The sequence below is a fragment of the Rhizobacter sp. P2_D12 genome, assembly GCF_056404395.1.
Window position 1 is genome coordinate 1 of the sequence record NZ_JBFUEB010000020.1, and the last position, 55599, is coordinate 55599.

A 55599-nucleotide genomic window follows, 5' to 3' on the forward strand; every position below is an offset into this window, starting at 1 on the left:
CGCCCAGGCCGCTCGCGATCTGGTCGGCCAGCCAGCGCTGCAGCTCCTGCGCCGCGCCTTCGATGCGCGCCCAGCGCTGCGCCTCGCGCTTCGCGTCGCGTGCGGCCGCGGCGTCGGCGTCCACCGGTTCGGCAGCACGCGCCTGCTGTTTCTCTTCCTGTTTCTGGGCTTTCTCGGCGCGCGAGGCCAGCCATTCGCCGACCCACGCGGGGGCGTCGGCGTTCTTGAACAAGGACGCCTGCTCGGCGCGCAGCAGCATCAGCGCCAGGCCATGCTTGCACGGGAACTTGCGGCTCGGGCAGGTGCAGCGGAACGACGGGCCGGACAGGTCGACCTGCGTCTGGTAAGGCTTGGCGCCGCTGCCCTGGCATTCGCCCCACACCGCCTGCGGGTTGGCGCCGAGCGTCGGCCACTGGCCGGGCGACACCAGCCCGCGCGCGGCCTTGGCCGACGATGCGTCGGGCGCCAGCGACAGCACGGCCTCGGCGCCCAGCGTCATGCGGGCCGCCTCGCGGCCGATGCCGATGCGTACGCCTGGTGACGGTCCATCCCCCCTGCTCCCTGCCGATGCGAATGTGCCGCAGTCTAAAGGGAGCTCGGCTCCGATCGCGTGACACGCACGCGCCAGTGGCCATCGGCGCCGTCGGTCGCAAAGCGCACCGGCAGGAAGCGCTCGATCACGCCGAAGTTGGTTCGCGCGTGCTCGGTCAGCTCGGTGCAGCTGAACTGCGCCGCGCGGCCGCTGCGCCACACCGCCAGCGCGAGCGGCAGGGTCCACTGGTCGGCCAGGTGCGGGCCGAGCGCCCCGGTGCCCGCCTGGTAGACGCGCAGCTCGGCCAGCAGCGACTGCGCGACCTGCTCGGCACTGCGACCGCGCTCGCCGAAGCTGATCGCGAGTTCGGTGACGTGTTCATGCACCAGCGTCGCCATCAACGCGTTGCCGGGGCCTTCGTTCTGGCGCAACACCGGCACGTGCAGCGCGTCGTCGGCCCAGCCGAGCGCCTGCTGCACGATCGCGAGTTCACGCGCCGCCACGCTGCGCGGGATCGCGGCGGCCAGGCACTCGGCGTAGGAGGCCTGTGCCGCACCGCGCTCCAGCAGGTCGAACGGCTGCAGCCCGCCGGCCGCGGGCAGGATCTCGGCGACGAACTCGCCGCCGCCCGCCGGGAAGAAGCCGTGCCGGCGCAGCAGCAGGCGGCTGCCGGCGCCCAGCCGGTGCAGCAGCGGCGCATAGCAGCGCTCGATGAAGTGGAAGGGCGGCGCCATCGGGTTGTGCGTGCCGCCGCCGAGCGTCAGGCGGCTGGGCTCGGCCGCGAGCATCAGCGCCGGCCACACGGTCTGCAGCACCAGCGTCGCGCTGCCGGCCGTGCCGACGCTGAACGCATGCTCGCCGGGGCGCAGCGCACCCGGCTCGAAAACCAGCGTGGCGGAGCCCGGCTCGGCGCCCTGCACCTGCGCGCCGCTGACGGCCTGGGCCGCCAGCACACAGGCCAGGTGCTGGCGCATCAGGCCGGGCTTGGGGCGGCGCGCGCGGATGTTGCGCAGCGTGACGCCCTGGCCGGTGCACATGGCAAGCGCCAACGCGCTGCGCAGGATCTGGCCGCCACCCTCCCCGGTGGCGCCGTCGAGTTCGATCATCTTCATTCCTTGTCGTTGTTGTTCACGATGCCGAACGACTGCAGCTGGAACAGCACCTGTGCCCGCAGCGGTTCGGCCACGAGCGCACTCGCGCGCTGCCACGCTTCGCGCACGGCCTGCTTCTGCGCTTGCGCCGGCACGACGAAGCACCGGCCCATGTCCTCGCACCAGGCCAGCAAGCCTTCGTCGACCATGTGCCCGCTGGCCTGCGACAACCCGCTGTCGGCCAAGGTCGCCAGCACGAACCACAGGCGGTCCCAGGGTGAGGCACGGCTCATCAGTTGCAGCGCGACCCGCATCGATCGCGGCGAGGGCACGGCTTCGACCAGTTGCCGCACGCGTTGCGCCGAGGGTGCCGGCGCACCTCGTTGCACGGCCTTCACGGCCAGCCGCTGCACCGCCGGCGCAGCGTCCACCAAGGCCCGCTCGATCAAGGCCGGCAGGTCCGCGTCGGTCTCGGCGAACAGTCCTTCGCAGGCCACGGCCCGCAGCGCGCCGCTGCTGCATCCGATCAAGGCCTCGCAGCAGGCGCGATGCGCAGGATGCCGCAGCTCGCGCAACAGTTTCAGCGACACCACCCGTTCGCGCGCCGGCTTCGACGCATTGCCGACGACGGCCAGCGCACGCAACTGGACCGCCTCCACCATGGCCGACGTTGCCGCCGACAAGGCCAGCTGGCGAACCAGTGCGCGTTCATCGAAGCACAGCCGGTTCAGCCATTCGGCCGGCACGACTTGGCCGCCGGCCGACATCGAACGCAGCCCGGCCGCGCGCACCTCGCCGAAGACGCTGCGGCAGGCTTCGGCCGCCGCACGGCTGCGCGACGCCTGTGTCGCCAGTGCGCCCAGGCGCGAGGCGGCCATTCTCGCCACCCACACATCGCCGGAAGCCACGCCACGGACCAGCACGCGTTCCATCTCGGCTTCGGCATGTCCTGCCTTGAGGCTCAGCTGGAACAGGAAGCGACCGGCCTCGCGATCGGAGGCGGGCACACCCACTCCCAGGCGCTGCAAGCGCGAAGGCGCCGACAGGAACGCATCGACGGCTTCCAGCAGACCGCGGTGGTCGACCCGGCCCGCGCCGCGCAGGCGCCACAGCGCCGGCAAGGCCTGCCGCCAGCCGTCGAGCCTGTGCTCGTCCAGCCAGGCCAGCACCGCTTCGGCGGCCGCCTGCCTGACCTGCGGCACCCAGTCGTTCGCGCGTACCAGCAGCACGCGCAGCGCGCGCGGGTCATCGCTGCGCGCGAGCGCCTCCACCGCTTGCTGGCGCTCGTAGCCATTCGTCGAGGCGGCTGCTGCCATCCACGCTTCGACGCTGCCCGCACTCTCCCGCGGGTTGCCGAGCCATCGGTTCAACCACGTGTTCATCACTTCATCCTTTCACGCACACCACCTGCTTCAGCGTGTGCACCACCTCGACCAGGTCCTTCTGCGCGGTCATCACCGCGTCGATGTCCTTGTAGGCCATCGGGATCTCGTCGATCACGTCCTTGTCCTTGCGGCATTCGACGCCCGCGGTCGCCTTGACCTGGTCGTCGACCGTGAACAGCTTCTTCGCCTTCGTGCGGCTCATCACGCGACCGGCGCCGTGGCTGCAGCTCTCGAAGCTCTCCGGGTTGCCCAGGCCGCGCACGATGTAGCTGCGCGCGCCCATGCTGCCCGGGATGATCCCCAGCTCGCCGCGCTTGGCGCTGACCGCGCCCTTGCGGGTCACGAACACGTCCTCGCCGAAGTGACGCTCCTGCTGCACGTAGTTGTGGTGGCAGTTCACCGCCTCGACGTAGGTCTCGAACGGCTTCGCGATCACCTGGCGCACCGTCGCGATCAGGTTGGTCATCATCACTTCGCGGTTGCGCGCCGCGAACTTCTGCGCCCAGCCGACGCCGCGCACGTAGTCGCCGAAGTACTGTGCGCCTTCCTCGAAGTACGCCAGGTCCTGGTCGGGCAGGTTGCGCTGGTGCTGCTCGGCGTCCTTCTTGGCCAGCTCGATGAAGTGCGTGCCGATCGCGTTGCCGACGCCGCGCGACCCCGAATGCAGCATGAACCACACGGCGCCCTCCTCGTCGAGGCAGACCTCGATGAAGTGGTTGCCGGAGCCCAGCGTGCCCAGGTGCTTGCGGTTGTTGGTGTTCTTCAGCCGCGGGTGCAGCTCGCACAGCGCATCGAACTCGTCGACCAGCGTCGCCCAGACGTCGTCCACCGTCTCCGGCGGGTTCTCCCAGCTGCCCTGGTCGCGGCCACGGTGGCGCGGCGACGAGCCGTGCGGCACCGCGCGCTCGATCGCCGAGCGCAGCGGGCCCAGGTTGTCCGGCAGGTCCTCCGCGCGCAGCGTGGTCTTGCAGGCCATCATCCCGCAGCCGATGTCGACACCGACCGCGGCCGGGATGATCGCGCGCAGCGTCGGGATCACCGAGCCGACGGTCGCACCGATGCCCAGGTGCACGTCGGGCATGGCCGCGATGTGCTTGAAGACCACCGGCAGGCGGGCCGCGTTGGCGAGCTGCTTCTTCGCCTCGTCCTCGACCGGCACGCCGCGGGTCCACATCTTCACGGGCACGCCGCCTTCGATGTCTTCGACGCTGTAGTTCTTGACTGCTTCCATCTTGTCCTCGCTTCCTTTGTCTTGTCGCTTCAGGCCAGCTTCACCAGCCCGTTCAGCACGCCATCCAAGCCGCCGAACACCGAGATCTTGTCGATCCGTTCGGCCACGCGCTCCAGCGTCTCCAGCTCCTTCAGGCGCAACGCGGTGGGGTTGTCCTCCATCACCTTGGCCGTGTTGAGCAGCGAACGGCTGGCCGCCGTTTCCTCGCGGCGGCGGATCACGTTGGCCTCGGCCGCCTTCTGCGCCTCGACCACCTGCGCCAGGATGGTCTTCATCTCGCCCGGCAGCACGATGTCCTTGACGCCGACGCTCTCGAGCGCCATGCCGTAGTCCGCCAGCTTGCCCTGCGCGTAGCCCGTCACGACCTCGTCGATCACGCCCTTGTTCTCCAGCAGCTCGTCCAAGGTGCGTGTGCCCACGGCCGCGCGCAGCCCGAACTGCAGCTCCCGGTACAGGTGCTCGGCCGGCTTCTGCAGCCGGGTCCAGGCCTTCAGCACGTCGGTCACGCGCCAGGTCGCCACCATGTTCAGCCGCAGGCTCACCTTGTCACGCGTCAGGATGTCCTGGCCCGCAACATCCAGCGCCTGCAGACGCAGGTCCACCACGTCCACCGAGACGGTGCGATTGAACTTCCAGAAGGCGTACGAGCCCGGCGCCAGCACGCGCTCGACCTTGCCGTCCACCCACAGGAGGCCGGCCGCGAACTCGTTCACCTGCACCTGCAGCACGCCGCCCAGGCCCGCCACGCCGCGCTGGCGCAACTGCGTCTGCGCCAGGCGCGCCGTCAAGGCCGGGGCCAGTTCCACGCCGGCCTCGATGTCGATCACCTCGATCTGCACCTCGACCAGGCCCTTCCAGTACAGGCGCCGCGTGGTCGGCGGCAGCACCTCGACCAGCACGCCGTTGTCCAAGCGCAGGCCCACCTGCGTCTCCGACAGCTCGACCTTCACGAACTCCGCCGCAATGACCGCCGGCTCGCGCGCCATCAGGTAGTCGGCCAGCGCGTGCGCGAACACCGGTTGCTCCAGAGAGAAGGTCTCCAGGCTCAGGCGGTCCCGGCCGGCGAACACCCGGTGCGCGCCCGGTTGCAGCACGCGTTCGAAATCGCCATTGCGCAGCAGCAGGCCGCGCTCGTTCTTCTTCACCGTGAAACGCTTGAACATCAACATCTTGCCTTCTCTCTTTTCTTGATCAACGAATGGGGACCGTTACAGCGGTGCGGCGGACGGGGATCGCACCGGCCTGCGGCCCTGCAGCGGTCGACACGACAAGGCCGTGGCGCTGGCTGCGGGCAGGGGCCGACCGGGTTCACCGTGCGGGCCGCACCACTGACGGGATCGTCCCGGACGAGCCGGCTGTCTCCCGCGTTCGGCGGAGGTCTTTCGACCGATTTCTGAAAATGGTTTTTGAGGCCATTGGGTACGGGGTTCGAACCCGTGCGCGCTCAACGAGCACTCACCAAGCACGACCTTCCCGAAGGCGCGGCATGCATGCCACCGACGGAGCTCACGCCCCGGATTGCCTGCACCGGCGGGGCAGGCTTTCACCTCAACCCCTCACCTACAGCGTTCTTCGTTCGTGTCGGACGCCTGATGTATTGCAGTCGGCGTGCCAACTGAGGCCACCCTGCCGAGCCGACTTCACAAGCCATTGATTTCAAATGAAATTTACCGACAGATAGGCATTCCACCGCCGCTCAGTCACCGCCTCCATCCGCCAAATTGCTAGACTTTCAGCTAGTCTCCTATCCATTCATCCATGACCAAACAGACCGTTGTCATCGGCTTCCTCGGCACCCAGCTCGACGCCGGCCAGGGCGCCGGCCGCTGGGAGAAGTGGCGTCCCACCGTGTCGCTGGTGCAGCAGCCCGACACCGTCGTGCACCGCCTCGAGCTGATCCACACGCCGCGCCACGAGGGCCTGGCGCAGCAGGTGCAGCGCGACATGGCCTCGGTGTCGCCGGAGACGCGGGTCAACCTGGTCGCGATGGACCTGGCCGACCCGTGGGATTTCGGCGAGATGTACGGCGCGCTCTACGACTGGGTGCGCGCCTACGACTTCGACACCGAGCGCGAGCAGTACTGGGCGCACATCACCACCGGCACCCACGTCGCGCAGATCTGCATGTTCCTGATGGTCGAGTCGCGCTTCATCCCCGGCGTGCTGCTGCAGACCGCGCCGCCCAAGAAGCAGGCCCACGACAACCCCGGCCACCTGACGCTGATCGACCTCGACCTGTCGCGCTACGACGTGCTCGCGCAGCGCTTCGACCGCGAGCAGCAGGACGCCGTCGACTTCCTGAAGAGCGGCATCGCGACCCGCAACGCGGCCTTCAACACGCTGATCGACGAGATCGAGCGCGTGGCGGTGCGCTCGCGCGCGCCCATCCTGCTGACCGGGCCGACCGGCGCCGGCAAGTCGCACCTCGCGCGGCGCATGTACGAGCTGAAGAAGTCGCGTCACCAGGTGGGCGGCGAGTTCGTCGAGGTGAACTGCGCGACGCTGCATGGCGACGGCGCGGCGTCCACGCTGTTCGGCCACCGCAAGGGCGCGTTCACCGGCGCAGCGGCCGACCGCGCCGGCCTGCTGCGCAGCGCGCACGGCGGCGTGCTGTTCCTCGACGAGATCGGCGAGCTGGGCCAGGACGAGCAGGCGATGCTGCTGAAGGCGGTGGAGGAAAAGCGCTTCTACCCGATGGGCAGCGACCGCGAAGTGGCGAGCGACTTCCAGCTGGTCGCCGGCACCAACCGCGACCTGCGCATCGACGTCGCCGAGGGCCGCTTCCGCGAAGACCTGTACGCCCGCATCAACCTGTGGAGCTACACGCTGCCGGGCCTGGCGCAACGGCCGGAGGACATCGAACCCAATGTCGAGCACCTGCTGGCCCGCGCCGCCGCCGAGCTGGGCCGCGCGGTGCGCTTCAACGCGGAGGCCAAGGCGCAGTACCTGCGCTTCGCGCAATCGCCCGAGGCGCTGTGGCGCGGCAACTTCCGCGACCTGTCCGCCAGCGTCACGCGGCTCGCCACGCTGGCCGATGGCGGGCGCATCGCCTCGCCGCTGGTCGAGGCCGAGCTGCAGCGCCTGCGCTGGCTGTGGCAGCACCACGCGGGCGACGCCCCCGAGGCAGCCGGTGCCGACCTCGATGCGCTGCTCGGCGATGCCGCCGCTGCACTCGACCTGTTCGACCGGCTGCAGCTGCAGTCGGTGCTGCAGGTGTGCCGGCGCGCGCGCAGCCTGTCGGACGCGGGCCGGCAGCTGTTCCATGTCTCGCGCCAGCAGCGCAGCGTCGTCAACGACGCCGACCGGCTGCGCAAATACCTCGCGAAGCACGGCCTCAGCTGGGACCGGGTGACAGCCTGATGCCGTGGCGGGGGAGTCGAACCCCCTGGCCCTGGCCGCGCGGCATCGCACCGCGCGGTATGTCGTTCAGGGCCTTGTCCATCGGGCATCCACTGCACTTCGGCTGTGTCCAAGCGCGAGCATCCCGTCGGATGTGGTGTCTCGCTGCACGGGGCCCGGGTCCGGGCCGCGCACATCCCGCGCCGCCAACACCATTTCGTGCGGACGCGGAGGGCAAGGGCACACCCGAAGTGAAGCGGGTGAAGCACATCAAGCACGCCAAAAAGCAGAAAGGCCCGGATCCTTGTCGGAATCCGGGCCTCTGTGAACAGAGTCGAAGGGTGGGCCTCAAGCCCCGCCTTCTCCCGGATGCCCGCGATCGTTGCCGTCGCGCTTGCCTTCCGCCATGCAGCCGCACTCGCCCGATGCACGGACGGCTTGCTGCAGGTGGAAGGAAAGGTGGCGGCTTGTCACGATGGGTCCTCGGATTCAGTCGATTCGGTGCGCTTTTTCAAGCAAGGCGCGGATCGTAAAAACTCTTTACGGGTTCGTCAAGCATTACTTCACCGGCCGTGATCAAACCGTCTTGACCCCGTTGACCGGCAACAGCACCGCCAGCAGCGAACTGGTCGCGCACATGAAGAGGCGGTTGCGCTTGGGCCCGCCGAACACGACATTGGCCACCCGCTCGGCGGTCTTCACCTTGCCGAGCAGCGTGCCGTCGGGCGCGAGGCAGTGCACGCCGTCGTTCGCGCCGCACCACAGCCGGCCCTGCTCGTCGACGCGGAAGCCGTCGAACAGGCCGGCACTGCAGGTCGCGAACACCGCGCCGCCCGACAGCGTGCCGCGCGCCGACACGTCGAACACGCGGATGTGCCGCGGTCCGTCGGGCTGGTGCGTGACGCCGCTGTCGACGATGTAGAGCTTCGATTCGTCGGGCGAGAAGGCGAGCCCGTTCGGTCGCACGAAGTCGTCGGCCACGCGCGCGCAGTCGCCGCTGTTCGGGTCGAGCCGGTAGACGTGGCAGCCACCGGTCTCGCTCTCGCCCCGGTGGCCCTCGTAGTCGGAGTCGATGCCGTAGGCCGGGTCGGTGAACCAGATCGAACCGTCGGACTTCACCACCACGTCGTTCGGGCTGTTCAGGCGCTTGCCGTTGACGTGCGCGGCCAGCGTGGTGATGCTGCCGTCGTGCTCGGTGCGCGTCACGCTGCGCGAGCCGTGCTCGCAGCTGACGAGCCGGCCCAGGCGGTCCAGCGTGTTGCCGTTGGCGAAGTTCGACGGCTCGCGGAAGACGCTGACGCGGCCGTCGGTCTCGTCCCAGCGCATGGTGCGGTTGTTCGGGATGTCGTTCCACAGCAGGTAGCGCCCGGCCGGCACGTAGACCGGCCCCTCGGCCCAGCGCATGCCCTGGTGCAACGTGTCGACGCGGGCGCTGGTGCGCACGCAGCTGCGGAATCGCTCGTCGAGGATCTCGAAATCGGTCTCGGCCATGGTGCGGTGCCTCCTGCCGCCCACTGTAGCGCTCAGGCAGGCTGGCGCAGGCTGTCCTGCAGCGCGGCCAGCGCCGGCGGCACCTCGCCGGCGCGCCACACCAGCGGCGTGACCCGCTCGGCATGCACCTTGGGCAACGCATGCCACAGCACCGGCGGGCTGCGCAGCGTGGCCAGCACCGCCTGCGGCACCAGCGCGATGCCGGTGCCGGCCGCCACGCAGGCGACGATCGCGTGGTACGAGCTCAGTTCCAGCACGCGCATCGACGCGACGCGCCGGTCGCCCAGCCAGCGCATCAGCACGCGGCGGTAGGCACAGCCGTCGGGAAAGCTGATCACCGAGTCGTCCTGCACGTCCTGCGCCCGCACGATCGGTGCGTGCGTCGCCGCCGAGATGATGCCCAGCCGCTCGCGGAACAGCGGCATCGTCGCCAGCGACTTGTCGGCCGGCGCCTCGACGATGAAGGCCGCGTCGATGCGGCGCGCCACCAGCAACGCCAGCAGCGCATCGTTGGTGCCGGTGCTCAGCTCGACGCGCACCTCCGGGTAGCGCCGGTGGTAGGCCGCCAGCACGGCCGGCAGCCGGCTCGCGGTGGTGCTTTCGAGCGCGCCGATGCGCAGCACGCCGCTCGGTGCGCCGCCCACCACCGCCTGCCGCGCCTCGTCCGACAGGCTCAGCAGGCGCTCGGCATAGTCGAGCAGCACCTGCCCGCGCGGCGACAGGTGCAGGCGCTGCCGGTCGCGGTGGAACAGCTCGGCGCCGAGCGACGCCTCGAGCTGCTGCACGCGCGTCGTCACGCTCGACGGCACGCGGTGCAGCTTGCGCGCGGCCTTCAGGATGCCGCCTTCGTGCACCACGGTACGGAAGATGGAAAGGGCTTCGAGGTCCATGCCGCGATGCTGCCACGTTGCCGGCGATCCTGTTCGCCATTCCAGAACAAGTCGTTCTGAATAATTCAATATCGCGGAACAGCATCGGTGACTAGCATCCCGGCATGCCGAACCCGGACGCTCCCTCTCCCTCCGCCGCCGGCGCCGCCGTGCTGGGCGCGCTGTGCCTGGCCAGCGGCATGGGCATCGGCCGCTTCGCGTTCACGCCGCTGCTGCCGCTGATGCAGGACGCCGGGCTGTCGCTGCCGCACGGTGCGTGGCTCGCCAGCGTCAACTACGCCGGCTACCTGCTGGGTGCGCTGCTGTGCGCGGCCTGGCCGCTGCCGGCCGGCACGGTCGCGCGGGCCGGGCTGGCCGCCGTCTCGCTGGCCACGCTCGCGATGGGCTTCGGCGACGACTACCGCGCATGGTTGCTGTGGCGCGGGTTGGCCGGCGTCGCGAGTGCCTGGGTGCTGGTCGGCGCGTCGTCGTGGGCGCTGGCACAGCTGGCGCGACGGCAGCGCAGCACCTGGTCGGGCTGGGTCTTCGCGGGGGTCGGCAGCGGGATGATGCTGGCCGGTGGACTGGGTCTCGCGGCCGGCGTGCGCGGCTGGTCGGCCGCGGCCGGCTGGCAGCTGCTGGGCGGGCTTGCGGCCGCGGCGGCGCTCGTCGCGTGGCGTCCGCTGGGCGATTCGGCACCGGCCGCCACCGCGATCGCCACCGCACCCCGCCCGTTCACGCGCGAGGCCTGGATCCTGGTCGCCTGCTACGGCCTGTTCGGCTACGGCTACATCATCCCCGCCACCTTCCTGCCGGCGCTCGGCCGGCAGCTGTTCCCGGATCCGCAGGTGTTCGGCTGGGCCTGGCCGCTGTTCGGGCTGGCCGCCGCGCTGTCGACGCTGGTGGCCGCGCGCTGGTTCGCGCAGGCCGCGCCGCGCCGCGTGTTCGGCGGGGGCCTGGCCGTGATGGCGGTGGGCGTCGCGGCGCCGGCGGTGCTGCCGGGCCTGGGTGCGATCCTGCTCTGCGCCGCAGGCGTCGGCGGCACCTTCATGGTCGTCACGATGGCCAGCTTCCAGGAGGCACGCCGCGAGGCCGGCGCGGCGCCGGCCCGGCTGGTCGCGACGATGACGGCCGCCTTCGCGCTCGGCCAGCTGGTCGGGCCGCTGACGGTGCCGGCCGGCCCGTTGTCATCGGTCATCATCGGCCCCAGCCTCGCGGCCGCGGCCGCGTTGCTGGCCAGCGCGCTCGTGCTGCTGCGGCCGCGCGCGGCTCCCGTCACCGTCCACCCCTGAGAGCGAGACCCATGCGACTGCCTCCCCTGCCCGACACCGCCATGACCCCGGCCCAACGCGCCGCCGCCGACGAACTGATCGCCGGCCCGCGCAAGGCCGTCAAGGGGCCGTTCATCGCGCTGCTGCGCAGCCCCGAGCTGCTCGCGCACGTTCAGAAGCTCGGCGCCTTCCTGCGCTTCGGCACCTCGCTGACCCCGCGCAGCAGCGAGTTCGCGACGCTGCTGGTGGCGCGCCACTGCAGCCAGCAGTTCGAGTGGCACGTGCACGTGCCGCTGGCCTTGAAGGCCGGCACTTCGCAGGAAACCATCGATGCGGTACGCGACGGCCGCCGCCCCGACGCGATGGACGCCGACGAAGCGCTGCTGCACGACTTCTGCAGCGAGCTGCTGCAGCGGCACGGCGTCAGCGACGCCACCTACGCGCGCGCCGCCGCCCGCTTCGGCGAGGCCGGCGTGGTCGAGCTGACCAGCCTGGTGGGCTACTACACGATGGTGTCGATGGTGCTCAACGTCGGGCAGATCCCCGAGGAGCCGGGCAGCGGCGTGACGCCGATCCCGCCCTTCCCCCGCTGACGCGGGCCGGGCGTCAGCGCCGCGTCTCGCGCTGCAAGGTCGCGAGCCACGGCGACAGCAGGCTGGCGTCGCCGACGGCCGGCACGTCTGCGAACTCGGTGCGGAACAGCTCCGCCATCCAGTCGCTGAAGGCGCGCACCTTGGCCGCCAGGTGGCGGTTGCGCGCGTACAGCAGCGTCACCGGCAGGCTGCCTGCATCCCATGCTTCCATCACGCGCACCAGCCGGCCCTCCGCCAGGTGCCGCGCCACGACGCGGCTGCACGGCGTCTGCATCAGGCCCAGGCCGGCGACGCCGGTGGCGATGTAGGTGTCGGCATCGTTGCATGCCACCGCGTGCTCGCCGCGCACCTGGTGGCGTTCGCCGTCGCGGTAGAAGTCGAACGGGAACAGGTGGCCGTCGCGCGGCGAATAGAAGTTGACGAAGCGGTGCCGCGGCAGGTCGTCCAGCGTCTGCGGCGTGCCGTGCGCGGCCAGGTAGGACGGCGCGGCGCAGGTCAGCACCGGCAGCCGGCCGAGCAGGYGGCCGACCAGGCTTTCGTCGTGCACGTCGCCGCCGCGCACCACGCAGTCGTAGCCTTCGGCCAGCAGGTCGACCGGCCGGTCGGAGCTGCCCAGCTCCAGCACGATGCCCGGGTAGCGGCTGCAGAAGTCGGGCAACGCCGGTGCGATCACGTGGCGGCCGATCGCCGCCGCGACATCCACTCGCAACCGCCCCGACGGCACGCCGACCGACTGCCGCAGCGCCCCTTCGACCTCGTGCACCTGCTGCAGCATCGCCTGGGCATGCTGGTGGAACATCGCGCCGTCGTCGGTCAGGCTGACGCGGCGCGTCGTGCGGTTGAGCAGCCGCACACCCAGGTGGCCCTCGAGCTCCTGGATGACGGTGGTGACGCGGCCCTTGGGCATCTGCAGGGCGAGCGCGGCGCCCGAGAAGCTGCCCAGCTCCACCACGCGGGTGAAGACCTCCATGCTGCGAAAACGATCGATCGCCATGGGCTCGTTTATATCTGTACTTGAGAACAGTTCGTTCTGAACCCGTGGGTTTATTCGTACCCGCACACCCAATAGAGTGCCTGCACCGACGCTTCAACCCAAGGATCCCGCATGAACACCGTCTCCCTCGGCGCCGACGGCCCGCATGACGTCTCCGCCCTCGGCCTCGGCTGCATGGGCATGTCCGACCTGTATGGCGCGAGCGACCGCGCCGAGGCCATCGCCACGCTGCATGCGGCGCTGGATGCCGGCATCAAGCTGCTGGACACCGGCGACTTCTACGGCATGGGCCACAACGAGCTGCTGATCGGCGAGGCGCTGAAGGGGCGGCGCGAGCAGGCGCTGGTCTCGGTCAAGTTCGGCGGCCTGCGGTCGCCGGAAGGCGCCTTCCTCGGCATGGACGGCCGCCCGGTCGCGGTGAAGAACTTCGTCGCATACAGCCTGAAGCGCCTGGGCACCGACCACATCGACATCTACCGCATCGCGCGGCTCGACCCGGCGGTGCCGATCGAGGACACCGTCGGCGCCATCGCGGACCTGGTGAAGGCCGGCTGGGTCCGGCACGTCGGGCTGTCCGAAGTCGGCCCCGAGACGATCGCGCGGGCGCACCGCGTGCATCCGATCGCCGACCTGCAGATCGAGTACTCGCTGCTGAGCCGCTCGCCCGAAGACGCGATCTTCCCGTTGCTGAAGGAGCTCGGCATCGGCGTTACCGCGTACGGCGTGCTGTCGCGTGGCCTGCTGGCCGGCTCGCGACCGACCGGGCCGCAGGACTACCGTAGCCACCTGCCGCGCTTCCAGGGCGAGAACCTGCTGCGCAACCAGGCGCTGGCTGCGGTGCTGCAGGACCTGGCGCGTTCGCTCGGCGGCAGCGCGTCGCAGGTGGCCATCGCGTGGGTGCTGGCGCGCTCGCGCGCGATGGGCGTGCGGATGGTGCCGCTGGTGGGGTCGCGCACCCGCAGGCAGCTCGACGATGCGCTGGGCGCGCTGCGCCTGTCGCTGTCGGACGAGACGCTGGCGCGCATCGAGGCGGCGGTGCCGCGCGACGCCGCGGCCGGCGCGCGCTACGGGGCCGAGCAGATGGCGCACCTCGACAGCGAGGCTTGACCTGTCGCCTACGTCACCCGGCTGCGGCTGTAGCGCAGCACCACCCGCACCAACTCGTCGGCGTCGATGGGCTTGGTGACGCGCTCGACCATGCCGGCGGCCAGGCACTGCGCGCGCTCCTCCTGCAAGGCATGGGCGGTCTGGCCGATGATGGGCAGGTCCGGATGGAGCGCATGGATGCGGCGCGCCGTCTCGTAGCCGTCGATGCCGGGCATCATCACGTCGAGCAGCACCACGTCGTAGGAACAGCCGGGTGCGCCGACGCGCGCGATCGCCTGGTGGCCATCGGCGACGATGTCGATGCGCGCGCCCTCGCCTTCCAGCAGGCTCTGGATCACGATCTGGTTGACCTGGTTGTCCTCGGCCACCAGCACGTGCAGGCCGGCCAGGCGCGCGCGCGGCGAGTCGCTCGCCGGCACCGCGTGCGCACGGTCACCGGGTTGCGACACCGCATCGGCCAGCGGCAGCCGCACACAGAACACCGAGCCTTCGCCGCTGCGGCTGGACACGCGGATCGAGCCGCGCATCAGCTCGACCAGCCGCTTGCTGATGGCCAGCCCGAGGCCGGTGCCGCCGTAGCGCCGCGTCGTCGACGCGTCGGCCTGCTCGAAGGACACGAACAGGCGCCCGATCTGCTCGGCCGACATGCCGACGCCACTGTCGGCCACCTCGATCAGCAGTTCGTCGTGATCCACCTCCAGGCTCATCACGACCTGGCCCACGTCGGTGAACTTGACCGCGTTCGACAGCAGGTTGAGCAGCACCTGGCCCAGGCGCAGTCCGTCGACGCGCATCCGTTCGGGCACCTGCTCGTCGACGACCAGGCTCAGCGCCACGCCTTTCTCGGCCGCGGCGGTGCGCACGAGGTCGACGGCGCGCTGCGCGATCGGGCGCAGCGGCAGCACCGACTCGTCGAGCAGCAGCTTGCCGGCCTCGATCTTCGACATGTCGAGCACGTCGTCGAGGATGCCCTGCAGCAGCCGGCCCGACTCGAGGATGCGGCCGAAGCGCGAGCGCACCTCGGCCGGCATCGACAGGTCGCGCTGGCCGATCTGCGCGAAGCCGAGCACGCCGTTCAGCGGCGTGCGGATCTCGTGGCTCATGTTGGCGAGGAACAGCGACTTCGAGCGGCTGGCCGCCTCGGCGTGCTGCCGGGCCGCGTCGAGCTCGGCCAGCGTGGCCGCGCGCTGCCGCACGGCCCGCCGCTGGATCGCCAGCAGCACGGTGGTGCCGGCCACCAGCAGCAGCCAGAAGACGGCGGCGAGCGTGCACTCGCGGTACCAGGCGGCCATCACCTCGTGGCGCTCCAGGCCGATCAGCACGTAGGCCGGATAGCGGCCGAGCTGGCGGTACATCACCGTGCGCAGCTGCTGGTCGATGGTGCTGCGCGTCTCGAAGCTGCCGGCCGGCTGGCCGCTGGCCACCGCATCCTGCGTCTGCGGCGACTGCAGGCGCGCCGGCTGCTCGTCGGCCAGCAGCGGCGTCTCGGGCAGGCGCAGCAGCACGTCGCGCTGGCTGTTGAAGACGGTGATGACGCCGCGCTCGCCGACCTTCAGCGACCGCATGATGCCGGCCAGGTCGTCGAGGTCCATGTTGAGGTAGACAACGCCGGCCAGCCCGCCGTCCGCGTTGCGCAGCTGGCGCGCGATCGGCAGCACCCAGCGCGAGGTGATGCGCGATTTCAGCGGCAGGCCGAGGATCAGCCCGGGCGAGGCCGTCGCGGTCTTGAAGAAGTACCTCTGCGCAACGTTGATGGCCCGCGCCGGATCGGCACCGGCGCCGTACTGCACCAGCCCGGCCGCATCGGCGGCGCGCAGCGCGGGGGATTCGGGCAGCCGCTGCTGCAGGCTGATCAGCACCTCGGTGAACTGCTCCTGGCGCACCGGTGGCTGGGCGCTGAGGCGCCGGTATTCCTGCACGGCCGATTGCAGCACCAGGTCGGCGGCCTGCACGCGCGTGAACAGGTAGCGCTCCAGGTTCAGCGTCAGGTTCTGCAGGTTGTCGGCCGCGGCCGCCTGGTAGCGCTGGTGGCTGGCCCACAGCGAGTATGCGAGGAACCCGCCGACGACGGCCAGCATCAGCGCGGCGCCGACGGCGAGACGCCGGAACGAGAGGCGCCACTCCTGACCGGTCGGGTCGTCGTTCACGCGGGCTCCCTGCGTGGCTGGGCCACTGGTGGTGTGCGCCCGTTATAGCCCGGGCACGCAGGGACGCCAACGGCAGTTTCACCCGGCGCCGGGACTCATTCCTTGATGAAGGCGAGCAGGTCGGCGTTCAGCTTGTCCTTGTGCGTGTCGGTCAAGCCGTGCGGCGCCCCCGGGTAGACGACCAGCTTCGAGTTCTTCACCAACTTTGAGGAAGCAAGACCCGAGGCGCCGATCGGCACGATCTGGTCGTCATCGCCGTGCACGATCAGCGTCGGCACGTCGAACTTCTTCAGGTCCTCGGTGAAGTCGGTCTCGGAGAACGCCTTGATGCTGTCGAAGGTGTTCTTGTGCCCGCCTTGCATGCCCTGCGCCCACCACGAATCGACCAGGCCTTGCGAGAACTTCGCACCCGGGCGGTTGAAGCCGAAGAACGGGCCGGACGGGATGTCCTTGTAGAGCTGCGAACGGTTGGCCAGCTGGCCGGCGCGGATGCCGTCGAACACCTCGATCGGCAGGCCGCCCGGGTTGGCCGGCGTCTTCAGCATCAGCGGCGGCACCGCCGACACCAGCACCGCCTTCGCGACGCGCTTCGTGCCATGGCGGCCGATGTAGCGCGCCACCTCGCCACCGCCGGTCGAGAAGCCGACCAGCACGACGTTCTTCAGGTCCAGCGTCTCGAGCACCGTGGCCAGGTCGTCGGCATAGGTGTTCATCTCGTTGCCGTTCCACGGCTGGCTCGACCGGCCATGGCCGCGCCGGTCGTGCGCCACCGTGCGGTAACCCTGCGAAGCCAGGAAGATCATCTGCGACTCCCAGCTGTCCGAGCTGAGCGGCCAGCCGTGGCTGAAGACGACCGGCTGGCCGCTGCCCCAGTCCTTGAAGTAGAGCTGGGTGCCGTCGCGGGTGCTGATGTAGTTGCTCATGGTCTTGCTTCCTTTCAGGGCATGGGAGGACGGGGTGGCGGCGCCGGCGGGAGCGCTCCCGATGGCGGCGGCCACCGTGCCGGCGGCAGCGATGGCGCTGCCGGCGAGCAGTTGGCGACGCGAAGGATGGGACGGTTGGGACATGGTTTTCTCCTGGGGTTGGGCAGGCGGGTTGGGAATGAGGTATTCGAGATTACACATTCATATCGCGTGCGATATTTAGGGGGTTCGAAGACGTGGGAAGGCCCATGGCATCACTCAGGCGTTCTTGTGAAGACTGGCGCGCAAGGTGACCAGCACGTCGCGCAACTCGTCGATCTGCCCCGGCGACAGCTCCATCGCCTGGGCCACGCAGCCCGGCACGCCCTCGGCCTTGGCGCGCAGTGCGCGGCCGGCATCGGTCAGCGAGACGATCACTTGGCGCTCGTCCGCCTTGCTGCGGTCGCGCTGCACCAGGCCTTGGGCTTCGAGGCGCTTGAGCAACGGTGTCACGGTGGGGGTCTCGAGGAAGAGCTGCTCGCAGATCTCGGAGACGTTGATGCCGTCGCGTTCCCACAGCGCCAGCATCACCAGGTACTGCGGGTAGGTGAGGTCGAGGTCACGCAGCAGCGAGCGGTAGACCTTGTTGACGCCGAGCATCGTCGAGTAGAGCGCGAAGCACAGCTGGCCTTGCAGCGCCAGCAGGTCGGCGCGCACGGCGGCCTGCGCGGCGGTGGGGGTCGGCTTGCTGTCCATGGTGCGAACTTTATATCGCACACGATTTAAACGCAAGCGACTTTTAACCAGGATCCGGGTTGCGCAGCGTCAGGTACCGGGCCGGCACCGCGTCCGTCAGCCACACGCCATTGGCGGAACAGAAGAAACGATGGCCATCGGCCTGCATCGCGGCAGCGTCGACTTCGAGCAAGGCGAGCTGGCCATGGCGCTCGCCCACGGCCGCCGCGGTGTCCTGGCGCGCGCTCAGGTGCACGTGGTGCCGCTCGCGGCGTTGCAGGCCGTCGCGCAGGATCGCGTCCAGGAAGCGGGTCGCGGTGCCGTGGAACAAGTGGGGCGGCGGCAGCGCGGGCGCGAGCCCCAGGTCGACGTCCACCGAATGCCCCTGGTTGGCGCGGATGCGCTGACCGTCTGCACTGATCGCGAAGCGCTGCTTGTCGCTGCTGTCGACGATCTGCTGCAGCTGCTCGCGCGACAACGGCTTGCCGGCGGCCTCCGACTTCTGCAGCAGATCGTCGATGCCGACCCAGCCGGCCTGGTCCAGCACCAGCCCGATGCGCTGCGGTTCGTGCCGCAGCACCAGGCTCAGGAACTTGCTGAGGGAGCTCGCTTCCTTCGGCTGCATCGTCAGCTGCGATTGAACGGACCCCGGCGGACCCGGCGCGGTGGCGGTGCTGCATGGCCGGTGGCGTCGAAGCCTTTGCGTTGCGCGAGGAGTTCATCGCCATCGATGCGTTCGGCAAGTTGCTCGATGTCGGCAGGCGTCACACCCGCGGCAGCGAAGTGATCGCGCCAGCCGTCCACCACGCCGATGACCTCCGCCACGGCGGTCGCCGCTTCTGCGCGGGCCAGGCCGAACGCCTGGCACTGCGACATCGCATTGGCGAGCGTCGAGTCGCGGCCCATGTCGCCGCAGATGAACTCCTGGAAACCCTGGCCCGAGTTCGACGGCAGCACGTCATACGCCGGCGCCAGCCGGAAGCGCCCGTTGCTCGACGGAGCAACGGCGAGCAGCGCGTGGTTCTTCTCGTGGTCGTCGGTGTTGTCGACCAGGATGTTGAACACCATGCGCCGGAACAGCTCGGCGGCATCGGCCATGTTCGCGCCGTCTGCCGCAACGCCGGTGCGGCGCAGCAGTTGCGCGAGCGCGGGGTAGCCCATGTCTGGCTCCTGGCCTGCGGCGGTGGCTGCGCGCAATGCCGTGCCCGCCGAGATGCTGTGGATGCGGCGCCCCTCTCCACGATCGAAGCGCCGCACGGCAATCGCATGCTGCCCCACCAGCGGCAGCGCCCGGGTCTCGGCGACGTGGATGCCGGCCTGCGCGGCCAGCGTCATCGTCGCGTGCTCGACCAGCGGCGAATCGACCGGCTCGCCGTTGTAGAACTTCACCACCCACTGCTCGCCACCGATCTCGACCAGGGCCTTGGGCTTGGCACCACCGAAGCTGCCGCCCGAGACGAGCACGCGCCGTTCGGTGTCGGTGATGGCTTCGGAGGCGGCCACCTTGGCCACGACCTCGCTGATCGCCTGCACCTCGGCCAGCCGCGGCAGCGGGCCGCCGGCGCGCGGCAGGTAGTGCTGGTCGGAGGTCGACACGCCCAGTGCGCCGAAGCGGTCGTCGCCCGCAAAGTACAGGTACTCCATCAGCGACAGGCGCTTCGGACGATCGATGTACTGGATGACGCGCTCGCCCCAGCGGTCGGGCCGGGCATCGTCGACCGCGCCGGCCGCCATCGCAGCACCGGCGGCCAAGCGACCGCGCGGCAGGTGTTCGACGTCGACCAGGGGCAGGTCTTCACTCAGCGCGAAACCTGCGGCCAGCCACTGCGGCCCGTACTGCAGCGACACGCCCTTGCCGGACTGCACCAGGCGCAGCGTGCCGACGAACCTCGGCGCGGTCGGGTCGCCGAGGAACCAGAGGTGGTGGACATCGAACTTCATTCGCCGGCCCCGCCCTTCTGCTGCCGGCGCAGCCGGGCTTCGGCAGACGCTTGCGCCCGTTCCTTGCCGAGGTTCATCGCCTCGCGCACGTCCAGTTCGAGCGCGCCCTGGTCATGCTCGGGCGAAGCGAGGTCGGCCAGCTGCCCATCCCGTCCCACGAGCCACAACGCGGTCGCGAGGATGCCCAGGCTGACACCCGCGTCACCGGCCTCCAGGCGCAGCAGCGTCGGCACCGTCACGCCCAGGCGAGCCGCCCAGGTTTTCAACGATTCGCCGCGGCGCAGACGCGCCACCGCCAGGTCGGCGCCGAGCTTTTCGAGAGCGGCGACCGTGGCCGGGGGCAGTTGCGCAAGCGCGCGTGGCGTCTTAGGCATACAAATAGATTATATCAATACGGCCTTATTTGATAAACTCTATTTATACGGATCGCCATTTCAGCGGCACTTCCCAGCGCTGCCTCGCCAACGCGATCGCTGACGGCAAAGCACGCTCACACGTCGATGTTCGCCGCCCGCAACGCATTCGTCTCAATGAAGTCGCGCCGCGGCTCCACCTCGTCGCCCATCAGCATCGTGAACACCCGGTCGGCCTCGATCGCGTCGTCGATCTGCACGCGCAGCAGGCGCCGCACGTTCGGGTCCATCGTCGTCTCCCACAACTGCTGCGGGTTCATCTCGCCCAGGCCCTTGTAGCGCTGGCGACCGACGGCCGATTCGGCCTGCTGCAGCAGCCATGCCATCGCCTGGCGGAAGTCGCCGACCTTGGCTTCCTTCTGCTTCTCGCCCTCACCGCGCTTGATCACCGCGTCGGCCGCGACCAGCCCCTTGAACGTCTGGCCCGCGGTCGACAAGGCTTCGTAGTCGGCGCCATGCACGAAGTCGGCACTGATCACGCTGCTCTTGCGGTTGCCATGGTGCATGCGGCTGATGCGCAGGATGTGCTTGTCGGTGCGCGTGTCGAACTCGGCCGTGACCTCGGCGTCGTGCAACGCCGCCTTCAACCCCGCCGCCGACAACTCGGCCGCTTCCAGCGTGTCAAGGTCCAGCGCCAGGCCGTTGGCCATCGCGCGCAGGGCCTCGATGTCCATCCAGTTCGACAGACGCTCGACCACGTTGTTGGCCATCACGTACTGGCGCGCCAGCGTCTCCAGCGTCTCGCCCAGCAGCACCGTGCCGCCGACGCCGGTCTCCAGCTTCGCGTCCTTCAGCGCCACCTTCAGCAGGTAGCCATCGAGCTCGTGGCCGTCCTTCAGGTACTGCTCTTCCTTGCCGAGCTTTACCTTGTACAGCGGCGGCTGTGCGATGTAGATGTGGCCGCGCTCGACGATCTCGGGCATCTGCCGATAGAAGAACGTGAGCAGCAGCGTGCGGATGTGCGCGCCGTCGACGTCCGCGTCGGTCATGATGATGATGCGGTGGTAGCGCAGCTTGTCCGGGTTGAACTCGTCCTTGCCGATGCTCGTGCCCAGCGCCGTGATCAGCGTCAGGATTTCATTGCTGGTCAACAGCCGCTCGAAGCGCGCCCGCTCCACGTTCAGGATCTTGCCCCGCAACGGCAGGATCGCCTGGAACTTGCGGTCGCGGCCCTGCTTGGCCGAGCCGCCGGCGGAGTCGCCCTCGACGATGTAGATCTCGCACAGCGCCGGGTCCTTCTCCTGGCAGTCGGCCAGCTTGCCCGGCAGGCCCATGCCGTCGAGCACGCCCTTGCGACGCGTCATCTCGCGCGCCTTGCGAGCCGCCTCGCGGGCCCGCGCCGCCTCGACGATCTTGCCGCAGATGATCTTCGCGTCGACCGGGTTCTCCAGCAGGTAGTCGGTCAGCGCCTTGCTGACCACGTCTTCCACCGGGCCCCGCACTTCGCTGGACACCAGCTTGTCCTTGGTCTGGCTGCTGAACTTCGGCTCCGGCACCTTCACGCTCAGCACGCAGCACAGGCCCTCGCGCATGTCGTCGCCGGTGATCTCGACCTTGGCCTTCTTGGCCAGCTCGTTGTCCTCGATGTACTTGTTGATGACCCGTGTCATCCCGGCACGCAGGCCGGTCAGGTGGGTGCCRCCATCACGCTGCGGGATGTTGTTGGTGAAGCACAGCACGTTCTCGCTGTAGCCGTCGTTCCACTGCATCGCCACCTCGGTGGTGATGTTGGTGTTCTGGTCCGACAGCTTGTCGCCGGTGGCGTGGAAGATGTTCGGGTGCAGCACCTTCTTGCCGGTGTTGATGAAGTCGACGAACCCCTTCACGCCGCCGATGAAGGCAAAGTTGTCTTCCTTGTTGTTGCGCTCGTCGACCAGCCGGATCTTGACGCCGTTGTTCAGGAAGCTCAGCTCGCGCAGCCGCTTGCTGAGGATGTCGTAGTGGAAATCGATGTTGTTGAAGATCTCATCGTCGGGCAGGAAGTGCACCTCGGTGCCGCGCTTCTCGGTCTCGCCCGTCACCTTCATCGGGCTCACCTCGAAGCCATCGCGCATCTCCAGCACGCGGTCTTGCGGCACGCCCTTGCGGAACTCGATGAAATGCGTCTTGCCGTCGCGGCGCACCGTCAGGCGCAGCCACTTTGACAACGCATTCACGCATGACACGCCCACGCCGTGCAGACCGCCCGACACCTTGTAGCTGTTCTGGTTGAACTTGCCGCCCGCATGCAGCTCGGTCAGCGCGATCTCGGCCGCACTGCGCTTGGGCTCGTGCTTGTCGTCCATCTTCACGCCCGTCGGGATGCCGCGGCCGTTGTCGGTCACGCTGATCGCGTTGTCGCTGTGGATGGTCACGACGATGTCATCGCAGTAGCCGGCCAAGGCCTCGTCGATCGAGTTGTCGACCACCTCGAACACCAGGTGGTGCAGCCCGGTGCCGTCGGAGGTATCGCCGATGTACATGCCCGGACGCTTGCGCACGGCCTCCAGGCCTTCCAGGATCTGGATGCTGCCTTCGCCGTAGGCGCTCGACACAGCATCCGCAGCCGCCTTCTTGGCAGCGCCGTCATCGGGAATGTTCAGGGAATCGGTCATCGCGGTATTGAACTCATGGAATACATCGGGTACGGGCAGCCGGCCTGCGGATCGCGATCCTCGGATCAGATCCGCATCGGCATCACGACGTACTTGAAGCCCGCCTGCTCGGGCACGGTGAACAGGGCGCTGGAATTGGTGTCCTGCAGCTCCAGCTTGACCATCTCGACGCTCATGTTGGCCAGTGCGTCCATCAGGTAGGTGACGTTGAAGCCGATCTCGATCGCGTCGCCGTTGTAGTCGACCTCGAGCTCTTCCTTGGCCTCTTCCTGCTCGGCATTGCTCGATGCGATGCGCAGCACGCCCGGCTCGATGTTGACGCGCACGCCCTTGAACTTCTCGCTGGTCAGGATCGCGGCGCGCTGCAGGCTGGCCAGCAGCGGCGCGCGGCCCAGCGTCACGTGGTTCTTGTGGTTCTTCGGGATCACGCGGTTGTAGTCGGGGAACTTGCCCTCGACCAGCTTGGTGACGAACTCCATGCCGCTGAAGCTGAACTTGGCCTGGTTGCCGGCGAAGCGCATCTCGATCGGGCTGTCCTGGCCTTCCTTCTCGTCCTTCAGCAGGCGCTGCAGCTCGAGCACCGTCTTGCGCGGCAGGATCACCTCCTGCTTCGGGATCTCGACGTCGAGGTTGGCCTGCGCCAGCGCCAGGCGGTGGCCGTCGGTCGCCACCAGCGTCAGGCTCTTGCCTTCGGCGACGAACAGGATGCCGTTCAGGTAGTAGCGGATGTCGTGCACCGCCATCGCGAAGTGCACCTGGTTGATCAGCATCTTCAGCGTCTTCTGCGGCACGCTGAAGACCGGGCCGAAGTCGGCCGCTTCCTGCACCAGCGGGAAGTCGTCGGCCGGCAGCGTCTGCAGCGTGAAGCGGCTCTTGCCGCCCTGCAGCGTCAGCTTGTTCTGCGCCGCGCTCAGCGTGACGGTCTGGTCGGCCGGCAGCGAACGCAGGATGTCGATCAGCTTGCGTGCGCCGACGGTGGTCGCGAAGTTGCTCGCGTCGCCGTCGAACTCGGCCGTGGTGCGGACCTGGATCTCCAGGTCGCTGCTGGTCAGCTCGACCTGGCTGCCCGTCTTGCGGATCAGCACGTTGGCCAGGATCGGCAAGGTGTGCCTGCGTTCGACGATGCCGGAAACGGCTTGCAGGGCTCCCAACACTTTTTCTTGCGCTGCCTTCAAGACAATCATGTCAACCTCTTAAATTAGTCGTCTTAGTAGAGGACGGCGTTCCTTGTGGAAAACGCCATTTTCCCCTTTTCCATCAACCGCTTGCAGATCGTCGAACCCTGTGTGCAGATGCCCTCGAACTGCGGGACTCCCACACAACAACTTCCTGAAACCTCCGAGGCCTGTGGACAGCTTCGAAGTTGCGCTCGAGTTGTCCCCAGACTTGTGCTTTGACATCCACGCGTTCTTCTGCTGATTCCTTCGTGTCAGCCTTTCAGCGTCTGTTCCAGCACGTGCAGCTGCTGGTTCAGCTCGGTGTTCTTCTGCCGTTCGCCGGCAATCTTGCGCACCGCGTGCAGCACTGTCGTGTGGTCGCGCCCGCCGAACAGCTCGCCGATCTCGGGCAGGCTCTTCTGCGTCATTTCCTTGGCCAGGTACATCGCGATCTGGCGCGGTCGCGCGATGCTGGCCGGGCGCTTCTTGCTGTACATGTCGGCCACCTTGATCTTGTAGAAGTCGGCCACTGTCTTCTGGATGTTCTCGACGCCGACCTGGCGGTTCTGGATCGACAGCAGGTCCTTCAGCGCCTCGCGGGCCAGCTGGATGTTGATGTCCTTGTGCGAGAAACGCGAGTACGCCAGGATCTTGCGCAACGCGCCCTCGAGCTCGCGCACGTTGGCGCGCACGTTCTTCGCGACGAAGAAGGCCACGTCCTCCGGCATCGCGGTGCCCTCGGCATCGGCCTTGCGCATCAGGATGGCCACCCGCATCTCCAGCTCCGGCGGCTCGATCGCCACCGTCAAACCGGCGTCGAAGCGCGAGGTCAGGCGCTCGTCGATGTCGACCAACCCCTTCGGGTAGGTGTCGCTGGTCATGATGATGTGCGCGCGCTTGGCCAGCAACGCCTCGAAGGCGTTGAAGAACTCCTCCTGGGTGCGCTCCTTGCCGGCGAAGAACTGCACGTCGTCGATCAGCAGCAGGTCCAGCGAGTGGTACTTGGCCTTCAGTTCGTCGAAGGTCTTGCGCTGGTAGTTCTTGACAACGTCGGTGATGAACTGCTCGGCGTGCAGGTACAGCACGCGGGCATCGCTGCGGTCGGCCAGCAACGCGTTGCCCACCGCATGCACCAGGTGGGTCTTGCCGAGGCCGACCCCGCCGTAGATGAAGAGCGGGTTGTACATCTGCCCAGGCGCGCCGGCCACGTGCAGCGCCGCGGTGCGTGCCATCTGGTTGGCGCGGCCGGCGACCAGCGTGTCGAAGGTCAGGGCCGGGTTCAGCCGGTGGCGCGGCAGGGCCGCGTTGGCGGCCGACGGGCTGCGCGGCACCGACAGGCTCGGCGCCTCGATCGTGGCCGCGGCGTGGGTCGCTCCGCCATTGGCGGCCGACCCGATCGCGCGGCCGATCGCCACCGGCCCGTCCTGGCGGAACTGGCCGATCGGTACCACTGCCTCGCGTGGTGCGAGCATCAGGTCCAGGCGCACCGGCTTGCCGGCGAGTTCGCTGAGGACGGCCTCGATGCGGCCGGCGTACTGGTTGCGGATCCAGTCGAGCTTGAACCGATTGGGCACACGCAGTGATGCGACCGCGCCGGCGATGCCTTCGTCAGTGACGTCGGCCGCGGGCAGCGGACGGATCCAGGTGTTGAATTGTTGTTCGGGCAGTTCGGCTGCCAAACGCTCGCAGCCGCGCTGCCAGAGATCAGCGCTCATGTTGTGGAAAAGTTCTTCTCGGAGCGGCCGGATTCTACGGTGCAAAGGGGGTCTGCGGCGAGGTTATCCACAGTCTTGTGACGAACGTTGCAAGGCCTGCAAAGCCGCAGGCTGCGGTCTAAGTCTTTGACTAACCAAGGGGTTTTTGGTGTAATAGTGGGTTTCCCGAAGGCCCGGCTGTGTTCATGGTGAGCAGCATGCAGGGTCCACGATGACATAAAAGCTTGGCGGCTTCGATCGACCCAGATCGGCGCGCTGCAGAGCTAGCAAGTCCCGTGCTCTTGGGACCCTTTCCGCAGGACTGATCATGAAACGCACCTACCAAGCTTCGAAGACCCGCCGCGCCCGCACCCATGGATTCCTGGTGCGCATGAAGACCCGTGGCGGCCGTGCCGTCATCAACGCACGCCGCGCCAAGGGCCGCAAGCGTCTGGCGGTCTGAGCTGGCGGCTCGGTGCGAGCCGCTTGACTCCATGAACCGTACCGCCGGCCAGGCTGCTGGCGGCTTGGCCGATCGCAGTACCCGGTGCACCCCCGCCCGCGGCACCGCGACGGCGCCCAGGGTGGCACCGTGATCGGGCGAATCGTTCAATCGGTAGATTTCGAGCGCGTGCTCGCGGTGCCCAGCCGGGCCCGCAGCGCGCATTTCGCCGTGCACTTCCTGCCCGCCCGCCCATCCGTCAAGGCACCGGCTGCCCACAAGTTGTCAACAGGCGAGGCACCCATTCAGGGCAAACCTGTGGATGACTTGCCGGCCGGGGCCTGCTGGCTGGGCGCCGTGGTGCCCAAGCGGCATGCCCGCCGGGCCGTCACGCGCAACCTGCTGAAGCGGCAGATCCGGCGCGTGGTACACGCCCAGGCCGGCCTGCCGAGCGGGCTGTGGGTTGTGCGGCTGCGCAGCCCGTTCGACCGCAAGCTGTTCCCGAGTGCTGCATCCGACGCACTGCGTTCGGCGGCCGGCGAAGAGCTGCTGGCGGTGATCGCCCGCGCAGCGCGTTCCGGAGCATGAGCATGCCGCGGGTGCTGTCCTGGCTGGCGACGGCGCCGCAACGCGTGCTGATGACGCTGGTGCGCGGCTACCGCTTCTTCCTGAGCCCGTGGCTCGGCAGCGCCTGCCGCTTCGAGCCGACCTGCTCGGCCTATTCGCTGCAGGCGCTCGAACGGCATGGTGCGCTCGCCGGCAGCTACCTCACGGTGCACCGGCTGGCGCGTTGCCACCCGTGGTGCAATGGCGGCCACGACCCGGTGCCCGAGACACTCGGCGGCCTGTTCACGCAGCTTGAGCGCCGCCGCGCAGACCCCAATTCCCCTTCCCCCCTTTCTCGCATCCCTCGCAAAGAGACCCTTCCATGACCGATATGCGCCGCACCCTGCTGTGGGTGGTGTTCTCTATGTCGCTCGTCCTGATCTGGGACGCCTGGAGCCGGCACAACGGTCAGCCGTCGCTGTTCGGGCCGCAGCCGGTGACGGCGCCCGCCGCGGCCGCAGGCCCGGGCAGTTCGCCCGCCGGCCTGCCGGCCGCCGGTGTGGCCACCGGTGCCACGGCGGCCGCCACGGCCGTGGCGCCGGCCGCGTCCGCGGTGGCGTCCGAACGCGTCGACATCCAGACCGACCTGGTCAAGGCCACGCTCGACAGCAAGGGCGGATCGCTGGTACGTGTCGAACTGCTGACGCAGCACGAGCAGGCGCAGAAGGACCTGTGGCAGAAGGTCCAGGAGATGGTCGGCCTCGCGCCGCGCCATGACGAGCAGTTCGAGAAGAAGAACGTCGTCGTGCTCGACGAGTCGGCCCACCGGCTGTACGTCGCGCAAAGCGGGCTGATCCCGGCCACCGGCGGCAGCGGCCTGCCGAACCACCACACGGTGATGAGCCTGGTGCCCGGCGAGCGCACGCTGAAGGACGGCAGCAACGAGCTGCAGGTCAAGTTCGAGTCGCCGGTCGTCAACGGCGTGAAGCTGGTCAAGAACTACACCTTCAAGCGCGGCGACTACGTGATCGGCGTGCGCAACGAGATCACCAACGCGTCGGGCGCACCGGTCAACGCACGCCTGTACCTGCAGCTGGTGCGCGACGGCAACGACGGCACCGGCGGTTCGAGCTTCTATTCCACCTTCACCGGCCCGGCGGTCTACGACGAGAGCAGCAAGTTCAAGAAGGTCGACTTCAAGAGCATCGAGAAGCGCGCCGCCGGCGAAACGCCGGACCACGTCACCACGGCCGACAGCGGCTGGGTCGCGATGGTGCAGCACTACTTCACGTCCGCATGGCTGATCGACAAGCCCGACGGCGGCAAGCAGACGCGCGAGTTCTTCACCGGCAAGGCTGACGTCACGAACGACGTGACCGGCGGGCCCGCCCACGTCTACCAGGTCGGCATGACGGTGCCGCTGGGCGACATCGCAACCGGCGCGACCAAGACCTTCGATGCCCAGCTCTTCGTCGGCCCACAGGAAGAGCACAAGCTCGCCGCGCTGGCCCCCGGCCTCGAGCTGGTGAAGGACTACGGCTACTTCAAGATCCTGGCCGAGCCGCTGTTCTGGCTGCTGACCCAGCTGCACAAGCTGCTCGGCAACTGGGGCTGGTCCATCATCGCGCTGGTGGTGCTGCTGAAGATCGCGTTCTACTGGCTCAATGCCAGCGCCTACCGTTCGATGGCCAAGATGAAGGCCATCAACCCGAAGGTGATGGAACTGCGCGAGCGCCTGAAGGACAAGCCGCAGCAGATGCAGCAGGAGATGATGCGCATCTACCGCGAGGAGAAGGTCAACCCGATCGGCGGCTGCCTGCCCATCATTGCGCAGATGCCGTTCTTCATCGCGCTGTACTGGGTGCTGCTGTCGACGGTGGAGATGCGCAACGCGCCGTGGATCGGCTGGATCACCGACCTGTCGGCCAAGGACCCGTACTTCATCCTGCCGCTGCTGATGACCTTGTCGAGCCTGCTGCAGACCTGGCTGAACCCGACGCCGCCGGATCCGGTGCAGGCCAAGATGATGTGGATCATGCCGCTGGTCTTCTCGGTGATGTTCTTCTTCTTCCCGGCCGGCCTGGTGCTGTATTGGCTGACGAACAACATCCTGTCGATCGCGCAGCAGTGGCTGATCAACAAGCAGCTGGGGGTGCTCGGCAAGTAGCACCCCGCGGATACGTCCCCCCAACCGGGGGCTTGTCCGCAGCCTGCGCACGCGCGACGATGCACGCCATGGAAAGACGGTCTCGAACCGGCGATCCACCAGTCAATGCGGGGCAGACCCGCTGAGGCGAACGAACCGGCGCAGCAATCTCCTCGCTGCTGCCGGCGCAACGATCGCTCCAGCGGCTCGGGAGGATGATTCGGCTGTACCGGCGCTTCCCCCCGCGCCATCTTCAACCCGGGCCACGCGTCGGCGTCGCCCGGGTTTGTCGTTTCAGCTTCCCCGACAATCGCGCGATGCTGCCGCGCCACCACGATCCCGTCATCGCCATCACCACCGCTCCCGGGCGCGGCGCCGTGGGCATCGTGCGGGTGTCGGGGCGCGACCTGAAGCCGCTGGTCGCGGCGTTGTTCCAGCGGACGCTGCAGCCGCGCCATGCGACCTACCTGCCCTTCATCGATGCGCAGGGCCGGGCGATCGACCGCGGCTTGGCCTTGTACTTCCCGGCGCCGCATTCGTACACCGGCGAGGACGTGCTCGAACTGCAGGCGCACGGCGGCCCGGTGGTGCTGCAGCTGCTGCTGGCGCGCTGTCTCGAGCTCGGCCGCGACACCGGCCTGCGCCTGGCCGAACCGGGCGAGTTCACCGAGCGCGCCTACCTGAACGACAAGCTCGACCTGGCGCAGGCCGAGGCCGTCAGCGACCTGATCGAGGCCAGCACCGAGGCGGCCGCGCGCTCGGCCAGCCGCTCGCTGAGCGGTGCCTTCTCCGACGAAGTGCACGCGCTGCGCGACCGGCTGGTGTCGCTGCGCATGCTGGTGGAGGCGACGCTCGACTTCCCCGAAGAGGAGATCGACTTCCTCGAGAAGGCCGACGCGCGCGGCCGCCTGGACGCGATCGCGCGGGACGTGGCGGCAGTGCTGGCGCGGGCGCGACAGGGCGCGCTGCTGCGCGAAGGCATGCAGATCGTGCTGGCCGGCCAGCCCAACGTCGGCAAGAGCTCGCTGCTGAACGCGCTGGCCGGTGCCGAGCTGGCCATCGTCACGCCGATCCCGGGCACGACCCGCGACAAGGTCAGCGAGACCATCCAGATCGATGGCGTGCCGGTGCACGTGGTCGACACCGCCGGCTTGCGCGAGGCGGGCGACGAGGTCGAGCGCATCGGCATCGCGCGCAGCTGGGACGCCATCGGCCAGGCCGATGCGGTGCTGTTCCTGCACGACCTGACGCGTTTGGGAGAACCTGCATACGACGCGGCCGAGGCGCAGATCACCGCGAAGCTGCCGGATGCGCGACAGGCCGGCGAGCGCCTGGTGCACGTCTACAGCAAGAGCGACCTGGCGGCCGTGCCCGCCTGGCCGGCGGACGGCGGCCACCACATCGCGCTGTCGGCGCGCACCGGCGACGGCCTGGAGGCGCTGCGCCGGCTGCTGCTGCAGCTGGCCGGCTGGCATGCGTCGCCGGACGGCGTCTTCATCGCGCGTGCGCGCCATGTCGACGCACTGCGCCACACCGCAGAGCACCTCGCGCTGGCGCGCGAACTGGCCGCATCGCCCGAGCCGGCGCTCGACCTGCTGGCCGAAGAGCTGCGCCTCGCGCAGACCGCGCTGTCGCAGATCACCGGCGAGTTCACGTCGGATGACCTGCTGGGCGAGATCTTCAGCCGCTTCTGCATCGGGAAGTAGCGCCGGCCTGCCCCGGCCGCTACCGACAGACGGACCCGCCACCCCGACCGGCGGACACATCCCTTACGCCGCGCTGTTGTGGTATGCGCCCCACGCATCGATAATCGCGACACATTCACGAACGCGCACCCAAGTGCGCGTCATCTCGCAGAGGACACGATGGAACTCCAGCAGTTGGTACAGGCGATCCAGACGCTGAATGCGGAAGACGCTTTTCGCGCCCGTCTGACGCCTGACCAGTGGCGCATCATCGGTCCGTATCTGACCCAGCACGACATCCGCGCCGGCGACCTGCTGATCAAGCAGGGCGACTCCGACCGCAGCATGTATTTCCTCGGCCAGGGCTCGCTGCAGGTGTTCGTCACCGGCGGCCCGCCCGGCGCCAACCGCATCGCGATCCTGCGTGCCGGCTCGGTGGTCGGCGAACCGGCGCTGTTCCTCGACAGTCCGCGCATGGCCAATGTCGAGGCGATGACGCCGTGCATCGTCTGGGCGCTGCGCGGCCCGCGGCTCGAAGAACTGGCCCAGCGCACGCCGGCCCTCGCGCTCGAACTCGTGCGGGCGGCCGGCTCGGTGATGGCGCTACGCATGCGCGCCAACATCGCGCGCCAGACCCCGGTCACCTGAGACCGGCGTCGGCGCAGGGCCTCAGTGCCCGCCGAAATCCACCAGCGTGAACAACGGCAGCCCGGCTTCGCGCAGGCGCTGCGACCCTTTCAGCTCCGGCAGGTCGACGATGGCCGCGCCCTCGATCACCGTCGCACCCAGGCGCTGCAGCAGCCGCATGCCGGCGCCCATCGTGCCGCCGGTGGCGATCAGGTCGTCGATCAGCACGATGCGATCGCCCGGCTTCACCGCGTCGGTGTGCATCTCGACGGTGGCCGAGCCGTACTCCAGCTCGTAGGTCTCCTGCACCGTCGTGAACGGCAGCTTGCCCTTCTTGCGGATCGGGATGAAGCCGATGTTCAGCTCGTAGGCCAGCACCGACCCGATGATGAAGCCGCGCGCGTCCAGCCCGGCGATCGCGCTCGGCCGCACGTCGAAGTAGCGGTGCACGAACTCGTCGATCAGGATGCGGAAGGTGCGCGGGTCCGCCAGCAAGGGCGTGATGTCGCGGAACTGCACGCCCGGCTCCGGCCAGTCGGGCACGGTGCGGATGCTGCGCTTGATGATGTCGCGTGCTGTTTCCAGCGGAGTGTCTTCGTTCATGGGGCTCACCGTCGGGAACGGGCGCCATTGTGGACCTTCTTTCGACCTCGCTTCCACCGTGCAGGACGCCTTGTCCCGCAAGCGACAGCCCGCGGCGGGTTAGCCCGGGCGACGCCAGCCGGCCCGCGAACTAGGCTGGTCCTGCCACGTGGCCGATGCGCCACGGCGAGCACCACGACGCACACACAGGAGACACCCACATGAATCAGCGATCCTTGCTGAGGATGTCGGCATTCGCCGCCGCCTCCACCCTGCTGTTCTCCGCCTGCGGCGGCGGCGACGACGGCCCCGCGCCTGCACCCGCGCCGGTCCCCGAGGAAACGCGTGCGCAGGACGGCCGCAGCAGCTTCGCCGCCGACCCGGCGGCGCTGGCCTTCGACGCGCTCGCAGGCTTGGCCGTCGAGACCGACCGCTGGACCGGCGTGCAAGGCGGTGCCGGCTACCGCATCGAAGTGCCGAAGACAGGCTGGAACGGCAAGCTCGTGTTGTATGCGCACGGCTACGTCGGCACCGGCAATGCGCTCGTCGTGACCACCCCGTCGATCCGCCGCTACCTGCTGGAGCAGGGCTTCGCCTGGGCGGCCTCCAGCTACAGCAAGAACTACTACGACGTGCGGGCCGGCGTCGAGGACACCAACGCGCTGGCCCAGGCCTTCGTGCAGATTGCCGCCGCCAACGGCCGCACGCTGGCCGCGCCCACCCGGACCTACCTGGTCGGCCATTCGATGGGCGGCCACATCACCGCCGCCGCGATCGAGGACGAGGCCTTCGCCACCGCGGTCCACAAGCAGAAGTACGACGGCGCGGTGCCGATGTGCGGCGTGGTCGGCGACACCGAGCTGTTCGACTACTTCGCCGGCTACCAGCTTGCGGCGCAGCAGTTGGCCGGCGTGCCGGCGAAGAGCTTTCCGACCACCGACTGGGCGAGCCTGGTGGCCGACGTGCGCACCACGCTGTTCGCGAGCCAGACCGCCTTCACGACGCCCACCGCGCAGGGCGCCAAGCTCAAGGAGGTGGTGATGAACCTGACCGGCGGCCCGCGGCCGATCTTCGACCAGGGCTTCGCGAACAACGGCCTGCAGAACGTCGTCTGGGGCACCTTCGGCGGCGACGGCACCGTCAACGGCATCCTGAACAAGAGCGTGATCGACACCCACCGCTTCTCGTACAGGTTCAGTGCCAGCGACGCGCTGCTGGCCTCGTTCAATGCCTCGATCGCGAAGGCGACCGCGGCACCCGATGCCAACCGGCTGCGCAGCGACGGCCTGCGCTGGATCCCGAAGGTGAACGGCGAATTCAGGATCCCGGTCGTCAGCCTGCACACGCTGGGCGACCTGTACGTGCCGTTCCACATGGAGCAGGTCTACCGCGCGCGTGTCGAGGCCAAGGGCAACGGCGGCTGGCTGGTGCAGCGGGCGGTGCGCGCTCCCAGCCACTGCGACTTCACGGTGGCCGAGCAGGTCGGCGCGTTCGCGGCCATGGTGGCCTGGGTCGAGACCGGCGCGAAGCCGGCGGGCGACGATGTGGCGACGCCGGCCACCGTCGCCGACCCGGCCTACGGCTGCGCCTACACGGTCAATGCCGGCGGCACCGACGACAACCCGACGACGATCGCGACGCGGGCGCTGATGCCCGCCTGCCCGGCGCCCTGACCGGCCAGCTAGCGCCCGAGCAGCTTGCCTTCGGCCAGGGCCAGCGGCTCGGGCAGGCCGGACAGCACCAGCGTGTCCCCGCCCGCCAGCACCAGCGCGTCGTGCGGCTTGGTCACCGCGCCCGACGCGCGCCGCACGGACACCACGTTGACGCCCACCGCGTGCAAGGCCAGCGCCGACAGCGGCTGGCCGATCCACGCGGCGGCGGATGGCAGGCTGACGCTCAGCAGCCGCGCCTGCAGCAGCTCGTCGACGGTGTCGTCGTCGGCACCGTGGAAGTAGCCGCGCAGCAAGCCATAGCGCGCATCGCGCTGGTCCTGCACGATGCGGATCACGCGCCGCATCGGCACGCCCACCAGCGCCAGCGCGTGGCTCGCGAGCATCAGCGAACCCTCGATCGCTTCGGGCACCACCTCGGTCGCGCCGGCCGCCTGCAGCCGCTCGATGTCGCTGTCGTCCAGCGTGCGCACGATCACCGGCACCGTCGGCGCGTGCGCCTGCACCAGGTGCAGGATCTTCATCGCCGACGGCGTGTCGTGGTAGCTCACCACCACCGCGCTGGCGCGCGCCAGCCCGGCGGCCATCAGGCTCTGCAGCCGCGCCGCATCGCCGAACACCACGCTCTGCCCGGCGGCGGCGGCCTGGCGCACGCGGTCCGGATCGAGGTCGAGCGCCATGTACGGGATGCGCTCGCCGTCCAGGATGCGCGCCAGGCTCTGCCCGCTGCGGCCGTAGCCGGCGATGATCACGTGCGCCTCGGTGTTGATCGCGCGCTTGGCGATGCTGGTCATCGCCACCGACTGCATCAGCCAGTCGCTCGAACTCAGCCGCATCACGATGCGGTTGCTGTACATGATGATGACCGGCGTGGCCAGCATGCTCAGCACCATGCTCGCGAGCACCGGGCTTTGCAGCTGCGCCGGCAGCAGGTGCTCCTGCGTCGCCAGCGCCAGCAGCACGAAGCCGAACTCGCCGGCCTGCGCCAGGTACAGGCCGGTGCGCAGCGCCACCCCGGGGGCGGCGCCGGACAAGCGGGCCAGCAGCGTCACCAGCGCAAACTTGAACAGCACCGGCAGCACCGTCATCAGCAGCACCAGCGGCCATTGCTGCAGCACCGTCTCGGCATCGAGCTTCATGCCGACCGTGATGAAGAACAGCCCCAGCAGCACGTCGTGGAACGGCCGGATGTCGGTCTCCACCTGGTGCTTGTACTCGGTCTCGGCGATCAGCATGCCGGCGACGAAGGCCCCGAGCGCCAGCGACAGGCCGGCGTGCTCGGTCATCCAGGCCAGCCCCAGCGTCACCAGCAGCAGGTTCAGGATGAAGAGCTCCTCGCTCTTGCGCCGCGCCACCAGCGTCAGCCACCAGCGCATCACCCGCTGGCCGCCGACCAGCAGCACCGTCAGCAGCACGACCGCCTTCAGCGCCGCATAGGCCAGCGCCGGCACCAGTGTCTCGGGCGGCGCACCCAGCGCCGGGATCAGCACCAGGAAGGGCACCACGGCCAGGTCCTGGAACAGCAGCACGCCCATCACGCGCCGGCCGTGCTCGCTCTCCAGCTCCAGCCGCTCGGCCATCAGCTTGACGACGATCGCGGTGCTGCTCATCGCGAGCGCGCCCCCCAGCGCGAACGCGCTCTGCCAGGGCAGGCCCCAGCTGCGGCCCACCTGCGCCAGGCCCCAGCCCAGCACGGTGTTGCCGGCCAGCGCGATCAGCACCGTCAGCGCCACCTGGCTCAGACCGAGCCCGAACACCAGCTTGCGCATGCTGTTGAGCTTGGGCAGGTTGAACTCCAGCCCGATCACGAACATCAGGAACACGACGCCGAATTCGGCCAGGTAGGTCATGCCGGCCGAATCCTTGGCCAGGCCGAGGGCATTCGGGCCGATCAGCACGCCCACCGTCAAATAGCCGAGCATCGGCGGCAGCTTCAGCGTGCGGCACACCACCACGCCGGCCACGGCGGCGATCAGGTACAGCAGGACGAGTTCGAGGGTGGAAGCCATCAAGCGCTGTCGTCAGGGGCGTGCCTACAATCGCCAGATCCTATCGGACCCGAGCCGCTCTTCCATGCCACTGTCTTCCCTCCCCGCCGTTTCTTTTGATGTCGAGCGCGTGCTGCGGCTGGCGCGCGAGACCTTCGACATCGAGGCGAAGGCCCTGCTGGCCCTGAAGGACCGCCAGGGCGACAGCTTCGCGCAGGCGGTCAAGGCCATGCTGCAGTGCAACGGCCGCGTGGTCGTGATGGGCATGGGCAAGAGCGGGCATGTCGGGCGCAAGGTCGCCGCCACGCTGGCCTCCACCGGCACGCCGGCCCTGTTCGTGCACCCGGCCGAGGCCAGCCACGGCGACCTGGGCATGGTGACGACCGGCGACGTGGTGCTGGCGATCTCCAATTCGGGCGAGAGCGACGAGCTGGCCGCCATCCTGCCGGCGCTCAAGCGCCTGGGTGTCACGTTGGTTGCGATGACAGGCCGCCCCGATTCCAGCCTGGCCAGTCACGCCGACATCACGCTCAACAGCGCCGTCGACCAGGAGGCCTGCCCGCTGAACCTCGCCCCCACCACCAGCACCATCGCGCAGATGGCGGTCGGGGACGCGCTGGCGGTGGCGTTGCTCGATGCGCGCGGCTTCCGCGAGGAGGACTTCGCCCGCTCGCACCCCGGTGGCAGCCTGGGCCGCAAGCTGCTGACCCACGTGCGCGACGTGATGCGCAGCGGCGACGAGGTGCCGCGCGTGCCGCCGGCAACGCCCTTCGTCGAGATGATGCGCGAGATGACGCGCAAGGGGCTGGGCGCCACGGCCATCGCCGGCGAGCGCGGCGAGGTGCTGGGCATCTTCACCGACGGCGACCTGCGCCGCCTGATCGAGCAGGGCCGCGACCTGCGCGCGCTGACCGCCTCCGACGTGATGCACCCCCACCCGCGCCTGGTGCGCGTCGACGCGCTGGCGGTCGACGCCGCCGACCTGATGGAACTGCACCGCATCACCAGCGTGCTGGTGGTGGACGGCACGGGCCTGCTGGTGGGCGCGCTGAACTTCAATGACCTGATGCGGGCCAAAGTGATCTGATGGCGATCCTGGACGACATCACGCCGGTGCTGAGCTTCCCGCCCGAGCTGCTGCTGCGCGCGCAGGACATCCGCGCCGCCATCTTCGACGTCGACGGCGTGCTGACCGACGGCCGCATCTACATCGGCGAGCGCGGCGAGGAGTTCAAGGCCTTCAACACGCTCGATGGCCACGGCCTGAAGCTGCTGGCCCAGGGCGGTATCGCGCCGATCGTGATCACCGGGCGCGATTCGCCGGCGGTGCGGCGCCGCGTCGCCGACCTGGGGATCGCACATGCGGTCTATGGCGTGCACGACAAGCTGGCCGCCGCGCAGGACTTGATGAAGACGCTGGGCCTCGACTGGTCCGAGCTCGCCGCCATCGGCGACGACTGGCCCGACCTGCCGTTGCTGGTGCGCGCCGCGCTCGCCGGATCGCCGGCCAACGGCCATGCCGAGGTGCGTGCGATCGCCCACCACGTGACGGCGGCCCACGGCGGCCACGGCGCGGCGCGCGAGTTCTGCGACCTGCTGCTCACCGCCACCGGGCGCTACGCGGCGCTGCTGCGCGGCCACCTCGTCACGCTCGATGGCGCAGGCTGACGCCGCACCGTCCAGCACGCTGGAACCCGCGGTGGTGCGCCCGGGCGGGCGCCGCACGCCGCAGCCGCTGCGCTGGCGGCTGGTCGAGTTGCTGTCTGCCTACCTGCCGCTGGTGCTGATGGGCGTGTTGGCGATGGGCACCTGGTGGTTGGTGAAGAACACGCCGCTGGCGGACGATCCACGCGTCGCCGCGCCGCTGCGCCACGAGCCCGACTACGAGATGCGCAGCTTCGCGGTGCAGCGCTTCAGCGTGCAGGGCCAGCTGCGCGCCCAGCTCGAAGGCGACGTGCTGCGCCACTACCCCGACACCGACACCGTCGAGATCGACAACGTGCGGCTGCGCGCCGTCACGCCCGACGGCCGCGTGACCCATGCCACCGCGCGCCGCGCGATCGCCAACGGCGATGCCACCGAGGTGCAGCTGATCGGCCAGGCCGAGATCATCCGCGACGGCGTCAATGGTGGCGTGCCGCTCGATTTCCGCAGCGAGTTCCTGCATGCCTTCCTCGACACCGAGAGCATCAAGTCGCACCTGCCGGTCACCATCACGCAGGGCGGCACCGAGCTGCGCGCCGACAGCATGGAATACAGCCACCTCGACCGGGTGATCCGCTTCGGCGGCCGCACCAAGGCGGTGTTCAGCCCCAAGGAGGCCAAATGAGCAGCGCCGGCCTCGTCTTCATCACCGGCGCGTCCAGCGGCATCGGGCAGGCGCTGGCGTTGCGCTTCTACCAGGCGGGTTACCGGCTCGCGCTGGTGGCGCGGCGCACCGAAGCGGTCCATGAGTGGGCGCGGGCGCAGGGGCTCGATGCCGCGCGCTTCGCGGTGTACGCCGCCGACGTGCGCGACATCGCCGCGATCACCGGTGCCGGCCGCGCCTGCATCGCCGCCCAGGGCGTGCCCGATGTCGTGATCGCCAACGCGGGCATCAGCATCGGCATCGACACCGCGGTGTTCGACGACCTGGACGTGATGCGCGCCACCTACGAGACCAACAACCTCGGCATGGCGGCCACTTTCCAGCCCTTCGTCACCGCGATGCGCGAGCGGCGCAGCGGCAGGCTGGTTGGCATTGCCAGCGTCGCCGGCATCCGCGGGCTGCCGGGGCATGGCGCCTACTGTTCCAGCAAGGCGGCGGTGATCGCCTACTGTGAGAGCCTGCGCGGCGAGCTGCGGCCGGACGGCGTCAAGGTCGTCACGCTGGGCCCGGGCTACATCGACACGCCGCTGACGCGCGAGAACCGCTACGGCATGCCGTTCCTGATGCAGCCCGAGGTGTTCGCCGACCAAGCGTTCCGCGCCATCGAGGCCGGCGCCAGCTACCGCGTGATCCCGTGGCAGATGGGCGTCGTCGCCAAGCTGATGCGGGCCTTGCCGAACTGGCTGTACGACAAGGCGCTGGCCGGGCGGCCGCGCAAGAAACGCCAGGGGGAGTGAATCGGCGGCGGGTTTCACCCCGCCGGGTCGGCTCGCGCGTATCAGCAGGGACCTGAACTTCCAAGAGAGTCGTCCCATGCGTTCCCTTTCAGTCCTGGTGCTGGCCCTGGTGCTCGGCAGTCTTGCGGCCTGCGGGCGCGGATCGTCCGAGGCGCCGCAGGCGGCGGATGCCGCGGCCCCGGCCGCCGCCCCGTCGATGCGGCTGGCCAAGGAAGCGGCCTCCGGCGGTGCCCCGGCCCAGGCCCAGGCCGAAATCGCCGCGCGCCGCTACATGGCGGTGCGCCACACGCTGAACATCGTCACCGCGCCCGATGGCGTCGAGGCCGCCTGGCGCCAGGCCAACGAGGCCTGCCTGGCCGCCGGCTGCGAGGTGCTGAACGCATCGGTGCAGCGCGACGACGAACGCTGGCCGGCCACCGCCACGCTCGAGGCGCGCGTGCCGCCGGACAGGCTGGAGGCTTTCCTGAAGCGCGTCGGCAGCCTCGGCCGCGTCGGGCTCAACGCGCGCACCGCCGAGGACAAGACCGACGCCGTGCTCGACACCGAGGCGCGGCTGAAGAACCAGACCGCCTTCCGCGACCACCTGCGGGTGCTGATGGCCACGCCGGGCGCGAAGCTGAAGGACCTGATCGAGGTCGAGCGCGAGCTGGTGCAGGTGCAGAGCGAACTCGACGCGCTGGCCGCGCAGCGCAAGGTGCTGGCCAACGAGACCGACAAGGTGCATGTCTCGATGAGCTTCAACGCGCGGCGCGAGGCCATCGAGGCCGGCATGTGGCAACCGGTGCGCAATGCACTGCTCGACGCCGGCCACGTGGTGGCCGCCAGCCTGGGCGTGTTGATCACCGTGCTCGTCGGTGCGTTGCCGTGGGCGGCGGCCCTGCTGCTGGCCGCCTGGATTGCCCGTTTGCTGTGGCGCCGGCGCCGCGCACGCGCATGAAAAAAGCGGTGGGCGCTTTCGCACCCACCGCTTTCTCGAGAACCTGATCGGGGATCAGTAGCCGCCGCGGCTGCCACCACCACCGCCGCCGCCGTAGCTGCCGCCACCGCCGGAGCGGCCACCGCCACCACCGCCRTAGCCGCCGCCACCGCCGGAGCGGCCACCGCCGCCGCCACCACCGTAGCCGCCACCACCACCGCCGCCGCCGTAGCCGCCGCCACCACCGGAGCGGCCACCGCCGCCACCGAAGCCGCCGCCGCCTGAGCGACCACCGCCGCCGCCGAAGCCGCCCGGACGCTCTTCGCGCGGACGGGCCTCATTGACGACCAGCGCACGGCCGTCGAGGGCCTGGCCGTTCATGCCGTTGATGGCGGATTGCGCTTCTGCGTCGGTGCCCATTTCCACGAAGCCGAAGCCCTTGGAGCGGCCGGTATCGCGGTCCATCATGACCTTGGCGGACGAGACGGTGCCGAATTGCGCGAATGCTTGTTGAAGATCGTCGTCGCGAACGCTGTAGGCGAGGTTGCCGACGTAGAGTTTATTGCCCATGGAGAGCGCCTTTCTTTCCTGAAGTCACGAGAACCATGTGGAGCGTGTACCCATCCTGAACCATTCAAGTGAAGGCGCTGCTTCCAGACACAGAATTTTGATTATCAAGTAATTGCGCGAAGCGGTGCAAATTGTGGAAACCCCTGGCAAGCCGAGGGAAACAAAAAGTGTTGTTTTCGGGCAGCCCGGCTGCAGACCGCATGGCGCCTTCGTTTGCGGCCCCTGTCGCTTCTTGCGGCAAGACTTGCCGCCCGTCACCGCCGATGACCGCATCGGGTCCCTCGAACAACCTGTAGCGCGACCTTCTTCCTCCCATGAGCAAACGCATTGCCAGTCTCGTGCCCAGCCTCACCGAGCTGGTCGTCGCCCTCGGCCTGGGGCCGCGCCTGGTGGCGCGCACCGGTTTCTGCATCCATCCCGACGACATCGTTCGCGACGTGCCCAAGGTCGGGGGCACCAAGGCGGTGAACCTGGACACGTTGCGCCGGCTCGCGCCGACGCACGTGCTCGTCAATGTGGATGAGAACCGGCACGACATCGTGCCGGCCCTGCACGGGATGGGTGCGCAGGTGATCGTCACGCACCCCTGCGATCCCGAGGACAACCTCGCGCTGGTCGACCAGCTGGCCCGGGTCTTCGACGACGAACCCGGTGTGCCCGAGCGTGCGCAGGCGCTGCGCGAGGCCTTGCGCCACGAGCTAGGGGAAACCCGCGGTGACGGGCGTGGGCCCTGCCGCGTGCTCTATTTGATCTGGCACAAGCCCTGGATGACGGTCGCGCGCGACACCTACCTGTCGCGCATGCTGGCGCGCATCGCCTGGCACACCGAGCCGGCGCTCGAAGGCGGGCCGCACGGTGCGGCGCGCTATCCGGTGGTGCACGGCGACGAGGCCTGGCTGGCCGAGGTCGAGCGCGTGCTGCTGAGTTCGGAGCCGTTCGGTTTCGGCGATCGCCACGTCGCGCTGGCGCAGGCCCTGTGCCCGCAGGCCCGGGTGCAGCGCGTCGATGGCGAGCTGCTGAGCTGGTACGGCCCGCGCGCGGTGCCGGGTTTGCGCTACCTGCGGGAACTGGCCATGAGCTGAGGGCGCCCCATCAGAATGGCGCATGGACATCTACAAGCCGCTGGTCGCCCTGCTCGCCATCGTCAACCCGATCGGCGTGATCCCGTTCTTCATCCACTTCACCGGGGGTTTCACCCGCGAACAGCGCCAGCGCACCATTCGCGTCGCCGCGTTCAGCGCCTTCGTCGTGATCGCGGTCAGCGCGCTGGCGGGGCTGAAGATCATCGAGTTCTTCGGCATCTCGCTCGCGTCGTTCCAGGTCGGCGGCGGCACGCTGCTGCTGATCTCGGCGCTGCAGATGCTGAACGCGCAGCCGGCCGAGACGCGGCAAGAGGACGTGACCGAGGGCAACACCAAGGTCGATGCCGGCGACAGCATCGCGGTGGTGCCGCTGACCATCCCGCTGCTGACCGGACCGGCGACCATCTCGACGATGGTCATCTACGCCGACAAGACGCGGCACTGGTGGGAGATCGCGGTGCTGGTCGGCTATGGCGTGGTGATCGGCATTGCGGTGTGGCTGGCCTTCAGCGCGTCCGGCCGCATCGCGCGGGTGCTCGGCAAGACCGGCATCAACGTGATGACGCGCCTGATGGGGCTGATCCTGGCCGCGCTGGCGGTCGAGGTGATGTCCGACGGGCTGGTGAAGCTGTTCCCGATCCTGGCCAGCAGCATCCACTGACCGGGTTTCACCGCGACTTCATGGCGCCTTCACCGGCGCTGGCCACAGTCCGCGGCTTCAACTCCTGGAGCTGCGCATGAAACTCCCCCGCATCGTGGTCAAGGGCTCGGCGATCCTCGTCGTCGTGATCCTGCTGAGCCTGGCGCTGTCGCGCATCGAGGGCCTGGTGCTCGAACGCCAATACCGCGCGTCGGAAGCCGAGCAGGGCATTGCGCAGAGCCACGCCGGCCGCCAGTCGTTGCTCGGCCCGGTGCTGCTGACCCAGTGCAGCGAGAGCTGGCAGGAGACCGAAGGCAGCGGCAAGGACGCCAAGCGGGTCGACCGGCGCCGCGACTTCCGGCTCAGTGCCGTCCCGCGCACCCATGCGATCGACGCCAGGCTGGCGATGGAAGCGCGCTACCGGGGCCTGTTCAAGGTCAACACCTATGCGACGCAGCTGCAGGTGTCCGCCGAATGGGCATCGCTGGCTGCCTTGCGGCCGCAGCGCGAACACACCGGCTCGCAACTGGCGTGCGACCCGGTGGACCTGATGGTCGCGGTGAGCGACGCGCGCGGAATCCGCCAGGCGGCGGTCACCCTCGACGGCCAGCCGCTGGCCGTCGAGCCGGGCACGATGCACGACAAGTACCCGAGCGGCTTCCACGTCGCCTTGCCCGAGGCGCGCCGCAACGGCGAGACACCGCTGCGGGTGGCGCTGACGCTGGACCTGGTAGGGACGTCGGCCTTCGCGGTCGTGCCGATCGGTCGCGACAGCCGCATGCACCTCAGCGCCGACTGGCCGCATCCGTCATTCAACGGCCGCTTCCTTCCGGACCCCGCGACGCGCACGGTGCGCAGCGACGGCTTCGAGGCGAGCTGGCAGGTGTCGGCGCTGGCCACGACGGCCGTGCAGGACTTCGCGCACGGTGTCGCGCTGTGCGTGCCCGGCGAAGGCGGCAAGGCGCCGTGCCTGGACAGCTTCGACGTCGACTTCATCGACCCGGTGAACCCCTATTCCCTCAGCGACCGCGCCATCAAGTACGGCATGCTGTTCGTCGGCCTGACCTTCGTCGCGGTCGGCATGGTCGAGCTGCTGCTGCGCCGCCGCGTGCACCCCGTGCAGTACCTGCTGGTGGGCTGCGCGATCAGCGTGTTCTTCCTGCTGCTGCTGAGCTTGTCGGAGCACTTCCCGTTCGGCCCGTCGTATGCCGCGGCGGCTGCAGCCTGCGTCGCGCTGCTCGCGTTCTACGGCCGGCACATGCTGGGCGGCTGGCGCGCCGGGGTCTTGTTCGGGGCCGGCATCGCCGCGCTGTACGGCGCGCTGTACACGCTGCTGCAGATGGAGCAGGCCTCGCTGGTGACCGGCGCGGTGCTGCTGTTCTGCGTGCTGGCCGGGGTGATGGTGGCGACGCGCCGGCTCGACTGGTACGGGCTGGCGGCGGCCGACACGTCAGCAAGCGCAACAAGCGCGCCCTGACCCAAAAACTTGGCACCGGTCCAACGACGGCGCAGCGTCCGCGCAACAAAGGCAGTCGTACCATGCCGCACCATGAATGTGCTCAGCTTCGACAGCTTCGGTGCGCCGGATGTCTTGCGCTATCGCTCCCATCCGGACCCGCAGCCCGGGCCGTCGCAGGCCCTGGTGCGCACGCGGGCGATCGGGCTGAACTTCGCCGACGTCTACCGGCGCAAGGGCACCTACCACCTGGCAGGCTCGCCGCCCTTCATCGCCGGCTATGAAGGCGCGGGCGAGGTCGTCAGCGCGCCGGCCGGCAGCGGCTTGGCGCCGGGCGACCGGGTCGGCTTCGCCGACATGCCGTTCGCCAACGCCGAGCTGGTGGCGGTCGACCTCGCGAAGCTGATCCCGCTGCCCGACGACATCGGCTTCGACACCGCCGCCGCGGTGCTGCTGCAAGGCCTGACCGCGCAGTACCTGGTGCGCGACAGCCATGCGCTGCTGCGCGGCGAGAGCGTGCTGGTGCATGCCGCGGCCGGCGGCGTCGGCGGGCTGCTGGTGCAGCTGTGCAAGGCGCTCGGGGCGCGGGTGATAGGGCTGACGTCCAGCGAAGCCAAGGCGGCGCAGGCGCGCGAGGCCGGTGCCGACGACGTGGCGCTGTATTCGCAGGACTGGGTGGCCGCCGCACAGGCCTTCGCGCCCGGCGGCGTCGACGTCGTCTACGACTCGGTCGGCGCCACGCTGGCCGGCAGCCTGGCCGCCACGCGCACCCGCGGCCACGTGGTGTTCTACGGCATGGCCGGCGGCGACCCGGCACCGGTCGACCCGCGCATGCTGATGGACACCTCCAAGTCACTCACCGGCGGTGACCTGTGGAACGTGCTGACCAGCGCCGACGAGCGCCGCAGCCGCGCCGGCGAGCTGTTCGGCTGGGTGCGCAGCGGCCGGCTGCGCGTGCCGGTCGATTCGCGCTTCGCGCTGGCCGACGGCGCGCAGGCGCACGCCCGGCTCGAGAGCCGTGCCTCCACCGGCAAGGTGTTGCTGATCCCCTGAGCCGGACCCCACGATGAGAGAAATCACCTACGACTACATCGTCTGCGGCGCCGGCACCGCGGGCTGCCTGCTGGCCAACCGGCTCAGCGCCGACGCGACGAAGAGCGTGCTGCTGATCGAGGCCGGCGGCAACGACGACTACCTGTGGATCCACATCCCGGTCGGCTACCTGTACTGCATCGGCAACCCGCGCACCGACTGGCTGTTCAACACCGACGCCGACCCGGGCCTGAACGGCCGCTCGCTGCGCTACCCGCGCGGCAAGGTGCTGGGCGGCTGCTCCAGCATCAACGGCATGATCTACATGCGCGGCCAGGCGCGCGACTACGACCACTGGGGCGCGCTCGGCAACCCCGGCTGGAGCTGGCAGGAATGCCTGCCCTTCTTCAAGCAGCACGAAGATTTCCACAAGGGCGCCGACGAGTTCCATGCCGCGCCCGGCTTCGACCGCAGCGGCCAGCGTGCCGGCGGCGAATGGCGGGTCGAGAAGCAGCGTCTGCGCTGGGAGATCCTCGATGCGTTCGCGCAGGCGGCTCAGCAGGCCGGCATCCCGCACAGCAGCGACTTCAACCGCGGCGACAACGAAGGCGTCGGCTACTTCGACGTCAACCAGCGCAACGGCATCCGCTGGAACGCGGCCAAGGCCTTCCTGCGGCCGGTGCTGCGCCGGCCCAACCTGCAGGTGTGGACCGGCGCGCAGATCGCGCGCGTGGTGGTGGAGCCCGGCCCGAGCGACGGCTCGTGGGATGGCGAGCCGCAGGCCAACGGTGTCGAGGTGATCCCGCACGGCGGCGGCGAGCGCATCCGCGCGCGTGCGGCGCGCGAGGTCATCCTGTGCACCGGCGCGGTCGGCACGCCGCAGCTGCTGCAGCTGTCGGGCATCGGCCCGCGCGCGCTGCTGCAGCAGCATGGGGTGATGGTGATGCGCGACGCACCCGGTGTCGGCGGCAACCTGCAGGACCACCTGCAGGTGCGCGCCGTCTACCAGGTCGACGGCGTGCGCACGCTGAACACGATGGCGAACTCGCTGTGGGGCAAGGCGATGATCGGCGCCGAGTACGTGTTCCGCCGCAGCGGGCCGATGAGCATGGCGCCGTCGCAGCTCGGGGCCTTCACGCGCAGCGACCCGGCGCAAGGGCATGCCAACCTGCAGTACCACGTGCAGCCGCTGTCGCTGGACGCCTTCGGCCAACCGCTGCACCGCTTCAATGCCTTCACCGCGAGCGTGTGCAACCTGAACCCGGGCAGCCGCGGGCGCATCGACATCCGAAGCGGCGACCCCACGGTGGCGCCGAGCATCCGCGCCAACTACCTGAGCACCGACGAAGACCGCCGCGTCGCGGCCGATTCGCTGCGCGTCACGCGCCGCATCGTCGAGCAGGCGGCGCTGGCGCCCTATCACCCGAAGGAGATCAAGCCGGGCGTGCAGTTCCAGAGCGACGACGAGCTGGCCCGTTTGGCCGGCGACATCGGCACGACGATCTTCCACCCGGTGGGCACCGCGAAGATGGGCCCGGCGCGCGACGCCGACGCGGTGGTCGATGCGCGGCTGCGCGTGCACGGCGTCAAGAAGCTGCGCGTCGTCGACGCGAGCGTGATGCCCACCATCACCAGCGGCAACACCAACTCGCCGACGCTGATGATTGCCGAGCGCGCCGCGCGCTGGATCCTCGACGACGCGCACGTCGCCGGCTGAGCCTGACCGACCCCACACCGTGCTGCTCGCGCTCGCCATCAACGCCTGCGTCAACCTGATCGTGGGTTGGGCGCTGCTGCTCGCGTGGCGCGGCGACCGCGCGCAGCTGTTCTCGCGCGACCTGGGCTGGGCCTTCGTCAGCCAGGCGCTGATCCCGATCGCCTACGGCATGCGGCAGCAGGACAGCGCCCTGCTGGATGCCGCCGGCACCGTCATCATCGTCGCCGTGTCGGCGCTGTACCTGGCGCTGCTGCTGATGGGCAGCGCCCGGCTGGCCGGGCGCAAGCCGACGCGCATGCAGGGCTTCGCGCTCGGTGCAGTGCTGCTGCTGGTGGCGGCGCTGCTGCTGCCGCTGAATGCGCAGGCGGCGCAGGCGGTCAGCGCGAGCCTGCACATCGCGGCCGGCTTCGTCGCCACCGTCTGGCTGTGGCGCCATGGCGGCTCGGAGCGCCTGGCCGGGCTGCTGCTGATGCTGCTGGGCGTCAACCAGTTCATCTTCGTCGTCTGGGGCCCGCCCGGCGTCACGGTGCAGGCGACCATCGCCGCGATGCTGCGGCTGACGCTGGGCCTTGCGCTCCTGCACGCGGCGGTGCGCCGCTCGCACGACGAATCGCGCCGGCTGCGCGACCGCTTCCTGCAGCTGACCGAGCATTCGCACCAGGGCGTCGCGGTGGTGCGCGGCGAGGACCTGCTGTATGCCAACCCGGCACTGCTGAAGATCTACGGCCTGAACTCGCTGGGCGAGGTGCTGACGCTGTGGCGCGAGGCCACGATGCCGCCCGAGGAGCGCGAGCGCGCGCGCGACCGGCACCGCAAGATCATTGCCGGCGAGCTGCTGCAGGACAACTGGCAGGGCCTGCGCTACCGCTTCGACGGCACGCCGATCCAGCTGCGCTTCAGCGCCTGGCGCATCGACTGGGACGGTCGGCCGGCCGAGCAGGTGGTGGTGACCGACGAGACCGCGCAGCACGACGCCGCGCAGGCGATGCTGTACCAGGCCACGCACGACGAGCTGACCGGGCTGCCCAACCGCGTCGCGCTGCTGCAGCGGCTGCGCGACCTGTGCGCGGCCGAGCTGCCGTCGCCGTTCGCGCTGGTGCTGATGGACGTCGACCGCTTCAAGCTCTTCAACGAGGCGCACGGCCCGTCGATCGGCGATGCGGTGCTGCGCGCGCTGGCCACCGCGTTGCAGCGCGCGCTGGCGGGCCGGGCCGAGGTGATGCGCCTGGGCGAGGACGAGTTCGCGCTGCTGGCGCCCGGCAGCGAAGGCGACCGCACGGCGCTGGGCGTCGCGCAGGCGGTGCGCCAGCTGCTGATGCAGCCGCTCGCGTTGCCGCAGCACGAGTTCTTCCTCGACGTGTCGATGGGCATGGCCACCTACCCGGCGACCGCGCGCGAGCCCGAGGCCTTGCTGCGCGCGGCGAATGCGGCGATGCACGAGGCCAAGCGCACGCCGGGCACCTCGGTGCAGTTCGCGGAGGAGCGCTTCGAGCGCGGCTCGGGCGCGTCGCTCGATGCCGAGCAGGCCTTGCGCGCCGGCATGAAGAACGACGAGTTCTGCCTGGTCTACCAGCCGAAGGTGGATGCGCAGGACAAGACGCTGGTCGGGTTCGAGGCGCTGGTGCGCTGGGACCGGCCGGGCCTCGGGCGCATCAGCCCGATGGAGTTCATCCCGGCGGCCGAGCGCACCGGGCTGATCGGCCCGCTGGGCAACCTGATCCTGACGCAGGCCTGCCACCAGATCTCGGAGTGGCGCAGCGCGTTCGGCAAGGCGGTGCCGGTGGCGGTGAACGTGTCGCCGCTGCAGCTGCTGGACCCCGGCTTCCCGGAGCTGGTGCTGCGCACGCTGCGCCACTTCGACGTGCCGCCGGGCCTGCTGACGCTGGAGATCACCGAGAGCGCGGCCGTCACCTACATGGAGCAGGCGCGCGAGCAGATCCGCCAGATGAGGGCGCATGGCATCGAGGTGGCGCTGGACGACTTCGGCACCGGCTTCTCGTCATTGAACATGCTGCGCAGCCTGCCGCTGCGCACCGTCAAGATCGACCGCAGCCTGATCGATCCGATGCCGGCGCCGGACGCGACGGCGGTGGTGAAGGCGATCTGCGACCTGGCCTCGGCGCTGCGGCTGGACGTGGTGGCCGAAGGCGTCGAGACCCGTGAACACGCCCGCGCCGCCACGGCGGCCGGTTGCGACGTGTTGCAGGGTTACCTGTATGCGCGGCCGCTGTCCTCCGAAGAAGCCGCCCGCTGGCTGGTAGATATGCGTAGCCCGGATGCCAATCCGGGACTCAAGGCCTGACCAGGAGAACCGGCACCGGCGAAGTCCGCAACACCTGCTCGGCATCGCTGCCCAGCAGCCAGCGCCCGATGCCGCGCCGCCCGTGCGTGCCGATCACCACGACGTCCGCCTTCCACTTGCCGATCTCGTCGACCACGACGTCGGAGAGGCGATGGGACAGCGTCTCGAACAGCGCCGTCTCCACCTCGACCCCCGCGGCCTTGGCCCGGGCCTGCCCTTGCGCCAGCACCGCGTTGCCGGCCGTCTTCAGCACGCCGGCCACGTCGCCCGCATAGCCGCCGAAGCCGGTGGCGAAGCTCAGCTCGTCGACCATGTGCACGAGGCGCAGCCTGGCGCCGGTGAGCTTGGCGAGCTGGATGGCTTCATCGAGGCCGCGGGTGGAGGTGTCGCTGCCGTCGATCGGCACGAGGATGCGCTGGTACATGGAGGCGCCTGTGTGCAAGGGATGGGGTTTCGATCTTGCCGCAGCCGCGATGTCCCCGGCGCAGGCCATGGCTTGCCTGCATGTATCCTGGCGGACCCGAGTGCAGGAGCCTCCCGATGCGTCTGAGCTTTCTCGTGTTTCTCATTTGTCTTCCGTTTGCCGCCCATGCGCAGACAGTGCCTGCGGGTGTCAAGGAGGCGATCGTGACTGGCGGGCTTTCGAGCGGAAAGACCTATCAAGTCGCCGAGCATTGCGGCGCGTCCGCCGAGACGCTGAAGGCCTACAAGGCGCAATTCGATGCGGACACCCGAGGAGGAGAGCAGATCTACGCGAGCCTGGGCATCAACATCGAGCAGGTCTTCCTGCAAGGGCGCAAGGACGGCGAGTCCTTCTATGCGGGCATCAAGTCGACGCCGGAGCGCGACAAGATCTGCTCGCAGACGCTGGCGCTGGTGAAGAGCCAGGGTGCGGGGCGCTGAGCAGCCCCCGGTCACCGAGGCAGTCAGTTCCCCGAATACGCCAGCTTGAGCCCCAGGTGCTCAGAAAAAGGCAAGAAATCCCTGTCCGCGTGGAGCAGCATCAGCCCGTCTTCGATGCACCGCGTCGCAATCAGCGTGTCGATGGTCTTCCGTACGGTGATGCCCATGGCTCGCAGGATTCGGTAGTTCTCAGAAGCCTTCACCGCCAGGTCGTAGCCGACCAGGTCGATGTGGTCGAAAGCGTCGAGGGTCTGCTTCACCAACTTGAACTCCCGATCGCCGCGAACACCCTGCAGGACCTCAGCGGCAATCAAATCCCCGACAGCCAGCGCGCTGCGGCCGAGGAGAGAGTCCAGGAGCACCACCTGGGGCGTGTCCGCCGAGCGAAAGTAGTCGATCCAGACGCTGGAGTCGACCAGGATCACCGGTCCGTCCTCATCGCCTCCAAGTCACCATCCCAGGTGATCTTTCCCTTGAGTTCGCGGGCCTTCTCCTGGGCACGAAGCCGCACCAAGGTTCTCAAGCCCAGCTCCACGGCCTCGCGCTTGGTCTTCACTCCGGTGGCCTTCAGGGCGTCCTTCATGAGCTTGTCGTCGATCTCGATGTTCGTGCGCATGATGTGTATCCCTGTAGAAAGCAGTACACATCGTAGCACTTCACTCCTCTGCTGAGTACTGTCTCCACCCAAGCTCATGCAGCCACCGCAAAACGCAGATCCAGCCGCGATTTCCTTCGTTCGCCGCACGACCCGGGCCGACCACACTGCGGCCCACGATGTCCCAGGTTCTCCCGTTGTCCCGCCGTGCCGACGTGCACGCGCAGATTGCCGATGCCACCGCCACTTTGGTGCAGCAGCTCGCCGCCACCGCGGTCCAGCGCGACCAGGCCGGCGGCCATGCCGCCGCCGAGCGTGAGCAGATCCGCGCGAGCGGCCTGCTGGCGCTGACCATCCCGCGCGAGCACGGCGGCCTCGGCGCCGACTGGTCCACCTTCTACGGCGTGCTGCGCCAGCTGGCCCAGGTCGACAGCGCGCTCGCCCACCTGTTCGGCTTCCACCACCTGCAGCTGGCCGGCGTGCAGCTGTACGGCAACGCCACGCAGCAACAGACACTGCTGCGCCGCACCGTCGATGAGCGCCTGTTCTGGGGCAATGCGCTGAACCCGCTGGACCGCCGCGCCGTGGCGCGCGAGGTCGACGGCGGCTTCGTGATCGACGGCCTCAAGAGCTTCGCGTCCGGCTCGGTCGGCTCCGACCAGCTGACGATTTCCGCCTGGCATGAGCCGACGCAGACCGCGCTGATCGCCGCGGTGCCGACACGCCGCGAAGGCATCACCGTGCAGGCCGATTGGGACGCCTTCGGCCAGCGCCAGACCGACAGCGGCAACGTCGCGTTCCAGCACGTGCTGTTGGCGCACGACGAGGTGCTGCAGGCTCCCGGAGTGCAGCCGACGCCGCGCGCCACGCTGCGCTCGCAGGTGGCCCAGCTGATCATGGCCAACCTCTACCTCGGCATCGGCCTCGGCGCGTTCGACGAGGCGCGCCACTACACGCGCGAGAGCAGCAAGCCCTGGTTCGCCTCCGGCGTCGCGCAGGCCAGCGACGACCCGTTCATCCAGCACCGCTACGGCGAGTTGTGGCTGCTGCTGCGCCCGGCGATCGCGCTGGCCGACGCGGCGGCGCTGTGGCTCGACCACGCGCTGCGCCAGGGCGATTCGCTGTCGGCGACGGACCGCGGCGAGGTCGCGATCGCCGTCGCCGAGGCCAAGGCCTTGTCGCACCGCGCCGGCATCGAGGTCAGCTCGCAGCTGTTCGAACTCACCGGCGCCCGCGCCACCTCGCAGCGCCTGGGGCTCGACCGCTTCTGGCGCAACGCCCGCGTGCACACGCTGCACGACCCGATCGACTACAAGCTGCGCGACATCGGCCGCTACGTGCTGAACGGCCAGATTCCCGAGCCGACGGCCTACTCATGAGCAAGATCCAGAACCTCGACCCCGGCCTGCCGCCGCCCTTGATCCGGCTCGACGGCCTGAGCAAATCCTTCGCGCTGCCCAACGGCACCCGCTTCGACGCCGTCAACAACGTCTCGCTGCAGGTGCGCCGCGGCGACATCTTCGGGCTGGTCGGCAAGAGCGGTGCCGGCAAGTCGACACTGCTGCGGCTGGTCAACCTGCTGGAGCGCCCCGACCAGGGCAGCGTCAGCGTCGACGGCCGCGAACTCACCGCCCTGGGCAAGCGCGAGCTGCGCGAGGCGCGCCAGGGCATCGGCATGATCTTCCAGCAGTTCAACCTGCTGCAAAACGCCAGCGTGTTCGACAACGTCGCGTTCCCGCTGCGCATCCATGGCCAGGTGCGCGGCCACGAGATCGCGCAGCGCGTTCTCGAATGCCTGGCCCTGGTGGGACTGAACGACAAGGTCGACGCCCACCCGGCGCAGCTGTCGGGCGGCCAGAAACAGCGCGTCGCGATCGCCCGTGCGCTGGCCTCGCGGCCGTCGGTGCTGCTGTGCGACGAACCCACCTCGGCGCTCGACGCCGAGACCACCCAGTCGCTGCTGGCCACGCTGCGCGACATCAACGCGCGGCTCGGCGTCACCATCGTCATCGTCACGCACGAGCTGGCGGTGGTGCAGGCGCTGTGCCGCCACGTCGCGGTGATCGAGGACGGCGCGGTGGCTGAGCAGTTCGCGCTCGACGAGGCCGGCGCCACGCGCAAGACCGCCCTCGGCCGCGCCCTCGCCCGGCTGGTGGCCGCCCCGCCCGCGGAGGCCGCCTATGCCTGAGAACATTGCCGCCATCCTGCCCGAGCTGTCGACCGCGCTCGCCCAGACGCTGCTGATGCTGGGCATCGGCCTGTCGGCCGCGGTGCTGCTCGGCGGCCCGCTGGGCATCTGGCTGTTCCTGCTCGGCCCGGGCCAGTCGCTCGCCAGCCGGCCGCTGTTCGCGGTCGTCAACTGGCTGGTGAACACCGTGCGCTCGTTCCCGTTCATCATCCTGCTGGTCGCGCTGGTGCCCTTCACCCGCGTGATCGCCGGCAGCTCGATCGGGCCGGTGGCGGCCGCGGTGCCGCTGTCGTTCGCCGCGATCCCCTACTTCGCCCGCCTGGTCGAGCAGAACCTGCGCGACGTGCCGCGCGGCGTCATCGAGGCGGCGCATGCGATGGGCGCTTCGGAGCTGCAGATCATCGTGCGCGTGCTGATCGTCGAGGCGCGTTCCGGCCTGGTGCTGGCGCTCACCGTGCTGGCCATCAGCTTCCTGTCGTACTCGGCGGTGGCCGGCGTCGTCGGGGGCGGCGGCATCGGCGATCTGGCGATCCGCTACGGCTACTACCGCTTCCAGACCGACGTGATGGTGTTCACCGTCGCGATCCTGATCGTGCTCGTCCAGCTGATCCAGCTCACCGGCAACGCAATCGCGCGCCGGCTCGACAAGCGCTGAGCATCCCTTTCGTTTCCCAAGGAGTACCCCATGTCCATCGCCCGCCGCACGCTGCTCGCCGTGGCGCTGGCCGCCGTCTCGCTGGTGGCCGCCGCGCAGCAGAAGAAGGAGATCGTGTTCGGCGCCACCGCCGGCCCGTATGCCGACCAGATCAAGCTCGGCATCAAGCCGCTGCTCGAGAAGAAGGGCTACGCCGTCAAGGTCGTCGAGTTCAACGACTACATCCAGCCCAACCACGCGCTGGCCCAGGGCGCGCTGGATGCCAACGCCTTCCAGCACATCGTCTACCTGACGAAGTTCGCGACCGAGAACAAGATCGCGATCAGCGAGCTGCTGAAGGTGCCGACCGCACCGATCGCGATCTACAGCAGGAAGCACAAGACGCTGGACGTCAAGGAAGGCGCGTTGGTCGCGCTGCCGAACGACCCGACCAACGCGGCACGCGCGCTGGTGGTGCTGCAGGAGATCGGCTGGGTCAAGCTGCGCGAGGGCACCGACCCGATCCGCGCGTCGGAGAAGGACGTCGCGGTCAACCTGAAGAAGATCAAGCTGGTGCCGATCGAGGCGGCGCAGCTGCCGCGCTCGCTGGACGATACCGACTACTCGTTCGTCAACGGCAACTTCGCGCTCGCCTCGGGCCTGAAGCTGACCGAGGCACTGGCGCTGGAGAAGACCGGGCCGACCTACCAGAACGTGGTGGCGGTGCGCACCGCGGACAAGGACGCGCCCTGGGTCAAGGACATCGCCGACGCCTACCGCTCGAAGGAATTCCTCGCCGTCACCGAGAAGCAGTTCCCCGGCTTCGTGAAGACCGACTACCAGCAAGCCCTCCAGGCGGCGGTGGCGAGCAAGTGATCCGCTTCAACGCGTTCCAGATGAACACGGTCGGGCACCAGTCGCYCGGCCTGTGGACGCATCCGCGCGACCGATCGCACCGCTACACCGACCCGGACCACTGGGTCGAGCTGGCGCAATTGCTGGAGCGCGGCCGTTTCGACGGCGTGTTCCTGGCCGACGTGCTGGGCGTCTACGACGTCTACCAGGGCGCCGCCGATGCCGCACTGCGCCACGGCGTGCAGGTGCCGCTGAACGACCCGCTGGCGCTGGTGCCGCTGATGGCGCAGGCTACCGAGCACCTGGGCTTCGGCGTGACGTGCGCGCTGACCTACGAGCACCCCTACCCGTTCGCGCGCCGCATGAGCACGCTGGACCACCTGACGCGCGGGCGCATCGGCTGGAACATCGTCACCGGCTACCTCGACAGCGCGGCGCGCAACCTGGGCCTGCCGCAGCAGGCGGCGCACGACGAGCGCTATGACCTCGCCGACGAGTACCTCGATGTCGTCTACAAGCTGTGGGAGCACAGCTGGCAGGACGACGCCGTGGTGCGCGACAAGGTGCGCGGCGTCTTCACCGACCCGTCGCGCGTGCACCCGATCCGCCACCGCGGCCAGCACTACCAGGTGCCGGGCATCCACCTGTGCGAGCCGTCGCCGCAGCGCACGCCGGTGCTGTACCAGGCCGGCACCTCGCCGCGCGGCAAGGCCTTCGCGGCGCGGCACGCGGAATGCGTGTTCGTCAGCGGGCCCAGCATCGCGGTGGTGCGCAAGTACGTGGACGGCATCCGCGCGGCGCTGGTCGCGCAGGGCCGGCCGGCCGACGACGTGCTGATCTACGCGCAGGCGCTGGTGATCACCGGCGACAGCGAGGCCGCCGCGCAGGCGAAGCACGCCGAGTACCGCCGGCACATCGACCTCGAGGCCTCGCTGGCGCTGCTGTCGGGCTGGACCGGCGTCGACTTCAGCCGCTTCGCGCCCGACGCGACGGTCGACTACATCGACACCGAGGCCGGTCGCAGCGCGCTCGCCTCCTTCAACCAGGCCGACCCAGCCCGTGTGTGGACGGTGCGCGAGGCGGCCGAATTCATCGGCCTCGGCGGGCGCGGCCCGGTGATCGTCGGCGACGCCGTGCAGGTGGCCGATGAGCTGGAGCGCTGGGTCGACGCGACCGGCATCGATGGCTTCAACCTCGCCTATGCCGTCGCGCACGAGACGATGCGCGACGTCGTCGATCACGTGGTGCCCGAGCTGCAGCGGCGTGGCCGCTATGCGCGCGACTACGCCGCCGGCACGCTGCGCGACAAGCTGTTCGGCCGCGGCCCGCGGCTGGGCGCCGAGCACACCGCCAAGCGGCTGCGGCTGGACGCCGTGCCGGCCGCGGCTTGATTCCCCCTCCCGAAAGTTGCCGATGAAACGCCGTACCGTCCTGCAAGCCGCTGCCGCCCTCGCCGCCCCCGCCTTCGTGCGCGCCGCCGAGGCCCGGGAGCTGCGCCTCGACTACGCCTACTACTCGCCGTCCAGCCTGGTGCTGCGCCGCTTCGGCTGGCTGGAAGACGACTTCAAGCGCGACGGCGTCGACGTCAAGTGGGTGCTGAGCGCCGGCAGCAACCGCGCGCTCGAGTACCTGAACAGCAACAGCATCGACATGGGCTCGTCGGCCGGCCTGGCCGCGCTGCTGGCCAAGGCCAACGGCAACCCGATCAAGGCGCCGTACATCTTCTCGCGCCCCGAGTGGACGGCGCTGGTGGTGCCCAAGGGCTCGCCGATCAGGTCGCTGGCCGACCTGAAGGGCAAGAAGGTGGCTGCGACCAAGGGCACCGACCCCTACCTGTTCCTGCTGCGCGCGCTGCACAGCGTGGGCCTGAAGCGCAGCGACATCGAGCACGTCGCGCTGCAGCATGCGGACGGCCGCACCGCGCTCGAGCAGGGCCGCGTCGATGCCTGGGCCGGGCTCGATCCGCTGATGGCGGCCAGCGAGCTGGATGCCGGCTCGACGCTGCTGTACCGCAACGTGGCCTTCAACACGTACGGCTTCCTGAACGTGCGCGAGGACGTGCTGGCGAAACGTCCGGACGACGTGAGGCGCGTGATCGCCGCTTACGAGCGTGCGCGGCTGTGGAGCCTGGCCAACCCGAGCGCGGCCGCGAAGATCCTGTCCGAGGAGGCCAAGGTCAGCCTGCAGGTCGCGCTGCTCCAGATCAAGCTGCGCACCGACCTGAGCAACCCGCAGCCGTCGACCGAGCATGTGAAGGCCTTGCAGGCGGCCGCGCCGATCCTGCTGGACGAGCAGTTGGTGAAGCCGGGCACGGACCTGGTCCGCACGATTGCCGAGCTCGTCGACACGAAGTTCGCGAACGGCGTGACCCAGCGTGCCGCCTGAGCTGTCGCTGACGGCCGAGCCGGACCCGGCCCGGTCCCCGCGCCGGC

53 protein-coding genes (1 of these 53 only partly in view) are annotated in these 55599 nt (G+C 69.4%); 30 read left to right on the plus strand and 23 right to left on the minus strand.

Features of this window, described 5'->3' with window-relative positions; all coding sequences use genetic code 11:
• The 5 genes from AC1DYN_RS09145 to AC1DYN_RS09165 form a co-directional block, all read right to left on the minus strand.
• A partial coding sequence (locus AC1DYN_RS09145; RefSeq protein ID WP_477958811.1) for an SWIM zinc finger family protein occupies window positions 1-499 on the minus strand: 499 nt, incomplete at its 3' end.
• 86 nt (window positions 500-585) lie between these two features.
• Complete coding sequence (gene rtcA, locus AC1DYN_RS09150) at window positions 586-1644, minus strand: RNA 3'-terminal phosphate cyclase (protein WP_477958812.1); 1059 nt, start codon at window positions 1642-1644, stop codon at window positions 586-588.
• On the minus strand, window positions 1641-3005 hold the full coding sequence (locus tag AC1DYN_RS09155; RefSeq protein WP_477958813.1) for a hypothetical protein: 1365 nt from the start codon (window positions 3003-3005) through the stop codon (window positions 1641-1643). Before AC1DYN_RS09155 ends, rtcA begins: the two co-directional genes overlap by 4 nt.
• 4 nt (window positions 3006-3009) lie before the next feature.
• Window positions 3010-4239 carry an RtcB family protein gene (locus AC1DYN_RS09160; RefSeq protein WP_477958814.1) on the minus strand — a complete coding sequence of 410 codons (1230 nt, stop codon included), beginning with the start codon at window positions 4237-4239 and terminating at the stop codon, window positions 3010-3012.
• A gap of 29 nt (window positions 4240-4268) precedes the next feature.
• The gene (locus AC1DYN_RS09165; RefSeq protein ID WP_477958815.1) at window positions 4269-5408 is read right to left on the minus strand and encodes a slipin family protein; all 1140 of its coding nucleotides are present in this window, start codon (window positions 5406-5408) and stop codon (window positions 4269-4271) included.
• A gap of 589 nt (window positions 5409-5997) precedes the next feature.
• Here AC1DYN_RS09165 and rtcR point away from each other — a divergent pair.
• Window positions 5998-7599 (plus strand): RNA repair transcriptional activator RtcR, encoded by a 1602-nt coding sequence (gene rtcR / locus AC1DYN_RS09170; RefSeq protein ID WP_477958816.1) that lies wholly within the window; start codon window positions 5998-6000, stop codon window positions 7597-7599.
• Window positions 7600-8154: 555 nt separating this feature from the next.
• Here rtcR and AC1DYN_RS09175 read toward each other — a convergent pair.
• Window positions 8155-9069: an SMP-30/gluconolactonase/LRE family protein gene (locus AC1DYN_RS09175; protein WP_477958817.1), complete on the minus strand. Its 915-nt coding sequence runs from the start codon at window positions 9067-9069 to the stop codon at window positions 8155-8157.
• A gap of 32 nt (window positions 9070-9101) precedes the next feature.
• Window positions 9102-9959, minus strand: a complete 858-nt coding sequence (locus tag AC1DYN_RS09180) for a LysR substrate-binding domain-containing protein (RefSeq protein WP_477958818.1) — start codon at window positions 9957-9959, stop codon at window positions 9102-9104.
• 104 nt (window positions 9960-10063) lie between these two features.
• Between AC1DYN_RS09180 and AC1DYN_RS09185 the strand changes: the two genes are divergently transcribed.
• Window positions 10064-11230, plus strand: coding sequence for a YbfB/YjiJ family MFS transporter (locus AC1DYN_RS09185; protein ID WP_477958819.1), 1167 nt, complete (start codon window positions 10064-10066; stop codon window positions 11228-11230).
• An 11-nt stretch (window positions 11231-11241) separates the two neighbouring features.
• Window positions 11242-11802, plus strand: coding sequence for a carboxymuconolactone decarboxylase family protein (locus AC1DYN_RS09190; RefSeq protein ID WP_477958820.1), 561 nt, complete (start codon window positions 11242-11244; stop codon window positions 11800-11802).
• A gap of 13 nt (window positions 11803-11815) precedes the next feature.
• Here the strand turns inward: AC1DYN_RS09190 and AC1DYN_RS09195 are convergent, their stop codons facing one another.
• Window positions 11816-12796 (minus strand): LysR family transcriptional regulator, encoded by a 981-nt coding sequence (locus tag AC1DYN_RS09195; protein ID WP_477958821.1) that lies wholly within the window; start codon window positions 12794-12796, stop codon window positions 11816-11818.
• Window positions 12797-12907: 111 nt separating this feature from the next.
• Between AC1DYN_RS09195 and AC1DYN_RS09200 the strand changes: the two genes are divergently transcribed.
• A complete protein-coding gene (locus AC1DYN_RS09200) occupies window positions 12908-13903 on the plus strand; it encodes an aldo/keto reductase (RefSeq protein ID WP_477958822.1) in 996 nt (331 codons plus the stop codon).
• Between the two features lie 8 nt (window positions 13904-13911).
• On the opposite strand, the gene AC1DYN_RS09205 is transcribed toward AC1DYN_RS09200, so the two are convergent.
• From AC1DYN_RS09205 to dnaA, 9 genes are all read right to left on the minus strand, one after another.
• Window positions 13912-16050: a hybrid sensor histidine kinase/response regulator gene (locus AC1DYN_RS09205; protein WP_477958823.1), complete on the minus strand. Its 2139-nt coding sequence runs from the start codon at window positions 16048-16050 to the stop codon at window positions 13912-13914.
• A 95-nt stretch (window positions 16051-16145) separates the two neighbouring features.
• Complete coding sequence (locus AC1DYN_RS09210) at window positions 16146-16973, minus strand: alpha/beta fold hydrolase (RefSeq protein ID WP_477958881.1); 828 nt, start codon at window positions 16971-16973, stop codon at window positions 16146-16148.
• A gap of 258 nt (window positions 16974-17231) precedes the next feature.
• Window positions 17232-17708: a MarR family winged helix-turn-helix transcriptional regulator gene (locus AC1DYN_RS09215; RefSeq protein ID WP_477958824.1), complete on the minus strand. Its 477-nt coding sequence runs from the start codon at window positions 17706-17708 to the stop codon at window positions 17232-17234.
• Between the two features lie 43 nt (window positions 17709-17751).
• Complete coding sequence (locus AC1DYN_RS09220) at window positions 17752-18312, minus strand: RNA 2'-phosphotransferase (protein ID WP_477958825.1); 561 nt, start codon at window positions 18310-18312, stop codon at window positions 17752-17754.
• A gap of 2 nt (window positions 18313-18314) precedes the next feature.
• On the minus strand, window positions 18315-19628 hold the full coding sequence (locus AC1DYN_RS09225; protein ID WP_477958826.1) for a type II toxin-antitoxin system HipA family toxin: 1314 nt from the start codon (window positions 19626-19628) through the stop codon (window positions 18315-18317).
• Complete coding sequence (locus AC1DYN_RS09230) at window positions 19625-20002, minus strand: helix-turn-helix domain-containing protein (RefSeq protein WP_477958827.1); 378 nt, start codon at window positions 20000-20002, stop codon at window positions 19625-19627. The genes AC1DYN_RS09225 and AC1DYN_RS09230 overlap by 4 nt, the downstream gene beginning before the upstream one ends.
• A 116-nt stretch (window positions 20003-20118) precedes the next feature.
• The gene (gyrB, locus tag AC1DYN_RS09235) at window positions 20119-22635 is read right to left on the minus strand and encodes a DNA topoisomerase (ATP-hydrolyzing) subunit B (RefSeq protein ID WP_477958828.1); all 2517 of its coding nucleotides are present in this window, start codon (window positions 22633-22635) and stop codon (window positions 20119-20121) included.
• Between the two features lie 65 nt (window positions 22636-22700).
• Window positions 22701-23819, minus strand: a complete 1119-nt coding sequence (gene dnaN, locus AC1DYN_RS09240) for a DNA polymerase III subunit beta (protein ID WP_477958829.1) — start codon at window positions 23817-23819, stop codon at window positions 22701-22703.
• A 245-nt stretch (window positions 23820-24064) separates the two neighbouring features.
• Window positions 24065-25507 carry a chromosomal replication initiator protein DnaA gene (gene dnaA / locus AC1DYN_RS09245; RefSeq protein ID WP_477958830.1) on the minus strand — a complete coding sequence of 481 codons (1443 nt, stop codon included), beginning with the start codon at window positions 25505-25507 and terminating at the stop codon, window positions 24065-24067.
• A 307-nt stretch (window positions 25508-25814) separates the two neighbouring features.
• Between dnaA and rpmH the strand changes: the two genes are divergently transcribed.
• The 6 genes from rpmH (at window position 25815) to AC1DYN_RS09275 (ending at window position 30953) form a co-directional block, all read left to right on the plus strand.
• On the plus strand, window positions 25815-25949 hold the full coding sequence (rpmH, locus tag AC1DYN_RS09250) for a 50S ribosomal protein L34 (protein WP_047486751.1): 135 nt from the start codon (window positions 25815-25817) through the stop codon (window positions 25947-25949).
• A 129-nt stretch (window positions 25950-26078) separates the two neighbouring features.
• Entirely contained in the window at window positions 26079-26516 is a 438-nt protein-coding gene (locus AC1DYN_RS09255) for a ribonuclease P protein component (RefSeq protein WP_477958831.1), read from the plus strand.
• 2 nt (window positions 26517-26518) lie between these two features.
• Window positions 26519-26860 (plus strand): membrane protein insertion efficiency factor YidD, encoded by a 342-nt coding sequence (gene yidD, locus AC1DYN_RS09260; RefSeq protein ID WP_477958832.1) that lies wholly within the window; start codon window positions 26519-26521, stop codon window positions 26858-26860.
• Window positions 26857-28641, plus strand: coding sequence for a membrane protein insertase YidC (yidC, locus tag AC1DYN_RS09265; protein WP_477958833.1), 1785 nt, complete (start codon window positions 26857-26859; stop codon window positions 28639-28641). Before yidD ends, yidC begins: the two co-directional genes overlap by 4 nt.
• A gap of 296 nt (window positions 28642-28937) precedes the next feature.
• Window positions 28938-30326, plus strand: coding sequence for a tRNA uridine-5-carboxymethylaminomethyl(34) synthesis GTPase MnmE (gene mnmE, locus AC1DYN_RS09270; protein ID WP_477958834.1), 1389 nt, complete (start codon window positions 28938-28940; stop codon window positions 30324-30326).
• A gap of 159 nt (window positions 30327-30485) precedes the next feature.
• Window positions 30486-30953 carry a cyclic nucleotide-binding domain-containing protein gene (locus AC1DYN_RS09275; protein ID WP_477958835.1) on the plus strand — a complete coding sequence of 156 codons (468 nt, stop codon included), beginning with the start codon at window positions 30486-30488 and terminating at the stop codon, window positions 30951-30953.
• Window positions 30954-30974: 21 nt separating this feature from the next.
• On the opposite strand, the gene AC1DYN_RS09280 is transcribed toward AC1DYN_RS09275, so the two are convergent.
• On the minus strand, window positions 30975-31535 hold the full coding sequence (locus AC1DYN_RS09280; RefSeq protein ID WP_477958836.1) for an adenine phosphoribosyltransferase: 561 nt from the start codon (window positions 31533-31535) through the stop codon (window positions 30975-30977).
• 200 nt (window positions 31536-31735) lie between these two features.
• Between AC1DYN_RS09280 and AC1DYN_RS09285 the strand changes: the two genes are divergently transcribed.
• A complete protein-coding gene (locus tag AC1DYN_RS09285) occupies window positions 31736-33187 on the plus strand; it encodes an alpha/beta hydrolase family protein (protein WP_477958837.1) in 1452 nt (483 codons plus the stop codon).
• Between the two features lie 8 nt (window positions 33188-33195).
• On the opposite strand, the gene AC1DYN_RS09290 is transcribed toward AC1DYN_RS09285, so the two are convergent.
• Window positions 33196-35193: a monovalent cation:proton antiporter-2 (CPA2) family protein gene (locus AC1DYN_RS09290; RefSeq protein ID WP_477958838.1), complete on the minus strand. Its 1998-nt coding sequence runs from the start codon at window positions 35191-35193 to the stop codon at window positions 33196-33198.
• Between the two features lie 64 nt (window positions 35194-35257).
• Between AC1DYN_RS09290 and AC1DYN_RS09295 the strand changes: the two genes are divergently transcribed.
• From AC1DYN_RS09295 to AC1DYN_RS09315, 5 genes are all read left to right on the plus strand, one after another.
• Entirely contained in the window at window positions 35258-36259 is a 1002-nt protein-coding gene (locus AC1DYN_RS09295; protein WP_477958839.1) for a KpsF/GutQ family sugar-phosphate isomerase, read from the plus strand.
• On the plus strand, window positions 36259-36840 hold the full coding sequence (locus AC1DYN_RS09300; protein WP_477958840.1) for a KdsC family phosphatase: 582 nt from the start codon (window positions 36259-36261) through the stop codon (window positions 36838-36840). Before AC1DYN_RS09295 ends, AC1DYN_RS09300 begins: the two co-directional genes overlap by 1 nt.
• Window positions 36827-37501, plus strand: coding sequence for an LPS export ABC transporter periplasmic protein LptC (gene lptC / locus AC1DYN_RS09305; RefSeq protein ID WP_477958841.1), 675 nt, complete (start codon window positions 36827-36829; stop codon window positions 37499-37501). Before AC1DYN_RS09300 ends, lptC begins: the two co-directional genes overlap by 14 nt.
• A complete protein-coding gene (locus tag AC1DYN_RS09310) occupies window positions 37498-38277 on the plus strand; it encodes an SDR family oxidoreductase (RefSeq protein WP_477958842.1) in 780 nt (259 codons plus the stop codon). The genes lptC and AC1DYN_RS09310 overlap by 4 nt, the downstream gene beginning before the upstream one ends.
• Window positions 38278-38353: 76 nt before the next feature.
• Window positions 38354-39214, plus strand: a complete 861-nt coding sequence (locus AC1DYN_RS09315; protein ID WP_477958843.1) for a DUF4349 domain-containing protein — start codon at window positions 38354-38356, stop codon at window positions 39212-39214.
• 54 nt (window positions 39215-39268) lie between these two features.
• Here AC1DYN_RS09315 and rbp read toward each other — a convergent pair whose 3' ends face one another.
• Complete coding sequence (rbp, locus tag AC1DYN_RS09320; RefSeq protein WP_477958844.1) at window positions 39269-39763, minus strand: RNA-binding regulator; 495 nt, start codon at window positions 39761-39763, stop codon at window positions 39269-39271.
• Between the two features lie 314 nt (window positions 39764-40077).
• On the opposite strand from rbp, the gene AC1DYN_RS09325 reads away from it, so the two are divergent.
• The 6 genes from AC1DYN_RS09325 to AC1DYN_RS09350 all read left to right on the plus strand — a co-directional run bounded on the left by AC1DYN_RS09325 (window position 40078) and on the right by AC1DYN_RS09350 (window position 47992).
• Window positions 40078-40845, plus strand: a complete 768-nt coding sequence (locus AC1DYN_RS09325; protein ID WP_477958845.1) for a helical backbone metal receptor — start codon at window positions 40078-40080, stop codon at window positions 40843-40845.
• A gap of 22 nt (window positions 40846-40867) precedes the next feature.
• The gene (locus AC1DYN_RS09330; protein WP_477958846.1) at window positions 40868-41506 is read left to right on the plus strand and encodes a MarC family protein; all 639 of its coding nucleotides are present in this window, start codon (window positions 40868-40870) and stop codon (window positions 41504-41506) included.
• Between the two features lie 76 nt (window positions 41507-41582).
• Entirely contained in the window at window positions 41583-42962 is a 1380-nt protein-coding gene (gene creD / locus AC1DYN_RS09335) for a cell envelope integrity protein CreD (RefSeq protein WP_477958847.1), read from the plus strand.
• A 72-nt stretch (window positions 42963-43034) separates the two neighbouring features.
• Entirely contained in the window at window positions 43035-43994 is a 960-nt protein-coding gene (locus AC1DYN_RS09340; RefSeq protein ID WP_477958848.1) for a quinone oxidoreductase family protein, read from the plus strand.
• Between the two features lie 13 nt (window positions 43995-44007).
• Window positions 44008-45690, plus strand: a complete 1683-nt coding sequence (locus tag AC1DYN_RS09345; RefSeq protein ID WP_477958849.1) for a GMC family oxidoreductase — start codon at window positions 44008-44010, stop codon at window positions 45688-45690.
• Between the two features lie 19 nt (window positions 45691-45709).
• On the plus strand, window positions 45710-47992 hold the full coding sequence (locus tag AC1DYN_RS09350) for a putative bifunctional diguanylate cyclase/phosphodiesterase (protein WP_477958850.1): 2283 nt from the start codon (window positions 45710-45712) through the stop codon (window positions 47990-47992).
• Here the strand turns inward: AC1DYN_RS09350 and AC1DYN_RS09355 are convergent.
• Window positions 47982-48416, minus strand: a complete 435-nt coding sequence (locus AC1DYN_RS09355) for a universal stress protein (protein ID WP_477958851.1) — start codon at window positions 48414-48416, stop codon at window positions 47982-47984. The genes AC1DYN_RS09350 and AC1DYN_RS09355 overlap by 11 nt on opposite strands.
• 116 nt (window positions 48417-48532) lie before the next feature.
• Between AC1DYN_RS09355 and AC1DYN_RS09360 the strand changes: the two genes are divergently transcribed.
• A complete protein-coding gene (locus tag AC1DYN_RS09360) occupies window positions 48533-48895 on the plus strand; it encodes a hypothetical protein (protein ID WP_477958852.1) in 363 nt (120 codons plus the stop codon).
• A gap of 23 nt (window positions 48896-48918) precedes the next feature.
• Here the strand turns inward: AC1DYN_RS09360 and vapC are convergent, their stop codons facing one another.
• Window positions 48919-49320, minus strand: a complete 402-nt coding sequence (gene vapC / locus AC1DYN_RS09365) for a type II toxin-antitoxin system VapC family toxin (protein ID WP_477958853.1) — start codon at window positions 49318-49320, stop codon at window positions 48919-48921.
• Entirely contained in the window at window positions 49317-49511 is a 195-nt protein-coding gene (locus tag AC1DYN_RS09370; RefSeq protein ID WP_477958854.1) for a type II toxin-antitoxin system VapB family antitoxin, read from the minus strand. Before AC1DYN_RS09370 ends, vapC begins: the two co-directional genes overlap by 4 nt.
• A gap of 158 nt (window positions 49512-49669) precedes the next feature.
• Between AC1DYN_RS09370 and AC1DYN_RS09375 the strand changes: the two genes are divergently transcribed.
• The 7 genes in view from AC1DYN_RS09375 to AC1DYN_RS09405 are tightly spaced (at most 30 nt apart) and all read left to right on the plus strand, a layout consistent with a single transcriptional unit that may run on beyond the window.
• A complete protein-coding gene (locus AC1DYN_RS09375; protein WP_477958855.1) occupies window positions 49670-50869 on the plus strand; it encodes an acyl-CoA dehydrogenase family protein in 1200 nt (399 codons plus the stop codon).
• Entirely contained in the window at window positions 50866-51678 is an 813-nt protein-coding gene (locus tag AC1DYN_RS09380; RefSeq protein WP_477958856.1) for a methionine ABC transporter ATP-binding protein, read from the plus strand. The genes AC1DYN_RS09375 and AC1DYN_RS09380 overlap by 4 nt, the downstream gene beginning before the upstream one ends.
• Entirely contained in the window at window positions 51671-52333 is a 663-nt protein-coding gene (locus AC1DYN_RS09385; RefSeq protein WP_477958857.1) for a methionine ABC transporter permease, read from the plus strand. The genes AC1DYN_RS09380 and AC1DYN_RS09385 overlap by 8 nt, the downstream gene beginning before the upstream one ends.
• 30 nt (window positions 52334-52363) lie before the next feature.
• Entirely contained in the window at window positions 52364-53188 is an 825-nt protein-coding gene (locus AC1DYN_RS09390; RefSeq protein ID WP_477958858.1) for a MetQ/NlpA family ABC transporter substrate-binding protein, read from the plus strand.
• Window positions 53185-54558, plus strand: coding sequence for an LLM class flavin-dependent oxidoreductase (locus AC1DYN_RS09395; protein ID WP_477958859.1), 1374 nt, complete (start codon window positions 53185-53187; stop codon window positions 54556-54558). The genes AC1DYN_RS09390 and AC1DYN_RS09395 overlap by 4 nt, the downstream gene beginning before the upstream one ends.
• A gap of 22 nt (window positions 54559-54580) precedes the next feature.
• On the plus strand, window positions 54581-55552 hold the full coding sequence (locus tag AC1DYN_RS09400) for an aliphatic sulfonate ABC transporter substrate-binding protein (RefSeq protein ID WP_477958860.1): 972 nt from the start codon (window positions 54581-54583) through the stop codon (window positions 55550-55552).
• Window positions 55542-55599, plus strand: the 5' portion of a protein-coding gene (locus AC1DYN_RS09405) for an ABC transporter permease (RefSeq protein WP_477958861.1). The gene runs 767 nt beyond the window's last position; 58 of the gene's 825 nt are visible here — the first part of the coding sequence; the start codon lies at window positions 55542-55544; its stop codon lies beyond the right edge, outside the window. The genes AC1DYN_RS09400 and AC1DYN_RS09405 overlap by 11 nt, the downstream gene beginning before the upstream one ends.

Excerpts from the sequence above, each read along its gene's own strand:
- AC1DYN_RS09275 (WP_477958835.1), top strand. The coding sequence starts at position 30,486 with ATGGAACTCCAGCAGTTGGTACAGGCGATCCAGACGCTGAATGCGGAA.
- AC1DYN_RS09340 (WP_477958848.1), top strand. The coding sequence starts at position 43,035 with ATGAATGTGCTCAGCTTCGACAGCTTCGGTGCGCCGGATGTCTTGCGC.
- AC1DYN_RS09370 (WP_477958854.1), bottom strand. The coding sequence starts at position 49,511 with ATGCGCACGAACATCGAGATCGACGACAAGCTCATGAAGGACGCCCTG.
- AC1DYN_RS09330 (WP_477958846.1), top strand. The coding sequence starts at position 40,868 with ATGGACATCTACAAGCCGCTGGTCGCCCTGCTCGCCATCGTCAACCCG.
- rpmH (WP_047486751.1), top strand. The coding sequence starts at position 25,815 with ATGAAACGCACCTACCAAGCTTCGAAGACCCGCCGCGCCCGCACCCAT.
- creD (WP_477958847.1), top strand. The coding sequence starts at position 41,583 with ATGAAACTCCCCCGCATCGTGGTCAAGGGCTCGGCGATCCTCGTCGTC.
- AC1DYN_RS09290 (WP_477958838.1), bottom strand. The coding sequence starts at position 35,193 with ATGGCTTCCACCCTCGAACTCGTCCTGCTGTACCTGATCGCCGCCGTG.
- AC1DYN_RS09315 (WP_477958843.1), top strand. The coding sequence starts at position 38,354 with ATGCGTTCCCTTTCAGTCCTGGTGCTGGCCCTGGTGCTCGGCAGTCTT.
- AC1DYN_RS09355 (WP_477958851.1), bottom strand. The coding sequence starts at position 48,416 with ATGTACCAGCGCATCCTCGTGCCGATCGACGGCAGCGACACCTCCACC.
- AC1DYN_RS09165 (WP_477958815.1), bottom strand. The coding sequence starts at position 5,408 with ATGTTGATGTTCAAGCGTTTCACGGTGAAGAAGAACGAGCGCGGCCTG.
- AC1DYN_RS09200 (WP_477958822.1), top strand. The coding sequence starts at position 12,908 with ATGAACACCGTCTCCCTCGGCGCCGACGGCCCGCATGACGTCTCCGCC.
- AC1DYN_RS09220 (WP_477958825.1), bottom strand. The coding sequence starts at position 18,312 with ATGCAGCCGAAGGAAGCGAGCTCCCTCAGCAAGTTCCTGAGCCTGGTG.
- AC1DYN_RS09325 (WP_477958845.1), top strand. The coding sequence starts at position 40,078 with ATGAGCAAACGCATTGCCAGTCTCGTGCCCAGCCTCACCGAGCTGGTC.
- AC1DYN_RS09160 (WP_477958814.1), bottom strand. The coding sequence starts at position 4,239 with ATGGAAGCAGTCAAGAACTACAGCGTCGAAGACATCGAAGGCGGCGTG.
- AC1DYN_RS09155 (WP_477958813.1), bottom strand. The coding sequence starts at position 3,005 with ATGAACACGTGGTTGAACCGATGGCTCGGCAACCCGCGGGAGAGTGCG.
- AC1DYN_RS09360 (WP_477958852.1), top strand. The coding sequence starts at position 48,533 with ATGCGTCTGAGCTTTCTCGTGTTTCTCATTTGTCTTCCGTTTGCCGCC.
- AC1DYN_RS09390 (WP_477958858.1), top strand. The coding sequence starts at position 52,364 with ATGTCCATCGCCCGCCGCACGCTGCTCGCCGTGGCGCTGGCCGCCGTC.
- AC1DYN_RS09380 (WP_477958856.1), top strand. The coding sequence starts at position 50,866 with ATGAGCAAGATCCAGAACCTCGACCCCGGCCTGCCGCCGCCCTTGATC.
- AC1DYN_RS09310 (WP_477958842.1), top strand. The coding sequence starts at position 37,498 with ATGAGCAGCGCCGGCCTCGTCTTCATCACCGGCGCGTCCAGCGGCATC.
- AC1DYN_RS09385 (WP_477958857.1), top strand. The coding sequence starts at position 51,671 with ATGCCTGAGAACATTGCCGCCATCCTGCCCGAGCTGTCGACCGCGCTC.
- AC1DYN_RS09215 (WP_477958824.1), bottom strand. The coding sequence starts at position 17,708 with ATGGACAGCAAGCCGACCCCCACCGCCGCGCAGGCCGCCGTGCGCGCC.
- AC1DYN_RS09295 (WP_477958839.1), top strand. The coding sequence starts at position 35,258 with ATGCCACTGTCTTCCCTCCCCGCCGTTTCTTTTGATGTCGAGCGCGTG.
- AC1DYN_RS09225 (WP_477958826.1), bottom strand. The coding sequence starts at position 19,628 with ATGAAGTTCGATGTCCACCACCTCTGGTTCCTCGGCGACCCGACCGCG.
- rtcA (WP_477958812.1), bottom strand. The coding sequence starts at position 1,644 with ATGAAGATGATCGAACTCGACGGCGCCACCGGGGAGGGTGGCGGCCAG.
- AC1DYN_RS09345 (WP_477958849.1), top strand. The coding sequence starts at position 44,008 with ATGAGAGAAATCACCTACGACTACATCGTCTGCGGCGCCGGCACCGCG.
- AC1DYN_RS09180 (WP_477958818.1), bottom strand. The coding sequence starts at position 9,959 with ATGGACCTCGAAGCCCTTTCCATCTTCCGTACCGTGGTGCACGAAGGC.
- lptC (WP_477958841.1), top strand. The coding sequence starts at position 36,827 with ATGGCGCAGGCTGACGCCGCACCGTCCAGCACGCTGGAACCCGCGGTG.
- AC1DYN_RS09210 (WP_477958881.1), bottom strand. The coding sequence starts at position 16,973 with ATGAGCAACTACATCAGCACCCGCGACGGCACCCAGCTCTACTTCAAG.
- dnaA (WP_477958830.1), bottom strand. The coding sequence starts at position 25,507 with ATGAGCGCTGATCTCTGGCAGCGCGGCTGCGAGCGTTTGGCAGCCGAA.
- AC1DYN_RS09185 (WP_477958819.1), top strand. The coding sequence starts at position 10,064 with ATGCCGAACCCGGACGCTCCCTCTCCCTCCGCCGCCGGCGCCGCCGTG.
- AC1DYN_RS09300 (WP_477958840.1), top strand. The coding sequence starts at position 36,259 with ATGGCGATCCTGGACGACATCACGCCGGTGCTGAGCTTCCCGCCCGAG.
- AC1DYN_RS09230 (WP_477958827.1), bottom strand. The coding sequence starts at position 20,002 with ATGCCTAAGACGCCACGCGCGCTTGCGCAACTGCCCCCGGCCACGGTC.
- rtcR (WP_477958816.1), top strand. The coding sequence starts at position 5,998 with ATGACCAAACAGACCGTTGTCATCGGCTTCCTCGGCACCCAGCTCGAC.
- yidC (WP_477958833.1), top strand. The coding sequence starts at position 26,857 with ATGACCGATATGCGCCGCACCCTGCTGTGGGTGGTGTTCTCTATGTCG.
- AC1DYN_RS09280 (WP_477958836.1), bottom strand. The coding sequence starts at position 31,535 with ATGAACGAAGACACTCCGCTGGAAACAGCACGCGACATCATCAAGCGC.
- AC1DYN_RS09190 (WP_477958820.1), top strand. The coding sequence starts at position 11,242 with ATGCGACTGCCTCCCCTGCCCGACACCGCCATGACCCCGGCCCAACGC.
- AC1DYN_RS09175 (WP_477958817.1), bottom strand. The coding sequence starts at position 9,069 with ATGGCCGAGACCGATTTCGAGATCCTCGACGAGCGATTCCGCAGCTGC.
- AC1DYN_RS09400 (WP_477958860.1), top strand. The coding sequence starts at position 54,581 with ATGAAACGCCGTACCGTCCTGCAAGCCGCTGCCGCCCTCGCCGCCCCC.
- AC1DYN_RS09285 (WP_477958837.1), top strand. The coding sequence starts at position 31,736 with ATGAATCAGCGATCCTTGCTGAGGATGTCGGCATTCGCCGCCGCCTCC.
- dnaN (WP_477958829.1), bottom strand. The coding sequence starts at position 23,819 with ATGATTGTCTTGAAGGCAGCGCAAGAAAAAGTGTTGGGAGCCCTGCAA.
- AC1DYN_RS09375 (WP_477958855.1), top strand. The coding sequence starts at position 49,670 with ATGTCCCAGGTTCTCCCGTTGTCCCGCCGTGCCGACGTGCACGCGCAG.
- mnmE (WP_477958834.1), top strand. The coding sequence starts at position 28,938 with ATGCTGCCGCGCCACCACGATCCCGTCATCGCCATCACCACCGCTCCC.
- yidD (WP_477958832.1), top strand. The coding sequence starts at position 26,519 with ATGCCGCGGGTGCTGTCCTGGCTGGCGACGGCGCCGCAACGCGTGCTG.